This window comes from Mesorhizobium sp. M0296, assembly GCF_040321675.1.
Taxonomy (GTDB): domain Bacteria; phylum Pseudomonadota; class Alphaproteobacteria; order Rhizobiales; family Rhizobiaceae; genus Mesorhizobium.
In genome coordinates, this window is sequence record NZ_JAMYRZ010000006.1 from 162898 (window position 1) to 212009 (window position 49112).

Below are 49112 nucleotides of genomic sequence, written 5' to 3' on the forward strand. Positions count from 1 at the left end.
GCACCAATCAGCCCTGGACGATCGGCGGCGCGGTGTCGTCGGGCTGCATCCGCATGCGCAACGAGGACGTGGTCGACCTTTACGAGCGGGTCAATGTTGGCACGACGGTTGTAGTGATGTAATCTGCGGTTGACCTCACCGATGATTCTGCTCAGAAGCCTCGGGAGCATTGAATAACGGGGGACGGGCCGTGTGGGGATGCGGCCAGTCACGAAAGGGCAGCGCGGCAAGCCGTGCTGCCCTTTTTGTTTCCGCCAGCAGGAATTGACGGGAAGATTTTGCCGGCACGTCGCGCGACCGGCATGACGGTTCGCTTTTCGCGCTGCCTTTTCGCGGTTGCTTTGCTATGTGGCGGCTAAAATCCAGATAAAGGCCCCATCCCGATGTCCCTTTCCGATGACAGCCGCTATCTCAGAGGCGGCCCGGTTGCCCAACGCATCATCGCCGGCGTGCGCGAGGACGCGGCGATCGCCACCGCCGAAGGCTTTCCGCCCAAGCTGGTGTCGGTCACCGTCGGCGATACCGCCGCGGTCGACGTCTATGTCCGCAACCAGCGCGCCAAGGCCGGGTTGGCCGGCATCGGCTTCGAGGAAAGGCGCTTTCGCGCCGACATCACCGCCGGCGAGCTGGAAGCGGCAATCCACGGGCTCAACGCCGACCCGCGCGTCACCGGCATCATCATCCAGCGGCCGGTGCCGGTGCACATTCCGATCAAGACGCTGCAGGCGGCGGTGCATCCGCTCAAGGATGTCGAGGGCATGCATCCGGCCTCGATCGGCAACATCGTCTACAACCAGCTCGACCTGGCGCCCTGCACCGCCGCCGCTTCGGTCGAACTGCTCAGGGAAACCGGCCTCGACCTCAAGGGGCTCGAGGTGGTGGTCGTCGGCCATTCCGAGATCGTCGGCAAGCCGATCGCGTTCCTTTTGATGAGCGAAGGCGCGACGGTGACCGTCTGTCACCACATGACGCGTTCGGTGGCGGCGCATGCGCGCCGCGCCGACGCGCTGTTCGTCGCCGTGGGCCGGCCGCGGCTGATCAAGGCCGACATGGTGAAGCCCGGCGCTGCCGTGATCGACATCGGCATCAATTCGGAGATCGGGCCGGACGGCGAAAGCCGCATCGTTGGCGACGTCGACACCGAAAGCGTCAAGGAAGTCGCCTCCTGGATCACGCCGGTGCCGGGCGGGGTCGGCCCGATCACGGTGGCGATCCTGCTGCGCAACACGATGGTAGCGCTCAGCCGCCAGCGCGCCCGCTACCAGGCCACCTACGGCACGGCAGACCGGCTGGCGGCGGAGTAGGCGCTTTCGTCACGTGTATTGCGGCACATGGCAGGTGATCCGGGACTCGTCATCCCAGAAGACGTAGAGCACGCCGCCGCTGCCCCAGAAGAAACCGGCGAGTGAATCGAACTGAAGAAGAAATTTCATTTCCCGGTCCGTTCCGGGAACGACTGGAAACTGCGGTCCCTGAATCCATGACGGCAGCCCACCAAGCCGAAACAGGTTTTGCCTTGAATTGCTTATCCCGTACGACTGCCTGAGCCACCGTTTAGGGGTCGGTGCCAACCGAACAGTTCTTTTCTCGGCGGCTTTTGCAGGCCTCTCAATGTAGGGCGAATGCAGAGGCGCGATCGGCGTCGGCACACCGGCAGCGTCGTGGGAATAATAGGTCGATTCGAGAGAATTCGCACAGGTCTCGATACGGAGTCTGGGAAGAGGCATCGTCAGCTCACTCCCAAGATCGTCCAGCGTAATCAGATGTATCAGTCGCTCTCGACAGATCGGGCACACTGCCGATCCTTCGCCGCCGACCGTAAGTTGCCTGCCAGTCGCCGGCAGATGCCAGGTAGGATGATAGCGATGCGTCGGAAAAGACATGTCGCTCGGAGCGCCTTCCTCAAAGCTGAAATGATGACATGCCGGCGGCGAACGAGGATCATCATGCGTCAGCCAGTCTGCGAAATCGGGAATGTCGCCCAAGGTACCGTCTGGAAACAATTCCGGCGCCTGCAAGGCGACGTGAGCCAGCAGATCCTCCATGTCTATTCCGCGTTTCACTTCCTCTTGCAGGAAAAATGCCAGACGAGCCAAATGCGCGTCGTCGAGAAACGAAACGGCGTCGATAATCAGATTGTCTTGCTGGACGTCGGCTTCTACCGCTGCCTTTATGAGCGCAAACAGGAATTCGGACCCATCCTTGAGATGACGAGCGATGATTGTCTGGCATTCGCCATAGCTGGCCTGGAACGTCGCCGGCGATCTGTCCGACAGCAGCCGAACGACGGTTCCAATCTCTTCGGACTTTGGGTTGGGCATCTCGGCAGTCTCATCGGCGGGTGCGCAGCAATCAAACCAATTTTGGCGGCTCGCCGCCATAGGCCCAGTCGAGCAGCTTTATCGTGTGCACCACCGGCAGCTTCGCGGCGGAGGCGATCTGGGTGATGCAGCCGATATTGCCGGTGGCGACGATTTCGGCACCGGTCGCCTCGATATTCCTGACCTTGCGGTCGCGTAGCGTTGCCGAAATCCCGGGCTGCAGGATGTTGTAGGTGCCGGCCGAACCGCAGCACAGATGCCCTTCGCGCGGCTCGCGCACGACGAAGCCGGCTCTGGCCAGAAGCTCCTTCGGCTGGCGGGTGATCTTCTGGCCGTGCTGCATCGAGCAGGCTGAGTGATAGGCGACGATGGTGCCCGGCTTGCGGACCGGCTCGGGCAGGTCGAGGCTTGCCAGATATTCGGTGATGTCCCTGGCCAGCGCCGACACGCGCGCGGCCTTGTCGGCATAGGCCGGATCGAGGCGCAGCATGAAGCCGTAACCCTTGATGGTGGTGCCGCACCCGGATGCGGTGATGACGATGGCGTCGAGTCCACCCTGCTCGATGGCGCGCGTCCAGGCGTCGACGTTCCGTCGGGCCGACGCCAAGGCAGCGTCCTCGCGCCCCATATGATGCACCAGCGCGCCGCAGCAGCCCTCGCCCTCGGGCACCACGACCTCAACGCCAAGCCGGGTCAGCAGCGAAATCGTCGTGTCGTTGATGCCGGGATCGAGCACGGATTGCGCGCAGCCGGTGAGGATGGCGACGCGGCCATTTTTCTTCGCGCCCTGCCCGGCATGGACGCCCGGCGAGGCCATCGGCGAGACTGCCGGGACCGACGCCGGGGCCAGCTTCAACATCGCGCCCAAAGGCTTCAATGCCTGGATTTTCTCAAACAGGCCGGCGAATGGCTGGCCGAGCTTCGCCAGCTTGAGCGCCGCGCGGAAACGCGAGGGATAGGGCAGCACGAAGGCCAGCATGGCGCGTGTCAGGCGATCGGCCAGCGGACGCTTGTAGGTCTCCTCGATATGGACGCGGGCGTGGTCGACCAGATGCATGTAGTTGACGCCCGACGGGCAGGTGGTCATGCAGGCGAGGCAGGACAGGCAGCGGTCGATATGGGTGACGATCTGCTTGTCGGCCGGCCGTCCGTTTTCCAGCATGTCCTTGATCAGATAAATCCGGCCGCGCGGCGAATCCAGTTCGTTGCCGAGCGTCACATAGGTCGGGCAGGTGGCGGTGCAGAAGCCGCAATGCACACATTTGCGCAGGATCTTCTCCGATTCCGCGACATGCGGATCGGCGAGCTGGGCAGCTGAGAAATTGGTCTGCACGTAAACGAATCCTTACCGTTTGAGCATGATCTTTTCCCAAAACCGGTACCCACTTTTGGGGATCATGCTCATAATCCCAGAAACCAGCTTTCCGGGTTCTTGACCGCCTCGCCGCGCTGCAGCGCCTGCAGGCCAAGAACGCAGCGGGCGATGAACCAGACGGCGACCGCGACCATCAGCACGACACCGATGACCACGATCATCAACAGCGCCGAGATCAGTGCATAGAGCAGGCCGATCCAGAAGGTGCGGATCAGGAATGTGTAGTGGCTTTCGACGAAGCCGCCGGCCTTACCGCGATTGATATAGGCCAGGACGATGCCGACAATGCCGCTGACGCCGATGGCTAGGCCGGCGAGATAGAGGATGTAGATGACCAGCGCGTTGGTCGGGCCGGGCTCCAGCCAGCGGTCGGTCTGGCGTGACGTACCGTTTTGGCCTGGATCGCTCATTGTGCTCCTCCCTCGGTTGCCGGCGCGAGAGTAGCAGAGCTTGCGCCCGGCGCCATACGGCCGGGATTGAGGATATTCTTCGGGTCGAATTCGGCCTTCAGCCGCGCCGACAGTGCTGCCAGCGGTGGCGCCTGCGGCTCGAACACCGGCACGGCGGCGCGATGTGCAGGGGTTGCGCGCACCAGCGTCGCATGGCCGCCGCCATGTCTTCCGATCAGGCCGCGCAACAGGCCAGCCTCGGGATCGTCCTGCTGCATGCGCAGCCAGATCAGCCCGCCCTGCCAATCGTAGAAGGCATCGACCGGGGCCTGCATGCGCAGCGCCAGCACCATCTGGTGGCCCCGCGACGGCGCCATCGAGACGCGCCACACCGGCCTTTCGCTGCCATCGGCGAACGGCGCGCAGTCGCGGACATCGCGCCAGACCGAGTACGAGACCGAACCGGAAATCTCCTGCAGCGGCCCAGCGTTTTTCAGCAGGTCTCTCAGCGCGGCAATGCGGTAAGCGACCGACGGGCCGAAGCCCTCGATGCGCAGCAGCGTCGCGGCATCGCTGCCGAGACTGCCGCCAGCGACCCTAGCTGCGACCCGTTCGGGAAGATGGGCAGCACTCGACACTTCGGCGCTGGAACCCAGCGCCAGCGCCATGGCGGCGGCGGCGTGATCGTCGAGCAGGCCGCGGATGGCAAGCGTGACTTCGGTCTCGGCGGCAGGCAGCACCTTGAAGGTGACGTCGGTGAGCACCGCCAGCGTGCCCCAGCTGTTGGCCATCAGCTTGGACAGATCATAGCCGGTGACGTTCTTGACGACGCGGCCGCCCGACTTGAAGGCCTCGCCGCGCCCGGAAACGGCCGCTATGCCGAGGATATGGTCGCGCGCAGCACCCACCTTCAGCCGGCGCGGGCCGGAAAGGTTCGCGGCGAGTGCGCCGCCGATCGTGCCTCGCGCTGGCTCACCGCCTAGCAGCGGGCCGTAATCCATCGGTTCGAAGGCAAGTTGCTGGCCGTTTTCGGCAAGCAGGCTTTCGATTTCGGCCAACGGCGTGCCGGCTTTTGCCGACAGCACCAGTTCGGCCGGCTCGTAAAGCATGACGCCGGAGAGTCTGGAAAGGTCGAGCGTATGCTCGCTCTGCTGCGGCCGGCCGATACCGCGCTTGGAGCCGTGGCCGAGGATTTCGAGCGGGGATTCCTCTGCGGCTGCCCAGGCGACGGTGGATAGGGTTTCCGCGGCTGTTGACGGGGTGAAGGTGGTCATGCGGCAGAGCCCTGGTTCCTCGCCCTCGCGAAGCGGGGGAGAGGAACCCCTATTCTGAGAAGCTATCGCCTCGAGATCTCGGGATGCGCGGGATGCGCGGGCGCGAAGCTGCAGGACCTGGGTTCCTCGCCCCCGCGGAGCGGGGGAGAGGTGCCTCGCGCAGCGAGGCGGAGAGGGGGCCATCATAGCGCCACCTCTAGAGTTCTTGCTTGCAAAAACGAACCTGAGGTCGGCAGAGATTACGTCCTCCGCGAGCCGTCCCTCAAGTGCTGCAAGAATGGTTTCGCAGACACTCGTCGGGTTGGTTAGCATGTCGGCGCTCCAGAATCGGATCACCGAGAACCCTTTGCCGCGCATGAATTCGTCGCGTCGCCTGTCGTAAGTACTCTCGGCGTGTTGACCTCCGTCCAGCTCGACGATCAGCCTTTCGCTTCGGCAGGCGAAGTCTGCAAAATACGGCCCAATCGGCATCTGACGCACGAATTTATATCCGCCCAGCCTCTTGGCCTTCAACTCGTTCCAGAGGGTCGCTTCCGCCTGATTGTCGCCTCGACGAAGCTCGCGGGCGCGCGCGACCTTTTCGGGTGAACGCCGGCTTGGTGCACCGGTCGTCCCCCTCTCCGTCTCGGGCTTCGCCCGAGCCACCTCTCCCCCGCTTTGCGGGGGCGAGGAACCCCCATTCTGAGCTGTCATCACTCAAAACCTCGGAATGTCCGGAAACGCCACTTGGCCGCGATGCACGTGCATCCGCCCGAGCTCGGCGCATCGCCTCAATTGCGGGAAGACCTTGCCGGGATTCAAAAGATGGTTGGGGTCGAAGGCGCATTTGACGCGCATCTGCTGGTCGAGGTCGATCTGGTTGAACATTTCCAGCATCAGGTCGCGCTTCTCGATGCCGACCCCGTGCTCTCCGGTCAGCACGCCACCGACCTTGACGCAGAGCCGCAATATGTCGGCGCCGAAGCTTTCCGCCTTGTCGAGCTCGCCCGGCACGTTGGCGTCGTAGAGGATCAGCGGATGCAGATTGCCGTCGCCGGCGTGGAAGACATTGGCGACGCCGAGCCCGTATTTCTCCGACAGGTCGCGCATGCCGGCAAGCACGCGCGGCAGTTCCTTGCGCGGGATGGTGCCGTCCATGCAGTAATAGTCGGGCGAGATGCGGCCGACCGCCGGGAAGGCCGCCTTGCGGCCGGCCCAGAAACTCAGCCGCTCCTGCTCCGACTGCGAAATGCGGCATGTGGTCGAGCCGTTCCTGTAGGCGATGGCTTCGACCAGGCCGATCAGGTGATCGACCTCGACACCCGGCCCGTCCAGCTCGACGATCAGCAGCGCCTCGACATCGAGCGGATAGCCGGCCTGGACAAAATCCTCGGCGGCGTGGATGGCCGGGCGGTCCATCATCTCCATGCCGCCCGGAATGATGCCGGCGCCGATGATGTCGGCAACGCATTGGCCGGCCTGCTCGCTGGTCGGGAAACCGATCAGCAGGGCACGCGCCGTCTCCGGCTTCTTCAGGATGCGTACGGTGACCTCGGTTACGACGCCGAGCAGTCCTTCGGAGCCGGTCATGACGCCGAGCAGGTCGTAGCCTTCCGCGTCGAGATGGCTGCCGCCGAGGCGCACCACCTCGCCATTCATCAGCACCATCTCGATGCCGAGCACATTGTTGGCGGTGAGACCGTATTTCAGGCAGTGCACGCCGCCGGAATTTTCCGCGACATTGCCGCCGATCGAGCAGGCGATCTGGGAGGATGGATCGGGGGCGTAATAGAAGCCCTCCTGCTCGACGGCGGTGGTGATGCCGAGATTGGTGACGCCGGGCTGGGCGACGACGACGCGGTTCTGAAAATCGATCTCGAGGATGCGGTTGAAGCGGCTCATCACCAGCAGCACCGCGTCTTCGAGCGGCAGCGCACCGCCGGAGAGCGAGGTGCCGGAGCCGCGCGGCACGACGCGGATGTTGCGGTCGCTGCAATATTTCAGCACCCGCGAGACCTGGGCCACGGTTTGCGGCAGTACAACGACGAGCGGCAATTGCCGGTAGGCGGTGAGCCCGTCGCTCTCGAAGGCGCGCATGGCATTGGCGGCGTCGACGACGCCCTCGCCCGGCACGATGATGCGCATATCGGCGACGATCTCGTCGCGCCGGCGCATCGTGGCGTCGTCTGGTTTCGGCATGGCAGGGCCGGACATCGACAGCCTCCTTCGATCGACTGGTAAAAATCTTTTACCAGCGACAGTGGTCGGTTGCAAATGCCGCGTTGGCCGGGATGAGAGGCCTATGGCCGAGACAGCCTTCCGCAGCGGCAATCTGCCGCTGCGCCCCACATTACTCGCCCGGCTGCTTGCCTGGTTCGGAGTGCATGCGGCGGACGCGGCGCACGCCCCACCAGACGAGCACGACGGCGAGCGGCGCCGAGGCGGCGGTGACCATTTCCGGCGCGAAGGCATGGCCGAAGATCGAGGCGCCCTTGGCGACGTAGCCGATGAGGCCGACGACATAGTAGGAAACCGCGGCGACCGAGAGCCCCTCCACCGTCTGCTGCAGCCGCAATTGCAGGCGGGCGCGATTGTTCATCGATGCCAAAAGATCGCGGTTCTGCTTCTCGACCTCGACGTCGACCCAGGTGCGCAGCAGTGTGGTGGCACGGGTGAGCTTCGTCGACAGGTTGGCCTGGCGCTCCTCGACCGAACGGCAGGTACGCATCGCCGGCGCCACGCGGCGCTGCAGAAAACCGCCCCAGGTGTCGTAGCCGGGCACCGCCTCTTCGTCGAGCGCCTCCAGCCGTTCGCGCACGATGCCGTCATAGGCGCGGCTGGCGCCGAAGCGGTAGAGGCTGGAGGCGGCATCGGCCTCCAGCTCGGCGGCCAGTTCGGTCAAGTCGGCAAGCAGCGTCTGGCTGTCGCGGGTCTCGGCGACCTTCATTTCCAACGTGGTCTGGGCCAGCCTGTCTTCGATGCGGCGGGCCCGACCGGACAGCGTCAGGGCCAGCGGCAGCCCAAGCATGGCCAGCGTGCGGTAGGTCTCGATGTCGATCAGCCGCTGCGACAGTGCCCCGATGCGCGCCGGGGTCAGGCCACGGTCGAGCACCAGCATGCGGGTCAAGCCGTCGCCATCCTGACGGAAATCGGTGACGATGGCCGCGTTGCCGCGCTCAACCAGCGAATAGCACAGGCTGGTCGGGTCGAAGCCGGCGATCAGTTTTTCGTTCGCCGGCGTCCATTTGCGGATCTCCAGCCTGATGCCGGAAATCACCGTGCCCGGCGGCGAAAACCCGTTGCCGAAGGGTGTGTCTTCTTGCCCCCTGCCGTTTTCGGCGAGCGGGCCTTCCCAGAGATAGGTCGAGAATTCCGTGTGACGTTCCCAACGCAGCGAGCCCTTGCCCCATTTCATCGCGTGGTGGCGGGCGTGAGGGTCGGGCGCGGCGATGCCGAGGCGTCGCGACAATTCGGAAAGCACGGCCTGATCGATCCCGGATCCAGCTTCGGTCATGAAGGAAAGCTGCACCAGCACGCGCGGCTTTTCGACCAGCGGCTGCGGCCGGGCGTGGACCTCGCCGAGCGCGCCCGGCCGACCGTCATGCGCCGGAAAGCCCATGACAGTGCCGCCCACGGCTTTGGCGCGCAGCTGGAATTCGAGGTTGGAAGGGTCGGCGTCTGGCACGGCTGGTCCCCCGGGCTTCTGTGAGCCCTTTGGCAATGATGTCCCTCTAGAGGCAATCGCCAGGGGACGCAAACGCCCAATTTAGCTGAAGATGATATGGCGCCGCGGCTGTGAAACGGACCCGGCCCCGGCGAATTGGATAAATAATTTGACCAGTTGGCGACGCCGGCTTTATCTTGCGCGACATCGGTTCAACCCCAGGCATCCCGTTTGAGCGACATTTTCTCCCGGATCGAGCATTCGCGCACCGCCGACGAGGTGGTGCAGCAGATCGAGAGCCTGATCCTCGAAGGCGTCCTGCGCACCGGCGACCGGCTGCCGGGGGAGCGCGAACTGGCGCGCCAGTTCGAGGTGTCGCGGCCGATCCTGCGCGATGCCTTGAAAGCCTTGGAAGGGCGCGGGCTGTTGACGACACGGCCAGGCGGCGGCACCCATGTCGCCGATGTCATCGGCCAGCTGTTCACCAAGCCGGTGACCGACCTGATCTCGATGCACCGCAAGGCGGTGACCGACTATCTGGAGTACCGCCGCGAGATCGAGGCCGTGGCGGCAGAATATGCGGCGCGGCGTGCCACATCGGACGATCTGGCGCTGCTCGACCGCATCATGGCGCGCATGGACGAGGCGCACCGGACCGGCAATTTCGACGACGAGGCGGAAATCGACGTCGAGTTCCATCACGCGATCTGCGAATGCGCGCACAACATCATCCTGCTGCACACGCTGCGCTCCTGCTATCGGCTGCTGTCGGAAGGCGTGTTCCAGAACCGGCGGCTGGTGTTCAACGTGCCGGGCGCGCGCGAGGCGCTGCTTTCGCAGCACCGGGCGATCTACACCGCGGTCAAGGCCGGCGATCCGGCTGCGGCGCGGCAGGCGGCGATGGACCACATCTCCTACGTCGAACGATCGATGGCCGAGGCCGAGCGCAGCGGCGACTGGCAGCGCGTGTCGCGGCTGAGGCTCAGGCAGCGCTCCGAGCCCGGTGGCGGTGAGCCGGCAAGAAAACAGCCGTAGGCACCGCCCAGAAAATTCAACGACGAACCAGCGAAGAACCAGCGGAAAAAAGATCCATGAGCAGCATTCTCACCATCGCCGACCTCAAGGACCTGGCGCGCCGCCGCGTGCCGAAGATGTTCTTCGACTATGCCGATTCCGGCGCCTGGACCGAAAGCACCTACCGGGCCAACGAGGAAGATTTCCAGAAGATCAAGTTCCGCCAGCGCGTGCTGGTCGACATGGACAACCGCTCGCTGGAATCGACCATGATCGGCGAGAAGGTGGCGATGCCGGTGGCGCTGGCGCCGACCGGCATGACCGGCATGCAGCATCCGGACGGCGAGATGCTGGCGGCGCAGGCGGCGGAGGAATTCGGCGTGCCGTTCACGCTGTCGACGATGAGCATCTGCTCGATCGAGGATGTCGCGTCGGTGACCAGGAAGCCGTTCTGGTTCCAGCTCTATGTGCTGCGCGACAAGGATTTCGTCTTCGATTTGATCGACCGCGCAAAGGCGGCGAAATGTTCGGCGCTGGTGCTGACGCTCGACCTGCAGATCCTCGGTCAGCGCCACAAGGATATCCGCAACGGGCTTTCGGCGCCGCCGCGGATGACGCCGAAGCACATCTGGCAGATGGCGACCAGGCCGCGCTGGTGCGTCGGCATGGCCGGGACAAAGCGCCGGAGCTTCCGCAACATCGTCGGCCATGCCAAGGGCGTCGGCGACCTCGCCTCGCTGTCGTCGTGGACGAAGGAGCAGTTCGATCCGCACCTGTCGTGGAAGGACGTCGCCTGGATCAAGGAGCGCTGGGGCGGCAAGCTGATCCTGAAAGGCATACTCGACAAGGACGACGCGCTGATGGCGGCCAGGACGGGCGCCGACGCGATCATCGTATCCAACCATGGCGGCCGCCAGCTCGACGGCGCCTCGTCATCGATCATGGCGCTCGAAGAGATCGCCGATGCCGTCGGCGACACGATCGAGGTGCATATGGACGGCGGCATCCGTTCCGGCCAGGACGTGCTCAAAGCACTGTGCCTCGGCGCCAAGGGCACCTATATCGGCCGGCCTTTCCTGTACGGCCTCGGCGCACTCGGCAAGGAAGGGGTTACCAAGGCGCTGGAAATCATCCGCAAGGAGATGGACATAACGCTGGCTCTGTGCGGAAAGCGTCTGGTCACCGACATGGGCAAGGATCAGCTTCGGCGCTAAAGTCCCGTGGCGGCATGACCACGGAGGCGACGCAGGCATTGACGGAGCCCGGCATCAGTTTCTACGAGGCGCGCGGACCGCAAGGCATGCGCCTCTATGCGATCGGCGATGTGCACGGCCGGCTCGATTTGCTGACCGCCATGCACCGGCGGATCGAGGCGGAGCTCGGTCAAAGGCCGTCGGCCGATTGGCGCGTGATCCATCTCGGCGACTATGTCGATCGCGGCCCGGACTCCAGGGGCGTCATCGATTTCCTGATCGACGCGCAAAGACGCGATCCGCGTCACCTGATGCTGGCCGGAAATCATGATCTCGGCTTCCTCGATTTTCTCGATGTCCCCGACCCGGACGGCCTGTTCATGCGCTATGGCGGCATCCAGACGGCGCTATCCTATGGCGTGTCGCTCGGTGGGAGCAGCGCCTGGTTTGGCCGCGCCGATGCGGCACTGCGGCAAGGGCACGCCGCACTGGTCGAGGCGGTGCCGCAGAACCATGTCGAGTTCCTGCGCTCGCTGCCCTTCTCAGTGACGTTCGGCGACTTCTTCTTCTGCCATGCCGGCATCCGGCCCGGCGTTGCGCTGGAAAGCCAGACCCGGCAGGACCTGATCTGGATCCGCGAGGTCTTCCACGATCACACCGGTCTTCATCCCAAGATCGTGGTGCACGGCCATACGCCGGTGGCCAAGGCCGAGATCACCGGCAACCGCGTCAATGTCGACACCCTCGCCTGGCAGTCGGGAAACCTCACCGCGCTCGTGGTGGACGGCGCTGATAAGCATATCCTGACAGTGACGGGTAAGCGGGCGTAGGGAAGGCGTGGGATTATGAGCAGAGAGGCTAGCGAAGCGCGGCGGTGACGCCGTAGCCGTCGACGGCATTGTGGTCGTTGGCCGCGTCGGCGGAATAAATGCCGAGGCCGCACAAGACGATAGCCGACAACATGACAAAGGACAAAAAGGCTGCTTTCACGGACGTCATCTCTTGTTGAGCTTCCTGCATCTATGCACGAGCGGGTTACCAATGCGTTGAAACGCAAAATACGTCGCAAATGTCGGACGGTTTCGCGCTTCTAGGCATGTTCTGTATCGGCGGTGTGTCGCGCGGGTCACAGGAAAGGTTCATCGCGGTTGCACCCAAGATGCAGAGCGCGCGCCTTTTAGGCTGGCGGACAGACACAGGCCAAGGATGAAACGCGTTATCCCCGGCGGATTTGCCGCCGCGTGCCAAATATGCAACGTCGCCAAATACGTTGACTATATGGGCCGTCAGATCGTCGCCACCCAGGCGCGGGCGATGGCCAGGCCGGCGGCATCGGCTTGCGGTCCGTTGCGGGCCATTTCGTCGTCGAGCCGGACGGCCCAATCCGGATGGCGTTCGGCGATCAGCGGTGCGAAGGACGTGCTCCAGTCGCGAACCATCGGCCGGTCGGCCTCGAAATGAAACTGGAAGCCATAGACGGCGCGGCCGATGCGGAACGCCTGGTTCTCGGCGACGGCATTGCCGGCCAGCCGCACGGCAGTCTCGGGCAAGACAAAGGTGTCGTCGTGCCATTCGAAGATCGGGAACTTTTCAGGCAAGGCGGCGAGCACCGGATCGGCCTGCGCCGCCGCGGTGAGCGCGACTTCGTGCCAGCCGAACTCCGACGCGCCGCCGATCTGGTTCTCGCCGCCAAAGGCGCGCGCGACCAACTGGCTGCCGAGGCAGATACCAAGCACCGCGCGATCCCTCTCGGCAAAGTCGCGCGTCAGGTCGAGCAGGCCCGGAAAATAAGGACAGAGCTCGTCGTCCAGCGCATTCTGGGCGCCGCCGAGCACCACCATGGCGTCATGCCCGCCGCTATCTTGCGGCAGCGCGTCGCCGCGGTAGGGACGGCGCAGGTCGATATCGACGCCCGCCTCGACAAGCGCCGCGCCGATCTGGCCAAGGCCCTCATTGTCGAAGTTCTGGACAACCAAGACCCGCATCGAAACCTGCTGACATGAAATTGATGCAACGAGCGATATCATGGCGCCAGCATTGCAGCCAACAGGGAACGCCTATGCCACTGCAAAACCGGATCGACCCGTTCGGCACCATCCATGCCGTGCCGGAGCGCGGCCTGTTCATGGGCAATCGCGGCATCATTCACGACCCCGAGACGAGAACGCTGTTGAAGAAGCGCTGGGCGCTGCAAGCCTGGATCATCTGCGTCTGCGAATTCGGCAACGTGCGGCGCGAGCCGATGGGGCGCAACCGGGCTGGCGGCAAGGCCGGCTGGACCGAGCTGTTTTTCCTCGACGAGGTGACGGCGCTTGCCGCCGGCCACCGTCCCTGCTTCTTCTGCCGGCGCGAGCGGGCCAGGGATTTTGTCCGGCGTTTCGGCGACGCCTTCGGCATTGCCGAACCACGCGCGCCGCAGCTCGACAAACGCCTGCACAAGGAGCGCCTGGCATCGGGCGGGCGGGCGACGAGACTGGAACCGGAAGCGCTTGCGGACTTGCCGGACGGCACGATGATCTCGTCAGGAAACAGGGCGTACGTCCTGTTTGATGGCGCCGCGCTGCCCTGGAGTTTCGGCGGTTATGGCGAACCGGTGGGGTTCGGCGGTTTTGCCGACAGTCCAATCCGCCTGCTCACGCCAGCGACAACTGTTTCGGTGCTGCAGAAAGGCTACGAGCCTGTCTGGCATCCTTCCGCCGAGGCTTGACGCCGAGGGTGACGTTGCCGCATTCCTCGGCGATGCGCGCCAATTACAAGATGCAGCGGCTGTTCGTGCCGGACGGGCTTGGACCGGACATCGAGTTCGACGTCGGCCCGCAGCAGAGCCATTATCTCTCGCACGTGCTGCGGCTCGGCGAAGGCGCCGAAATTCTGGTCTTCAACGGCCGCGACGGCGAATGGTCGGCGGCGATCGCCACGAAGTCGAAGAAGGCGTTGCGCCTGAGGTTGCTGGCATTGCAGCGGCCGCAGCCGCCGTTGCCCGATCTCGTCTATTGCTTCGCGCCGCTGAAGCAGGGGCGGCTCGACTACCTCGTGCAAAAGGCGGTCGAGATGGGCGCTGGCATCCTGCAGCCGGTCATCACCCAGCATACGCAGGTGGCAAAACCCGGCATCGAGCGCCTGCGCGCCAATGTCGTCGAGGCGGCCGAGCAATGCGGCATATTGGCGGTGCCAGAGCTGCGCGAAGCGGAAAAATTCGAGCGCCTGCTCAGCAACTGGGACCGCGAGCGGCGGCTGATCTTCTGCGACGAGGATGCATCGACCAACAATCCCCTGCCGGCATTGCAGGCGGTGCGGGAGAGAAAGCTCGGCCTGCTGGTCGGACCGGAGGGCGGCTTTTCCGACGAGGAACGCAAGATGCTGAGAGCGCTGCCTTTCGTTACCGCGATTCCGCTCGGGCCGCGCATCCTGCGAGCGGATACGGCGGCGGTGGCGGCACTGGCGCTGATCCAGGCGACAATCGGCGATTGGTGATCAATTCCAATTACCCGCTGGCTCAGGATTTTTCGCTTGATCGGCTACTGACATTTCGTCCATCTAGCGCCGGCAGCGGCCGCGTGTCCTTTCGGGCGCGCAAAGGACGCTGTAGCATTTGATTGGGCACCTGATCCGTTCCGAAAATCGAAGCCGATTTTCAGGGTCATGTGCGGAGGGCTCCTATGGCGCGCGATACAACCGATTTCCGGCCGATAGAAAGCGTCGACGAACTCGTCGAGCACCTGGCCGAAGGCAACAAGCCGCGCGACAAATGGCGCATCGGCACCGAGCACGAGAAATTCCCGTTCTATGTCGACGGCAATGCGCCGGTGCCCTATGGCGGCGAGCACGGCATCCGCGCCATCCTCGAAGGCATGCAGGACAAACTCGGCTGGGACCCGATCATGGATGCCGGCCGCATCATCGGACTGGTCGAGCCGACCGGCCAGGGCGCGATCTCGCTGGAGCCCGGCGGCCAGTTCGAACTGTCCGGCGCGCCGCTGGAGACGATCCACCAGACCTGCCGCGAAGGCAATGCGCATCTGGCGCAGGTGCGCGAGATCGCCGAACCGATGGGCATTCGTTTTCTCGGCCTTGGCGGCAGCCCGAAATGGTCGCTGGCCGAGACGCCGAAAATGCCGAAATCGCGCTACGAGATCATGACCCGCTACATGCCCAAGGTCGGCACCAAAGGTCTCGACATGATGTACCGGACCTGCACGATCCAGGTGAACCTCGACTTCGAAAGCGAAGCCGACATGCGCCGCAAGATGCAGGTGTCGCTGAAGCTGCAGCCGCTGTCGACGGCGCTGTTTGCCAACTCGCCCTTCACCGAAAGCCGGCCGAACGGCTTGCAGAGCTGGCGCGGCGAGATCTGGCGCGACACCGACAATCAGCGCTCCGGCCTGCTCGAGTTCTGCTTCTCGCCCGATTTCGGCTTTGCCGACTATGTCGAATGGGCGCTCGACGTGCCGATGTATTTCGTCATCCGCGACGGCCAATACCACGACATGACGCACATCACCTTCCGCCAGTTCATGGCGGGTGCTGCCCGTAACGACCTGCCGGACGGGCTGCCGACGATGGGCGACTGGGCAAACCATCTGTCGACGCTGTTCCCCGACGTGCGGCTGAAGCGCTTTCTCGAAATGCGCGGCGCCGATGGCGGGCCGTGGCGGCGCATCTGCGCGCTGCCGGCCTTCTGGGTCGGGCTGCTCTACGATGCGGCGGCGCTCGACGCGGCCGAGGCGCTGACCTCGAGCTGGAGCTATGACGAAGTGCTGGCAATGCGCAACGCGGTGCCGGAACAGGGCATTTCGGCGCCCTTCCGCAACACGACATTGCGCGAGATCGCCCGCGACGTGCTCGTCATCTCGCGCATGGGACTGAAGAACCGCGGCCGCAAGAACCGCGACGGCTATGACGAGACGTCGTTCCTCAACACGCTGGACGAGGTCGTCGCGCGTGGCACCACCAGCGCCGAAGAGATGCTCTCGGCCTACCACACACGCTGGGGCGGCTCGATCGAGCCGGTGTTCATGGAATACGCGTATTAACGCTTCGCTATCCGCTTGGCCGATGGTCCGGCAAATTCGCTTCAATCAGTGATGGAAACGAACTAGGCTTCTCCAACGAGGATTTTCCCGGAGGAGAAAACAATGCCTTCCTTGTTCGATATTCTGGCACAGGCCCAGAACGGCAACGGCATGCAGGCGCTGGCCCAGCAGTTCGGGCTTTCGCAGCAGCAGACGCAGGCGGCGGTCGCGGCGCTGCTGCCGGCCTTTTCGCAGGGGCTGAAGCGCAACACGGCGGACCCTTATGGGCTCGGCTCCTTCATGACGGCGATGGCCAGCGGCCAGCACGCCAAATATTTCGAGGATGCAAGCCGGGCCTTCTCGCCGCAGGGCCTCGATGAAGGCAACGGCATTCTGGGCCATTTGTTCGGCTCGAAGGATTTGTCGCGGGCCGTCGCCAGCCAGGCCGCGCAGGCGAGCGGCGTCAGCCAGCAGGTGTTGCAGCAGATGCTGCCGGCAATCGCCTCGATGATGATGGGCGGGCTATTCAAGCAGACCACCAACCAGCTAGGCGGGCAGATGCATGCGGCAGGCGGTGGCGGCAATCCGCTTGGCGAGCTCATCGAGCAGATGATGCGGCAGGCTGGCGGCGGCAGCCAGGCACCGACCCCTCAGCCTGCAGGCCCCACGGATAACCCGCTCGGCAAGGTGCTGCAGGATATGTTCGGCGGGCAGCAGCCGCAACAGACGCAGAGCCCTTACGGCGACAATCCGCTGGGCAAGGTGTTGCAGGACATGTTCGGCGGCGGGCAGCAGCCACAAAGCCAGCCGCAACAGACACAGAACCCTTATGGTGACAATCCGCTCGGCAAGGTGCTGCAGGATATGTTCGGCGGCGGTGCACCACAGCCACAGCAGCCGCAGAACCAACCCCAGCAGACACAGAACCCTTATGGTGACAATCCGCTCGGCAAGGTGCTGCAGGACATGTTCGGCGGTGGCGCACAACAGTCTCAGCCGCGTCAGGCGCCGCAGCAACCCCAGGCGCCGCAGCCGCAGGCCAATCCGAGCGGCAGGCCGAGAAATCCGTTTGACGACCTGTTCGGCAAGATGTTCGAGACAGGCGCCCAGCAGCGCGACGACTACCAGAAAGGCATGGAGTCGATCTTCGACCAGTTCAAGCAGGGCATGGGCCGGCGCTAGACCAGACACCGGCAACCAATCATCAGTGCCGCCCAAAAAAGAAAGCCCGGTCCTGGGAGGACCGGGCAGCGCGCAGGCTGGCCGGGGGGATCCGGCAGGGAGTGGGGAGCCTGCGTAACTTGGTGGCGTCGTGCCTCAAAAAGGTTCAACGCGCCCGAACGGCGAAACCACGCGATCACGCCACCTTGCGGGCAATATCCTCGATCGTTTCGGCGCGCTCGATCGCGATGACGCGAAGCCTTTCGGTCGGATCGCGGCCAAAGGGTACACCGACAGCGACGTGCAAGTCGGCGCGGGTCAGGCCGATGTCGGCGAGCTCGGCATCCGACATCTCGCCGAGGCGATAAAAGGCGCGGCGGTTTTTCCAGGCGCGGTAAACATTGGCAGCGGCGTTGGCCACGCGCGTCGCAACGGCCGGACGCGAAGTGATGCGCGAGGTCTCGGTAGCGAAATCAAACGTAGCCATGTCGGTCTCCTTCACATTCGGACGGGCGAAACCGGTCGATCGGGCGCTGGCGACAGCGGCCGTTCCGGCTTCGATTCATCTAAGATGATGCATGTCGTCGCCCCAAAACCGGTGCCCACTTTTGGGCGACATGCATTCGCTTCATGTGGACAATCGGAATTTGCCATGGCCCGATTGATTAATCCAACGAATGTTTCTAATCTTTAGCATCAGCATCAATGATGGATTAGGCCAATGAAAGCGCCGCTCGATCTCGATCAGTTGCAGACCTTCATCTCGATTGTCGACACCGGCAGCTTTACCCGCGCGGCGGAAGCGGTGCATCGGACCCAGTCTGCGGTGTCGATGCAGATGCGGCGGCTGGAGGAACGGATCGGCAAGCCGCTGTTCGAAAAAGACGGCCGCACCAACAGGCTGACCGAGGAAGGCGACAGACTGCTCTCCTACGCAAGGCGGCTGCTCTATCTCAACAAGGAAACACTGGCCGCCTTCGACGACCGCCGGCTCGAAGGCACCATCCGCATCGGCACGCCGGACGATTATGCCGATCGCTTCTTGCCAGAGATCATGGCGCGGTTTGCCCGTTCCAACCCGCATGTCGAACTGACCGTTATCTGCGAACCGACGCCGGGACTGGTCGAACACATCAAGCGCGGCAATCTCGACCTGGCGCTGGTGACGCACAACGACGCGCGTGGCCAGTCGGAAGTGGTGCGGCGCGAACCGCTGCTGTGGGTTACCTCGGCCAACCATGCGACGCATGAGCAGCCGATCCTGCCGATGGCCTTCGGCCGGCCGAACTGCATCTGGCGGCGGGCCGCCGCCGACGTGCTCGATCAGCAGAGCCGCGACTATCGCATCCTGTTCACCAGCTTCTCTGCCACCGTCATCGCAGCCGCGGTGCTTTCCGGTCTGGCGATCTCGGTGCTGCCGGAATGCGCCCTGCGGCCCGGCATGCGGGTGCTGGGCGAGGCCGACGGTTTCGGCGCCCTGCCCGATTGCCGCATCGGCATCATGCGCGGTCAGACCTCGCGGCCGGAGATCGTCGACGCGCTTGCGCGCCACATTTCGGAGAGCCTCGACAATATTTCCGTGCCACTCGGCGAGGAGACCGGCACGTTCGATTTCGCCGCCCTCGCCTTCGCCAAGATGAAGCGGACCAAGCCGAACCAGATCCTGCCGGGCTGGTGATCGCGCGATTGGGGCGGACATCGAACACGGCCGCCTTGACGCCGGCCAGCAATCGTCCCCCAATCGGCCGATGAGCGACGCAGCATCCGAATCACGCACCAACGCCACCGAATATACGGTGAGCGAAATTTCCGGCGCGCTGAAGCGTACGGTCGAGGACGTCTTCGGCAATGTACGGGTGCGCGGCGAGATTTCCGGCTATCGCGGACCGCATTCCTCCGGCCATGCCTATTTCTGCCTGAAGGATGATCGCGCGCGGCTCGACGCCGTGGTGTGGAAGACCACGATGAGCCGGCTGAAATTCCGTCCAGAGGAAGGCATGGAGGTGATCGCCACCGGCCGGCTCACCACCTATCCCGGAAAGTCGAACTACCAGATCGTTATTGACAATCTCGAGCCGGCCGGTGCCGGTGCGCTGATGGCGCTGCTGGACGAGCGCAAGCGCCGGCTGCAGGCCGAAGGCCTGTTCGACGCGGCACGCAAGCGGCGTCTGCCGTTCATGCCCTGCGTCATCGGCGTCATCACCTCGCCGACAGGCGCCGTCATCCGCGACATCATCCACCGCATCAAGGATCGGTTTCCACTGCACGTGCTGGTCTGGCCGGTGCGGGTGCAGGGCGAGACGGCTGGTGCGGAAGTGACCGCTGCCGTCAACGGCTTCAACGCACTGCCATGGGACGGCGCCATCGCGCGGCCCGATCTGTTGATCGTGGCGCGCGGCGGCGGCAGCCTGGAGGATCTGTGGGGCTTCAACGACGAAGCGCTCGCCCGGGCCGTCGCCGCTTCGGGCATTCCGGTGATTTCCGCGGTCGGCCACGAGACCGACTGGACATTGATCGATCTGGCGGCGGATGTACGGGCGCCGACGCCGACAGGCGCCGCCGAGATCGCCGTGCCGGTCAAGGTCGACCTCGAAGCGACGCTTGCCGGCCTTGGCGCGCGGTTGAAGACCGCACTGTCGCGCAATTTCGAACGCAAGCGGCAGGCGGCACGCGCGGCCGCCCGTGCGCTGCCCTCGCCCGACCAGTTGCTGGCGCTGCCACGGCGGCGCTTCGACGAGGCGACGAGCCGGCTCGGCCGGGCGCTGTCGGTCAGCGTCGAGCGCAAGCGAGCCAGGCTTCTGGGGCAGCGGCTGACGCCGGCGACTTTGTCGCGGCGCATGAACGAAGCCCGCACTCTGACGCGCCGCGACCTCGCCCGTGCGCAAGCGGCTTTCTTCGCCATCGTGCGCGAGCGTCGAGCGCGGTTTTCGCGCACGGCGACTAGACTGTCACCGGCGCCGATCGCAAGACGGCAGAAACTGCAAGGCGATGCCCTGCTGGCGCTGACGCGGCGTCAGGACCAGGCAATTTCGCGGCGGCTGGACCGTCTGCGTGGAAAACTGACGCAGGCAGACCGGCTGCTGGCGACGCTCTCGCACAAGGCCGTGCTGGCGCGAGGCTTCGCGCTGGTCAAGGATGTGGACGGCGCCGTGGTCAAGCATGCGGCAGAAGTTGTGTCGGGGATGGCGCTTTCGCTGGAGTTCGCCGACGGCACCGCCGATGCAGTCGCCATCAGTGGCACGGCGCGGCCGAAGACGGTTGCCAAGCCCGCGGCCAAGCTCAAGGCGCCAGGCGGCCAAGGTTCGCTTTTCTGAGGAAGAAATGACCGACCCGCATCTTGCGACGTCCTCGGGCAAACTGCGCGCCCGTGCCTTCGCGATCCCATTCGAGGGCACGCCAGGCCGCTTCAATGCCATCACCGATGTGCCTGGCGTGATGGTCGGCTATACGACGCTGATCTCAGGGGATGGGCCGCTCGTCGTCGGCAAGGGTCCGGTACGCACCGGCGTGACCGCGATCCTGCCACGGCCCAGAGGCGAGTTGGCCGTCCCGGCGTTCGCCGGGATGTTCAGCGCCAATGGCAATGGCGAACTGACCGGCTCGCATCTGATAGAGGAACTCGGAGCGTTCAATCTTCCCATCACCATCACCAACACCCATTCCTGCGGCGTCAGCCGCGACGCAACGTTGCGCTGGATGCAGACGGTGCTGCCGCAATCGCTCGACAGCGCCTGGGCGCTGCCGGTGGCGGGCGAGACTTACGACGGCTTCCTGAACGATATCAACGGCCACCATGTGAGCTTCGAGCACGTGTTTTCCGCGCTCGAAACGGCTGAAAGCGGGCCGATCGACGAGGGCAGCGTCGGCGGCGGCACCGGCATGATCACCTTCGGCTTCAAGGCAGGGTCCGGCACATCCTCGCGCAGCGTCGACTGGAATGGAGAGCGTTTCACGATCGGCTGCTTCGTCCAGTCGAATTTCGGTGCACGGCGAAACCTCGTGATCCGTGGCATCAGAGCCGGAGCGGAACTCGCCGAACCGGCGATCCGGGACAACACGCCGCGAGCGGAAAAGAGCTCCATCATCGCGATCGTCGCCACCGATGCGCCATTCATGCCGCATCAGTTGAAAAGACTGGCGAAACGCGTGCCGCTCGGCGTGGCGCTGATCGGCGGCTATGGATACAATTCGTCCGGCGATATTTTTCTGGCCTTCAGCACGGCCAATGCCGACGCGGCGCGCGGCGCGGCCGGCAAGCTGGTCAGCGCCGGCTACATACCGGATGCCGATATCAACCCGTTCTTCGACGCCGTCGTTCAGAGCGTGGAGGAAGCAATCCTCAACGCGCTGGTCGCCAATGAAGACATGACCGGGCGCGACGGCAATTTCGTGCCGGCATTGCCGAAAGAGTGGCTCGAGGAGAGATTTGGCAAGGCTGCGCGGCGATAGGACCGCGCAACTGCATCAGACAGGCATTGTTCGCCCGGCAGGTTTTGCCGGGGCGGTCCGTCAGCCGGCAGGCTTGTTGGAATTCTGCTCGTCCTGGTCGGCCTCGGCCGCCTCTTCGAGCCTCGAAGCAATGAGCTCCTGAATGTCGCCGACCTCTTCCTGGATATCCTCCAGGGGTATGCCGGCTTCGGCGGCCTTGGCCGCACATTCCCTGGCGAGGGTCTCGGCCTGCTTCTCGATCCTGGCTGGCGAGGGCTGGCAGTGGACTTTTTCGCCAATCCACCCGCGCAAGAACTCGATTGCGTGTTCACTCATACTGCTGTTTCCCTAGCGGCTATGCCGGTTGGTAATCATAAACGTCGGCATCTTCGAAAAGATGCGTGCTGCCATTCGAGCCGAGTCGGCTTCGCCCGGCAAGCCGAACTTGTCCGAGGTCCACAGAGCCGAAGGGAATGGAGGGTTCAAGGAGCACGTTCTAGTTCTTGAGGACTGATTCTCTCGAGGAAACTCGTTCGACCCGCGCTATTGTTTCTATTTGCTTTTTGTCGGTTTTCAAGCCGTTTTAGATCACAATAGATGTCACAATAGCTAGCACATTTACCGCCCTCTCGCCGGCACCATGTAACAGGCGAGCCGTCAAAGCCGCCGCTATATAGTGATAACCATTTGCAATGTCGACTCTGCTTGCGGTCCTGCTTCTTTCCGCCGCGCTTGCTGGGAGATATGTGGTGTGACGGGCCTTGCCGTGCAAGCTGCCGAGCGCCTCATGCAAGGCATGCAATAGCGTCTTGTGGAAACCCTGAAGTGCTTGTCTCAGGGTGGCTCTCTACCGCTGGCGGTAAAGGATCATGCCGGCATGATAGAGGACGCCTTCGACGAACTCACCATCCGCGGTGAAGCCCGTATCGTCCCAGTATTCTATGTGGTTGCCGTGCACTTCATAGCGTCCCCGGTAGGCGCCTTCGCGGTCACCGCGCGCTTCGTCATAACGGCCGTTCGGCAGGAGTTCGTGCCTGATATGGCGATCCTCGGTGACCCACATTCCGACATAGGGATGAGCTTGGTGCGTCATTGGTTCCTCCGCAAGGATTGGAGTTGCAGGAAGGGTCAGGCCGGTTGGAGCTACAGCAACGGCAATACCCGTAAGCACTGCGGCCAAAGTGGATCGCATCAATGCGCCGCCTTCGTCGGACGCACGACTATCTCGTTGACGTCGACATCGTCGGGCTGTTCGATTGCATAGCGCACTGCCCTGGCGATGGCATCGGGTTGCAGGGCAATAGCACGCCAGCTTTTCATGGCGGCGGCAGCGGCTTCGTCGGAGATCGTGTTCGCCAGCTCGCTTTCCACCACGCCAGGATGAATGCAGGTTACGCGGATATCGTCACTCTCCTGGCGGAGCCCATCGGAAATCGCGCGGACAGCGTATTTCGTTGCGCAATAGACGGCAGCCGTGGGCGAGACGGCCAGTGCGCCAATGGAACCGATGATGATGTGACCGGAGCCGCGTGCCGTCATCTCGGGCAGAACCGCCGCGACGCCGTACAGAACACCCTTGATGTTGACGTCCACCATCAGCTCCCACTCGTCGACCTTCATGGCTGCCATGGCCGACAGCGGCATGACGCCCGCATTGTTGACGATGACATCGACCTGGCCCCATTCGGCCCGGGCTGCGTCGGCGAATGCTGCGACATCCGCCCTCCTGGTGACGTCGAGCGCTCGCACGCGAACCGTTCCACCAGCTGCCTCGATTTCGGCCGCAAGCGCTTCAAGGCGGTCGGTGCGGCGTGCGCCGAGCATCAGCTTCGCACCTGCCGCGCCAAGCTCGCGGGCAATGCCAGCGCCGATGCCGCTGGAGGCACCGGTGATCAGAACAACTCTGTTCATGGTCATCGAGATGATCCTTTTGGTCTGTGATTATTTTCACGATGTGAAGGGATTTGGTGCGGGTGAGCTCCCGCTGCGCGCCGGCCCTATTGGGGGGCTCACTGGGCGGTGTAGCCGCCATCGACCAGAAGCAAGGCCCCGGTGATGAAACTGGATGCCGGCGAGGCAAGAAAGGCGATGGCCTCGGCAACTTCTTGCGGCTGGCCGATCCGGCCGATTGGGTGCGCGCCGCCGAAGCTGCGCAGCATCTCTCGGCCATTCTCCACCACACCTTCCATGATGTCGGTTTCGATCACGCCAGGAGCAACGGCGTTGCAGCGAATGCCCATGCGCCCGTATTCGATCGCGATCACCTTGGTCAGCTGTGCGACAGCGGCCTTGGAGGAGGCATAGGCCGCCTGCGTCTCGAAGGCCGCGACGGCCGAGATCGACGAGACATTGACGATCGAGCCGCCACCGCCGGCAGCCATCAGTTCCACCGCGGCACGGGCAGTGACGAAGCTGCCGCGCGCGTTGATCTGCAGAATGCGGTCATAGTCGTCGACCGAGGTCTCAGTCAGTCGTTTGTTGAGCGTGCGACCGGCATTGTTCACGACGATATCCAGTCGTCCGAAGCGCTTCGCGGCGAGTTCGACCGAGCGTCTGGCCAGGTCCTCGTCGGCGACATCGCCGACCAGCGTTGCCACATCCTCGGCTTCCAATTCGCGTACGCTGTCGCTGAGATCGCTTGCCACGATCCGGGCCCCGCGCGCACGCAGAAGCTCCGCCGTGCAGCGACCGATTCCGCGTGCCGCGCCGGTCACGAGAGCGACCTTTCCATCCAGGCTCCAGGAGGAAGGCAGTGATGTCATGGGGTATCTCCTTGGTCAACCGGCATCGGCCTGGATCGGGGGATCAAGCCTTTCTTGCCGTTGCGACAGAGATAGAGCCATGGCATTGTCGCGATAACCCGCCCGCTGTTAACCTCTATGGTAAGTTTGGCTAACCAATGGACATCGATCTCAATGCAATTGCCGTCTTCGTCACCGTGGCCGAGGAACGCAATTTTCGCGCTGCGGCAGACCGGTTGGGCGTGACGCGCTCAGCGGTCAGCCAGAGCATCCTCAGGCTCGAACAGAGCCTTGGCATCGCATTGCTGCAGCGCACGACACGCAGCGTCAACCTGACCGAAGCGGGCGAGCGCCTGCTGGCGAGCGTCGCACCGGCGATCGCCGACGTGAACGCGGCAATCGAAGCCACCACGGAGTTGCTGGACCGCCCGCGCGGCCGCCTGCGGATCGCGGTTTCGTCTATCGCAGAGGCCTTTCTGTCAGGACCGTTGCTGGCGTCCTTTGCAGAAAGGTTTCCCGAGGTGCATCTGGATATTGTGGTCACCGACGAGGAATTCGACATCGTTGCCGAAGGCTATGATGCGGGAGTGAGGCTCGGCGAAGTGATCGAGCAGGACATGATTGCCGTGCCGGTATCGGGCGATCAGCGACAGATGGCCGTCTGCGCCCCGCGCTATCTCGAAAAGTTCGGAGCACCCGCCCATCCGCGTGAGCTTGTGGCACATCGCTGTATCGGCTGGCGGCCGGCGCCGGGAGTTTCGCCCTATCGGTGGGAGTTCGGCGAGGACGGGCGCGAGTTCGACGTGGCGGTTGCGCCCGAGATCACTACCAACGACATGTGGCTGATGATCCGGCTGGCCGTTGCAGGCGCCGGAATCACGTTCGGCATGGCCGATACATTCCGCCCCTGGCTCGACCGCGGCGAGCTCGTGCCAATCCTCGACGGCTATTTTCCGCCGTTTGCGGGTTTCTATCTCTATTTCCCAAGCCGACGGAATATCGCGCCGAAGCTGAGAGCCCTCGTGGATCACCTGCGCGGCGCGCGTCAGGCGCGGGACCGTGGGTGAGCGCTACGGGATCGTGGTGAACGCTCGGCGCTATTGGTCAGAAACCTGGCTGAAAGCTGAATGGTACCGTTGGCTGGGATCGAACCAGCGACCTCCGGATCCACAATCCGGCGCTCTAACCATCTGAGCTACAACGGCACGCTTGCCCGAGCGAAATCCAGACGGAACGTTCATTCTCCGGGACCCGCTCTGTCGTTCGGCGATGCGTCCATACGGGCTATCGGAGTTTAATTCAAGGCTTTTGGCAAAGCAAAAGATCGCTCCGGCATCGCGTCATTTTTCGCCGGACAAAGAAAAGGCCGGCGGGAGGAGGTGCCGGCCTTTCCTGTTACGAGCCAGCGGGAGGAGGTGCTGGCTGGTCACCCCGGTGAGCAGAGGGAGGAGGTTCCACCCGCCGGGTATTCGTTTGAAACAATTATATCGCACATCTATTTGTCTGACGAAATGCGACCTTTTGATGCATCGTCAAACTGTGCGCAAATATTAGGCGATCTTGATTTCTTTCACGGCCTTTTCGAAGGCGGTCTTGATCGGCTTGGATACGTCCTCGGCCGCCTTGGCAGCAACCGCCTGGAAGTCCTTGGCCTGCTCGACGGTCAATTCGACCTGTTTGCGCACGAATGCTGTCTGCAGCTCGACGACTTCCGACAGCGACTTGGCGCCGATCAGGGCTTCGAAATGCGAGAAGCCGGCTTCGGCATTGGCACGCAAGGCGGCGATGGTCTTGAGCGACAGGTCGCTGGAAACGGTCTTGGCGGTCTCGTAGGTCGACTCCAGAGCCTTCTGGGTCTCCTCGGCGCCGGTCTTCAGCTTGGCATAGGCCTCTTTCGACTGCTCAACGCCCTTTTCGGCGAAGGCACGGATCTGGTCGGTGGCCTTCGAAGCGTCGAAGCTCGGGAATTCAACGTTTTCGATCGTTTCAGCGGTCTTGGTCCTGGACATTTTCCATCCTTTTCAGCGGCAGCGGCTTTGACAAAATGCCGTCTCGTTCATCTATCATGGCAATATAAAGGCAAATTTTGTGCATTGCAACATGTTTGTTGCATCGCACCATAAAATATTTGGTTCGCGGCGTTAACCACGCGCCTAGAGATTCCGCTGGTTGCACGCTATGACTTGTGGACCTTCACGCCGTCGGCTTTTATTAACAAAGCGTTAACCGCAAATTGCCCGCTCTGTGAGGGTCGCCAAGCGCATGCCGGCTGAAAACTACTCCTTCCTTGACGTCGCCGTGCTCGACGCCGTCCGCCTGCGCTTCGCCGCAGGCGACGCGATCGCCATTCTGTCGGCAGATCTCGAGCAGGTGATCTGGGCCAACGGGCCCGGCGCGGCGGTATTCGGCTATCCGGACATCGGCGCTATCATCGGCGCCTCGGCAGGGTTGCCGCTGATCGCCCGGCGCCAGATCATGGCAACCAGCGGTTTTCCGCAGATCGGCCGCGACCGTGCCATCACGGTCCGGCTGGCGACCGGCCTGACCAGCCGCGCCGTCGGCTTCCTGGCCAGCGCGGTGACCATGCCCGATGGCGAGGAAGCAATCATGCTGGCGCTGCCGGCGGCGCAGACCGGCTCGCGCAGCGCCGCCGAGATCGCCGACCGCGCCATCGGTGGCTTTACGGAAGACGGCCACTACATCGCCTTTGTCGATGCCAAGGGCAATATCGACGCCGCATCGGACGGCTTTTCGGCGCTCGGCATCCGGCCTGAGACGCTGGCCGCGCTTGTCGCCGACGTGGCGAACGAGAGCGACCGCATCGTCAAGCGCCTAGTTCCGGGTGGGTCCAGCTCCTATCCCGCGGGCCTTGCCCGGCTGACGGACGAGCGGCACCTGCTGGTGGTGATCGACGAGGACCGGCTTGACGGCGAGGCCCCCGATGGCGAGCGCGCCGGCGGGGAAACCGAGGCGGCAGCGGCACCGAGCGGTGGCGATCTTCCCCAGCCAACGGACCAGGACAACGAGCAGCTGATCGCCAGCACCGGCGCGGCGGAGATCGACCTTGCAGCGATGCAAGGCACCTCGGCATCGGCGGAGCACGAACCTGCCGACGCGGCCGACGATCACCGCACGGTTGGCGAAACGCCGACGCAGCATGACCATTGGTACTTCAATGCCGGCGACGACGCGCAGGTCCCGCCCGGGGCAGCTGCGTCCGGCAAAGTCGAGACCAGCCCGGACGCTTCGCAGGCCGGCGCGGATACTTCGCCGGAAAGCGCCGCAAAGGCCACCAAAGCCGCCTCGCCGGCCGAACACAGCGCTTCGGCGATCGATCGCACCGCCGCGCCCATGCGTTTCGTCTGGCGTACCGACGCGGAGGGCCATTTCAGCGCCCTTTCGCCGGAATTTGCCGAGCTCGTCGGCAAGCCTGCCGCCGACGTGATCGGCCGCCGCTTCGAGGACGTTTCGGCCGCCTATGGCCTCGATGCTTCTGGCGAGATTGCCGGCCTGCTCGAACGGCGCGACACCTGGTCCGGCCGCTCCGTGCTGTGGCCGGTCGCCGGCACCGATCTGAAGATACCCGTCGATCTGGCGGCGCTCCCGGTTTACAGCCGCAGCCGCGTTTTCGAAGGTTTTCGCGGTTTCGGCGTGGCCAGGAGCGGCGATGCGGTGGTCGATCCGGATGCCGTCGGCATGGCCCTTGTCGCCGAGGAGAAACCTGCCGCGACCATCGGGCCGAAAGCCGTCGAACCTCTCCCCGAGACACCTAAATCCGCCGATCCGTTCAGGGGCGAAGTGCCGGCATTGACCATCGTGCCAAAACCCGAGCGGCGCTTTGCCGACAAGGTGATCCGGCTGGCCGAGCACCGGCAGCCGGCCAACGACAAGGGCCTGTCGACGCTGGAACGCAGCGCGTTTCGCGAGATTGGCGAGCGTCTCAAGAAGGACAGCACCCCGGCCGAAGAACAGCCCAGCGCCGGAAAGCAGAAGCCGGTTGAGAAAGTCGAGGCAGCCGGCAAGGCCGACGAGCCAAAGCTGAAAGAAGCCGGGCTGGCGGACAAGGGTGAGATGCCGGAACCAGGTCCGGAAAGCGGGGCGGCTGCCGCCGAACCGCCCGAGGCCGATACCGAAGACCAGAAGGATCTTGCCCGGCTCGACGGCGAGCAGCCGGATGAGGCGGTAGCAGAGGCGCAAGCCGGCGAACCCGTCACACGCCCTGTTTCCGGATCGCTGCTCGACTATGCCGACCGCGAACCCAGCGATGAAGCGCGGGAAGGCGTTGAGCCCAGCACGAACCGTCGAACGATCGTCGCCGAAGCGCCGCGGGATGGCGACGACGATAGCATGACGGCCGAAGATTTCCGTGACGCCGAGGACAGCGAGGATTGGTCCGAGGACAGCGCAGCCGCAGCCGACGCTGCCGGCCAGGTGCCGCCCGTCGAGCGGCCGCAGGCACCACCGCTCAAGCTCGACGGCTTCGTGCCGTCGGCGTTTGCCGGAGAGGACAACAAGGGGCCGGATACCTCGATCCTGGGCAAGCTGCCAGTGCCGGTGCTTATCCATTCCGGCGATCAACTGCACTACGCGAACGACGAATTCCTCGGCTTGACCGGCTATGCGACGCTCAATGCCCTGGACGAGGCCGGCGGGCTCGGCGCGCTGTTTGCCGACCATTATGCCGACGACGGCAGTTCGGACGGCGGCGACCGCGCTCTGCGGCTGAAAACGCGCGACGGTCAGGAGTTTCCGATCGATGCGATTTTACGCTCCGTACCCTGGGGAAACGGCAAGGCGCTGATGCTGGTCGTACGTCGTTCCGGCGACGACGAGGCAGCAGCCATTCCACATGGCGCCGCCGAAGACCAAACGCAGCCGGATGTTTCCGAGCTCAAGGCACGCATTGCCGAAATGCGCACTATCATCGACACCGCCACCGACGGCGTCGTGCTGATCGGCCGTAACGGAACGATCCGTTCAATTAGCCGTCCGGCGGAAGCGCTGTTCGGCTTCGACAGCGACGAGGTGACCGGCAAACCGTTCGTCTCGCTGTTTGCGATCGAAAGCCAGCGCGCGGCGCGTGACTATCTCGAGGGGTTGTCGGAGCCCGGCGTTGCAAGCGTGATGAACGATGGCCGCGAGGTGATCGGGCGCGAGGCGCAGGGGCGTTTCATTCCGCTGTTCATGACCATCGGCAGGCTGCCCAACGACAGCGGCTTCTGTGCGGTGGTGCGCGATATCACCCAGTGGAAGCGGGCCGAAGAGGACTTGACCCAGGCGCGGGCGGTCGCCGAACGCGCCTCGTCGCAGAAGACCGATTTTCTGGCTCGCATCAGCCACGAGATCCGCACGCCGCTCAACGCCATAATCGGCTTTTCCGAGCTGATGGTCGACGAGAAATTCGGGCCGGTGGCCAATGACCGCTATCGCGACTATCTGCGCGACATCAACCGTTCGGGCAACCACGTGCTCGATCTGGTCAACGACCTGCTCGACATTTCGAAAATCGAGGCCGGCCAGCAGGAGATGGCCTATGAGGCGGTGTCGCTTAACGACACGCTGGCCGAAACCGTGGCGATGATGCAGCCGCAAGCCAACCGGGAACGCGTCATCATCCGCTCCAGCTTCGCCTCGCGGCTGCCGGAAGTGGTGGCCGATCTGCGCAGCGTGCGGCAGATCGCGCTCAACATCCTGTCGAACGCCGTCCGCTACACGCAGGCCGGCGGCCAGGTGATCGTGTCGACGGCTTACGAGATCTCCGGCGATGTCGTCATGCGCGTTCGCGATACCGGCATCGGCATGAGCCAGTCCGAGATCGAGCAGGCGCTGAAGCCGTTCAAGCAGATCAATGCGCTGAAGCGCGGCCGTGGCGACGGCACGGGTCTTGGGCTGCCGCTGACCAAGGCGATGGTCGAAGCGAACCGGGCCCGGTTCACCATCAACTCGACGCCCGGCGAGGGAACCCTGGTCGAAGTCGCCTTTCCCTCGACCCGCGTGCTCGCCGGTTAGCTATGGTTGCGCAAAGAAAAAAGGCGTCCAACGGGACGCCTTGAATAATAGGATTGCTGTCACAACGGGGCTTGAGCGAATCAGATCCTCTCGGGGCTAAGAGGAACGGGATTTCTCCCTCAAGTTACGCACGACTATTGATGCCGGGCCTTAACAAATCCTTACCGGCACGCCGGAAAATTTACCAATGTGTACCACTCATGAAATCTAGGTAAATTCCGAAGAGATAATTTGTTAACGATACCTGAGACCTCAAAACGGCTCCCACCTTGGATCCCGGGGTCAGTCGGCAAGCTGCGGCAGGTTGCGGAACAGCTCGAGCGCTTCGGGATTGGCGAGCGCTTCCTTGTTCTTGATGGCGCGGCCGTGCACCATGTCGCGTACCGCGAGCTCGGTGATCTTGCCCGATTTGGTTCGCGGAATATCACTGACGGCGACGATCTTGGCCGGCACGTGGCGCGGGCTCGCCCCGGTGCGGATTTTCGCGCGGATGCGTTTTTCCAGCTCGGCGTCGAGCTCAACGCCGGCCGCCAGCCGCACGAACAGCACGACACGCACGTCATTGTCGAAATCCTGGCCGATGCACAGCGCTTCGAGGATTTCCGGCATCTGCTCGACCTGATTGTAGATCTCCGCCGTGCCGATCCTGACACCGCCCGGATTGAGCGTGGCGTCGGAACGGCCATGGATGATCAGGCCGCCATGGACGGTCCATTCGGCGAAATCGCCGTGGCACCAGACATCGTCGAAACGTTCGAAATAGGCGGCTTTGTATTTCCTGCCGTCAGGGTCGTTCCAGAAGCCGATCGGCATCGCCGGAAACGCCTTGGTGCAGACGAGCTCGCCCTTCTCCTGGCGGAGCGGGCGGCCGTCGTCGTCCCAGACATCGACGGCAAGGCCGAGCCCGGGCCCTTGGATCTCGCCGGTCCATACCGGTTCGATCGGCACGCCGAGCACGAAGCAGGAGACGATATCGGTGCCGCCGGAAATCGAAGCCAGATGCACGTCCTTCTTGATGCCTTCATAGACGAAGCGGAAATCTTCCGGCGATAGCGGCGAGCCGGTCGATGAGATGGTGCGCACGCTGGAAAGATCATGCGTGCGGATCGGCTTCAGGCCGGCCTTGCGCACGGAATCGATGAATTTGGCCGAGGTGCCGAAATAGGTCATCTTTTCGGCATCGGCGAAGTCGAACAGCGCATTGCCGTCCGGGTAGAACGGCGAGCCGTCGTAGAGCAGCAAGGTTGCGCCCGATGCCAGGCCCGACACCAGCCAGTTCCACATCATCCAACCGCAGGTGGTGAAGTAGAAGAAGCGGTCGCCGTCGAGCAGGCCGGCATGCAGCCGTTCTTCCTTGACGTGCTGGATCAGCGTTCCGCCGGCCGAATGGACAATGCATTTGGGAATGCCGGTCGTGCCCGATGAAAACAGGATGTACAGCGGATGCGAAAACGGCAGCCTTTCGTAGGCGACAGGCCTTGCGGCAAAGGGTGACAGCGCCTCTTCCAGCGCAGCCGCCTTGCCGATGGTCGCGGCGACGTCGAGCGAGGTGCCGAGATAATCGACAATGAGAACTTTGCGGACGGTGGCGAGCTTGCCCGCCACGGCCGCGATCTTGTCGGCGACTTCGATAGCCTTGCCATTGTACCAGTAGCCGTCCGGTGCGATGAATATGACAGGCTCGATCTGGCCGAATCGGTCGAGGACCCCCTGCTCGCCGAAATCTGGGGAGCAGGACGACCAGACCGCGCCGATCGAGGCGGCCGCCAGCATCGCAGCAACGGTCTCCGGCATGTTGGGCATCATCGCGGCGATGCGGTCGCCCTTCTTCACCTTGAGCGACAGGAAAAGCTGCTGCAGGCGCGAGGTCAGCGCATGCAGCTCGTTCCAGGACAGCCGCCGCTCGACCTTGTCCTCGCCGCGAAAGACGATTGCGTCGCCAAGCCCGGTTTTCTTGAGGAGATTCTCGGCGAAGTTCAGCTTCGCCTCAGGGAAGAAGGTCGCGCCGGGCATCTTGTCGCCATCGACCAGCACGCGTTCGCCCTTGTCGCCGACGATGCCACAAAAGTCCCAGACCAGGCTCCAGAAGGTCTCGCGGTGATCGATCGACCAGCGATGCAGGTCGGTATAGGAGGAGAAAGCCTCGCCGGCTATGCTCGCCGCGGCGTTCATGAAGGCGGTCATCGGCGCTGCGTCGATCTGCTCTTGCGTCGGGATCCAGAGCGGTGCGTCGTCAGCCACCATTGTTCCTCCTTAAAGCACGTCACGTTCGAAGAGATTCACGCGACGCGCTTTAAACTTTTGTCTTTATGCATGTCGTTTATCCCAAAACCGCTGCGCACTTTTGGGCGACATGCATTGGCATCGCTTATGCATATCGCGATACAGCAGAGCAAGATTTTGTTGGACCGCGCCGGTCAGGGTGTGCGCAAATGCCATCGCCGGGCCATAAAGACTTGAAATGCGTCAGCCGTCGGTTACACCCGTCGGGCGATTTTGTCGGAATGGAAGCATACGGGGCGATATGCCATCACCTTTGATCCGACGCGGAATATGGGCGATCGGCGCAGCCGTCATCGTCATCGCGCTGGTTGTCGCAGCCTTGCCGTTGATCGCCTCGACCCGCATCGTACGCGACCGTATCGCGTGGGAAATGAGCGCGTGGAGCGGTTTCCGGGTCACCATCGACGGCGCGCCGCGTATCGAGGTCTGGCCGAATTTCCGGGCGATCCTGAGCGACGTGACGCTGTCGCAATGGACAGAGACGGATGCGCCGCCCGTTGTCGAGGCCGAACGGGTCGAGGTCGACCTCTCAGCGATGGCGGCGCTGCGTGGCGATGTGGTGTTTTCGACGGCGCGGCTGGTACGACCGACGATCCGGGTTCAGCGTACCGCGAGCGGGTTTTTCCTGCCTGCGATTCCCAGTGGCGGGCGCATTACGCGTTCGATCGATGCTGCCCGCGCGGTGATCAACACAAATCCCGCCAAGCCGGATCTCGGCAAGCTGCCGACAGATCCGTTCGGCACAGTCGAGTTCAGGGACGGCCGCGTAGTGGCTGCCATCGGCGGCAAGGACCAGGAGATATTGAGCAGCCTGAGCGGCCAGGCGAACTGGGCCGCGATGAACAGCAATGCGACGCTGTCGGCGACCGGGATATGGCGCGGCGAAAGTGTTGTCATCGACGCCGCATCGCCGAGCCCGCTCGTGCTGTTTGGTGGCGGCACAGCACCGGCCACATTTTCCTTCAAGGCGGCACCGGCCAGTTTTTCGTTCGACGGCCGCGCCAGCATGTCGGAGAACGGCTATTTCGACGGCCAGGCAAAATTCGCCGCACCTTCGCTGCGACGCGTGCTCGAATGGTCGCAGGCCGGCATCGCGCCCGGTGCCGCAATCGGCTCGATCTCCGTTTCAAGCAAGATCACGGCGACGGCCGGGCGCGTCAAATTTGAAAACACGGCCCTGACCCTCGACAACAACCCGGGAATGGGTGCGCTGGACTTCACCTATGGTGAGGCACTGCCGGTGATCTCCGGCACACTTGCCTTCGATACGCTCGACCTCAGATCATTTCTCTCCGCCTTTACGCCGGTACCATCCGCCGGCGGCACCGGCCCGGGCGAGATCGACACAAGCTTCGCCGACCGGATCAATCTCGATCTCAGGCTGTCGGCGGCGCATGCCACCGCCGGCGCCATCCAGCTTGCCGACGTCGCTGCCACTGCCCAGGTCAAGAACGGCCTTGCCGTCTTCGACATCTCGGATGCATCCGCCTTTGGCGGCAACGTCCAGAGCAGCGTCCGTTTCGACCGCAAGCCCGCCGGCACGGAAGTCGAGATCCGGCTGCTTGCTTCCGATATCGACGGCGGCGCTTTCGGCACCGCGGCCGGGATGACGCGGCTGGTGCCGATCGGCACTGGAACCGTTTCGGTCATCCTCAAAGGGCCTGGCAGAACCTGGGACTCGATTTTCGAAAACGCCAATGGCTCGCTGTCCGCGACGTTCGGCGCGGGTGCGCTGAGCCGGCTTAACCTGCCGGCGTTCCTTAAGCACACCGAACAGGGCGGATTCTTCGCGCTGGACGACGTCTCGGACGGAACGCTGCCGATCGACGGGGCCGAACTCAAGGCGAGCGTTTCGAACGGCGTGGCGCGTATCGACAAGGCCGAGGTGAATTCCGCGCAATACAAGATCTGGCTTTCCGGCATCGCATCCTATGCCGGACGCGGGCTGGCGCTGTCCGGCGGCATCGTCCAGCCGAGCCAGGCTGCCACGCAGACGAACGGCCAGGCGCCCAAGCAGTCGTCGTTCTTCGTCGGCGGCACGTGGAGCACGCCGTTCATCTCGCCGATAAGCCGCGGCGTTTCGGGAGAGTAGCGAGCCTTCAACCTCGCTGCGCCGCCCGCTCGTCGCGCTGGCGCTGCACCTCGCGGCGTTTGTTTGCGAGCGAAGCGATGATCACGCCAACCGCGACGACCGCGATCAGGATGGTGCACGCTGCGTTGATTTCCGGCGTCACGCCAAGGCGGACCTGGCTGTAGATCTTCATCGGCAGCGTCGTGGCGCCGGGTCCCGAGGTGAAGCTGGCAATAACCAAATCATCGAGCGACAGCGTGAAGGCCAGCATCCAGCCGGAGACGATAGCCGGCATGATAACCGGCAGCGTGATCTGGAAGAAGGTCTTCACCGGTGGCGCACCGAGGTCCATCGCGGCCTCTTCCAGCGAACGATCAAAAGTGATCAGGCGCGACTGAACCACCACCGCAACGAAGCACATGGTTAGCGTGGTGTGGGCAAGCGTCACCGTCAGAAAGCCGCGGTCAAGGCCGACGGCGACGAAGAGCAGCAGCAGCGACAGGCCGGTGATGACTTCCGGCATGACCAGCGGCGCAAACACCATGCCGGAAAACAGAAGCCGGCCGCGAAAGCGCGTGTAGCGTGTCAAGGTGAGCGCCGCCAGCGTGCCGAGCACGGTCGCCACGCTTGCCGAGATGACGCCGACGCGGGCCGTCACCCAGGTGGCGTCCATCAGACCCCGGTTGTGGAACAGCGACACGTACCATTTCGTCGAGAAGCCACCCCAGACGGTGACCAGCTTCGATTCGTTGAAAGAGAACACGACGAGCAGGACGATCGGCAGGTAAAGAAAGGCAAAGCCGAGCACGATCGAAATGATGTTGAAGCGGCTCCAGGTCGCGTTCATTGGTCCTGCTCCTGGGCGCGCGCCTGGGCTCGCTGGAAGAGCATGATCGGCACGATCAGCAGCAGCAGCAAGATGACGGCGACGGCGGAGGACACCGGCCAGTCACGGTTGGCGAAGAACTCGTTCCACAGCGTTCTGCCGATCATCAGCGTCTGCGAGCCGCCGAGCAGGTCGGGAATGACGAACTCGCCGACGGCGGGAATGAACACCAGCAGGCAGCCGGCGATGACGCCGGGCAGCGACAGGGGGAAGGTGATCTTCCAAAAGGCGCTGGTCGGCGGACAGCCGAGATCCTTGGCGGCCTCGATCAGAGAATGGTCCATCTTCTCCAAGGACGAATAGAGCGGCAGCACCATGAACGGCAGATAGGAGTAGACGATGCCGATGAAGATCGCCGTATAGGTGTTGAGGATGATCAGCGGTTGGCTGATGATGCCGGTGGCGAGCAGCAGCTGGTTGAGCAGGCCCTCGGGCTTGAGGATGCCGATCCAGGCGTAGACACGGATCAGGAACGAGGTCCAGAACGGCAGGATCACCAGCATCAGCAAGGTCGGGCGAATCGTCGCTGGGGCGCGCGCCATGCCATAGGCTACGGGATAGCCGACCAGCAATGTCAGGACCGTCGAGATGGCGGCGACGATGACGCTCGTCACATAGGCATTGAAGTAAAGCGCATCCTGCGTCAGCCAGGTATAGTTGTCGAAATTCAGTGCGCCGAATTCCGAAATAAACCCGGAAATGCCGCTGCGGAAATCAAGCACCGGCGTGTAGGGCGGCATGGCGATCGCCGTCTGCGACAGCGAAATCTTGAAGACGATGATGAAAGGGACGAGAAAGAAGAACAGCAGCCAGAGGTAGGGGATGATGATGACGAGCCGGCTAACGAAGGCCGCTCCCAGCCTGACCAAGGCGGATTTGCCGGCAGCGCTTGCCGGAGAGCTTGTTGCGGCGGTGACAGCGGACATGATCAGTCCCTACCGCGTCAGGACGACGCCGGCGTCGGGGCGGAAAGAAACCCAGGCGCGGTCGTTCCAGGTCAATGGGTCCTCGGTGAGGCGTGCCGCGTTCATGGTGCTTGCCCGCACCACCTGACCGTCGTCCAGCCTGACGTGATAGACGGTCATGTCGCCGAGATAGGCTATGTCGTAGACCTCGCCCTCGATGGCGTTGACGGCACCGGCCGGTTTCGTGGAGGACACCTTGATCTTCTCCGGCCTGATGGCGAAGGTGACGGATGTCCCGGCCGCGGCACTGCCGGCATTTTCGGTCCGGATGGTGATGCCGTTGCCGGCATCGATGCTCGCGCTGCCGGCCTCGCCAGCCGCGATCTTGCCGTCGAACATATTCACATTGCCGACGAAGCCGGCGACGAAGCGGGAACCCGGCGCCTCGTAGACCTCGGCCGGCGTCGCCACCTGCATCACCTCGCCCTTGTCGATGATGGCGATGCGGTCGGCCATCGTCATCGCCTCTTCCTGATCATGGGTGACGACGACGAAGGTGAGGCCGAGGTTCTGCTGCAGGTCCATCAGCTCGAACTGGGTTTCCTCGCGCAGCTTCTTGTCCAGCGCACCAAGCGGCTCGTCGAGCAGCAGGACTTTCGGCCGCTTGGCCACCGAGCGCGCGAGCGCGACGCGCTGGCGCTGGCCACCCGACAATTGGTGCGGTTTGCGCTTGGCGAACTGCTCGAGCTTGACCAGCTTCAGCATCTCGGCGACGCGCTTGTCGATGTCGGCCTTGGCCATGCCTTCCTGCTTGAGGCCGAAGGCGATGTTGTTCTCGACCGTCATGTGCGGAAACAAGGCGTAGGACTGGAACATCATGTTGACCGGCCGCCGGTAGGGCGGAATGCCGCGCAGATCCTGGCCGTCGAGCAGGATGCGGCCGGCGGTCGGCTCCTCGAAGCCGGCAAGCATCCTAAGCAGCGTCGATTTCCCGCAGCCTGAGGCCCCCAGCAAGGCAAAGAATTCGCGTTCGAAAATGGTCAGCGACAGGTTGTTGACCGCTGTGAACTCACCGAATTTCTTGGTGACGTTGTCGAACTGGATGTATGGCTTGGCGTTCGGATCGTTCCATGGCGCAAAATCCCTGCGGATGCTGCCAAGCGATTTCATGTCCCACTCCGTCCTGCTGCTTGCCCCATGAGAAAGCGGCCCCGGCAACGGCTGCCGGGGCCTGGTCAGATTGCTATTGGCCGGTGACGATCTTGGTCCAGGTGCGGGTGATGATGCGCTGGGTCTTGGGATCGTAAGGCGATACGGTGTAGAGCTTCTGCAAGGTGGCTGCATCCGGATAGATCGCCGGATCTTCCAGGATCGCCTTGTCGATGAACTGCTGCGAAGCCTTGTTGCCGTTGGCATAGAGCACATAGTTCGACGATTTGGCGATCACTTCGGGCTTCATCATGTAGTTCAGGAACTCATGCGCTTCGGCGACATGCGGCGCATCGGCCGGGATCGCCATCTGGTCGAACCACATCTGGGCACCTTCCTTCGGCACGGAGTAGCCGATCTCGACGCCCTGCTTGGCTTCGTCGGCGCGGTTGCGGGCCTGGAAGACGTCACCCGACCAGCCGACCGCCAGGCAGATGTCGCCATTGGCAAGGGCGTTGATGTATTCGGACGAGTGGAACTTGCGGATATAGGGCCGGACCTTCAGCAAGGTGTCTTCGGCCTTGGCAATCTCATCGGGCGACGTGCTGTTCGGATCGAGGCCCAGATATTTCAGTGCCGCCGGTATGATGTCGGCCGGCGAATCCAGCACATAGACGCCGCAGTCCTTCAATTTGGCCAGGCTTTCGGGATTGAAGAACACGTCCCAGCTGTCGATCTTGTCGGTGCCGAGCGCTGCCTGCACCTTCTTGATGTTGTAGCCGATGCCGACCGTACCCCACATGTAGTTGATCGAATATTCGTTGCCGGGATCATATTTGGCGGTCCGTTCCATGACCGTGTCCCACATATTTGAAATGTTCGGCAGTTTCGATTTGTCGAGCTTCTGGAACACACCCGCCTGGATCTGGCGTGCAAGGAAATTGCCGCTGGGCACGACGACATCGTAGCCGCTGCCGCCGGCGAGCAGTTTCGTTTCCAGGATCTCGTTGGAATCGAAAGTGTCGTAGACGACCTTGATGCCGGTTTCCTTGGTGAAGTCGTCGATGATCGAACTGTCGATATAGTCCGACCAGTTGAAGACGTTGACGACGCGATCCTCGGCATTCGCGCCCAAGGTGAAAACTGCCAGAAACGCCGAAGTCGCCGAAAGCCAGAGCGCTTTGCGGGTCATGCTATTCTCCTTTGATGAGTGTTCCGTCGCCAGCTCGTCGCGGCGTCCGCGCGGCTGGGCATTTGCTTCAAGGTATTGGGCTTGCAGGCGGGCGACAAGCGCGAATTGCCGGCGTCATTATCGTTCGGCGGCGAGCCGACAGCGAAGACCTGGCGTGGCGTTGGTGGTGTTCCGACGCCGTCGGAAGCTTTCGCTACGACGCGGGCAGGGAGACGACGATATTGTCCGGCCTCGATGCGGCCGGCATGGAGACTTGGCAAGATACGCCTGTCTTGTTGTTGCCGTGATCGCAGCCTGCCCGCGCGGCTGCGACGTTGTCAATGGTTCATCTCGCTTTGACGCGCGCACTGCATCAATTAGGTGACGGCACACCGGTGACGCCCGCTCGCGCGGGCCGCGTCTGGCGCTTGAACTCGAGCCCGATATGGACGAGCAGCGCGGTGACCACGACCGCACCGCCGACGATGGTGCGCGCCGACGGCACCTCGGAATGGATGAGCCAGACCCAGATCGGGCCAAGGATCGGTTCGAACGTGCCGAGCAGCGCCGCGACGGCGGCCGGAACAAGCCGGGCTCCGGTGGCGAAGAAGGCGAGACCGAGTCCCAGATTGATCACGCCAAAGGCAAAGAGGAAGCCCATATCGTGGCTGGAGACGCCCAGCGCCGACGCCTTCGATGCCGCAAAGGCGGCCGCCAGCATCGTGCCGAGGCAGGTCGCCGGCGTCATGCGCACATGGGCAAAGCGGCGCGTGATGACGGTGGCGATCGAGAACATGACAGCGATGAGCAGCGCCAGCCCGTCGCCGATCGGCGACACCGCGCCATCGAGCGATTCCGACACCATGATGGCGACGCCGGCAATGACGGCGGCGATCGCCACCCAGGTCGCCACCGCCACCCGTTCGCGAAACAGCGCCCAGGCAAACAGCGCTGCCAGAAGCGGCACGCCGGCCTGCATCAACAGGATGTTGGCGACGGTGGTATAGGCAAGCGCCACGACGAAAGAGGTCGACGCCGTGGCGAAGCAGAACGCCACCGCAAGGCCGGCCAGGCCCATGCCGCGAAACAGCTTCAGCGTGCCACGCCAGCCGTCGCGCCAGACCATGAAGCAGAGCAGGAAGGCGGCGGCCCAGACCGAGCGCCAGAACACCACCGTCCAGCTGTCGGCGTTGTCGATGAAGCGCGCAATGCTGCCGCCGAAGCTCCACATCAACGCCGACAGGAATACCAGCAGGAAGCCAACGCGTTCCCCTTGCGGCGACACGATCGGCGAAGCGGCAACCGGAGATGATGCGGTATCGGTCATGGGTACGACTGTCGGCGAATTCGGAGCAGCACGATGTGCAATGGACGACAGAGACGTGCCTAATTCGCGTAACGCAAAGCAGAAGGCCGGGCGTGATCCAGTTCGATGTTCCGTTTGGCGCACTGATGAGGGCGCCTCGCCCCTCGCCCGGCGATGATCCGAGGCGACCTGTCGATGATGCGTTACGAGGTGCTCTTGTTGCCGCGGATAAAACGCCAGAGACCGGCCAGCGGAATCAGCAGGAGCAGGCCAAACTTTTTCAGCGCGATCAGCGCCACGAGCAGAAAACCTGCTTTCGCCGCCAGCTTGCCGGCAATCAGGCCACCGACGCCAATCGCCGCAACCGTATCGACGCCAGGCACGAAATCGGCGTATGTCTTGCCGGTATTGAAGTCCGCGAGGCCAAGCACTTCATCCAGGCTTTGCCTTATCTCCGGCAGTTGTTCCACCGTCGCGATATAGCTCATCACGAAGACGCCCTCCCTGCCAAGGAAACGGACGTCGTAGTTGAGCGTATGGGCGGCATCGTTGCCAAATTGCAGCTCCTTGGCCCAGTGCAGGCGCTTGTGGGCCGCGTCATAAACCGGCGGCGACGCCCAGCCGATCAGCGTAATGGGCGCATAGCCATCCTTTACCCTCTGATCGTTGCCGGACAGAGTGTCTGACTGCATGTTGCGCAGCAGTTCATTGTAATCGATGGACGCGGCGTCGCTGTCGTCGACGTAACCGATCTTTTCCCAGCGCAGCTCTATCCCCCAATTGTTGTCGGCAATGGGATCATGGGAGACTGGAAAGATCATGCCGAGGGCATCGGAACCAGAGTCGGGCGGATTGCCCCAGGCTTCGGTGAGGACGGAGAGCGTGTCCTTCTTGTCCAGAAAATAGAACTTGTCCTTGAGGTCGAGATGGATGCCTTTGGCAAGATTTATCGCGCCGGTCTTCGGATCGATCTTGTCCTGGAACGCCTTGCCGGCATCATTGTAGTGTTGATAGGAATTGAAGAAATCCGAGGACTTTTCAGCCAATGCGGGATCGGCCGAAAACGCGAGCGCCAAGCCAAGCCAAAAAACTGTCCTGCCCATGATTGATCCCCCGACCGTTGCGCAGTTCTTTTTTTTGATACCTACCGTCAATGCTGAATCAATATTCGGCTGAATCAATATTTTGGCTGAACCAATATTTTGGCCGGCAACCGCGAACCAGCTTACTGGTTGCCGCCGCAGGAACAGATGAGGTCCTTTGGTCGAAGATTCAGCCGCAATATTGCTGGAGCCGAATCACTGGAAATCGAACGCCGACAGTCCCGTGACCATCTCGTCGAGGCCGAGCGGACGTGTAACGGGTGGCTCGGCGCGGGTGAGGCAGCCGATGCGTTCGCACAGCCGGCAGGCAGGGCCGACCGGCGTCGCCAGCGCAGCGGCGCTCTGTCCGGTCTTGCCGATGGCGGCCGGCCCCGGCAATGCCGCTCCATAGACGACCTCGTCGCGAAAACCGATGTCGCAGCCGAGCAACAGCGCCGTGCGCCGCGGGCGCTCGGCAAACGAGCCCTGCGGCCCTTCGAGCGTGCGGGCCATGCAGAGGAACGCCGCACCGTCGGGCATTTCCACTGCCTCGACCAGGATCTGGCCGGGCTGGGCGAAGGCGGCATGGACCGGCAGCTTCGGACAGCCGCCGCCGAAGCGGCTTTGCGGAAAGCCATGGCTGCCCGCCTTGCGGAACCGATTGCCGGCACTGTCGACCTCGAGCATGAAGAACGGCACACCCGACGCACCCGGCCGCTGCAGCGTGGTCAGCCGGTTCGCCGCCTGCTCGAAAGAGACGCCGAAGCGCGACCGCAACATGTCGATGTCATAGCGGGCACGGACCGCAGCGGCGCGAAAAGGTTGATAAGGCATCATCAGAGCGTGCGCGGCATAGCGGCCGAGCTCGAAACGCGCCAGCCGGCGGGCTTCGTCCGTGGTCAGCTTCAGCACCTGGATCTCGGCAGCGACAGCGACGCTCATGCGGATCAGGCAGGCCTCCATCGCCACCTCGCGCAGTTGATCGAATGGCGACAGCCGCTCGGACAGGAACAGGCGTTGCGAGTGACGGTCATAGCGACGGCGCCAGTTGGGCATCGTGGCGACCGGCAGTACCTTGACGACGATGCCGAATTCACGCCGCAGCCAAGCCTTCAACGCACTGAACAGATCGTCGCCGGGATCGAGCACCGACGTGAATGCCTCGGCTTCCTCTTCGAGCGCGGCAAAATGGTTCGGCCGGCGTTCGAAAATCTCATGCACCTCGTCGATCGGCAGCCTGGCACCGGAGAGGGCGGTGGCCTTGCCCTCACGCGCGAGCAGCTCGTTGATATCTGACAATCGCTCGGCCTGCTCGCGATAGGCGCGAAACAGCTTTATGACAGCGGCGGAAGCGTTTGGCGCCGCCTCGGCAAGCTCGATGAGTTCCTGGTCGCCCGGCAGTTCGCCGGCCAGCAGCGGATCTGAAAACACTTCCTTCAAATCGGCGACCGACCCCCTCGCCTCGCCCTGCAATTCATGTGGGTCGACCTTGTAGACGGTTGCCAGCCTCAGGATCAGTTGCACCGTCAGCGGCCGCTGGTTGCGCTCGATGAGATTGAGATAGGACGGCGAGATGCCGAGCCCTTCGGCCATCGCCGTCTGGGTCAGCCCCTTGGCGTTGCGGATGCGACGAATGCGCGGCCCGGCAAAGATTTTGTGGTCGGCCAATCGAGTTTCCTTGACAGAAATTTACATCCGCCGATGGCATGGCTGTCTTTACAATCATGACAGATTTACAGCTCTCATCAGTCAAACACAACACAGGTTTTCCCTTATTTTATGGCTGATCAGGAGGTTTACCTCGCTTGCGTCGTGCCGACGTGTAAATGGTGTCACACATATGGCGCACATATTTTCCCTCTGCGACGCCTTCCTAAACCGGCATCAAAACCGCCTGGAGTGATCAATGACCGACTTTTACAACCTCGTCCCGTCGGCGCCGCAAGGCCGCTTTGATGGCATCGAAAGGCCCTATTCGCCGGACGACGTGAAGCGGCTGCGCGGCTCGGCGCAGATCCGGCAGAGTCTCGCCGAAATGGGGGCAAACCGGCTGTGGCAGCTCATCCATGAAGAGGATTTCGTCAACGCGCTGGGTGCCATGTCGGGCAACCAGGCGATGCAGCAGGTGCGGGCCGGGCTGAAAGCGATCTATCTGTCAGGATGGCAGGTCGCCGCCGATGCCAACACCGCTTCCGCCATGTACCCGGACCAGTCGCTTTATCCCGCAAATGCCGCGCCCGAACTGGTCAAGCGCATAAACCGCACCTTACAGCGCGCCGACCAGATCGAGACTTCGGAAGGCAACGGGCTGTCGGTCGACACCTGGTTCGCGCCGATCGTCGCCGACGCGGAAGCCGGCTTCGGCGGGCCGCTCAACGCCTTCGAAATCATGAAGGCGTTCATCGAGGCGGGTGCGGCCGGCGTCCATTACGAGGACCAGCTGGCTTCGGAGAAGAAATGCGGCCATCTCGGCGGCAAGGTACTGATCCCGACCGCCGCACACATCCGCAACCTCAACGCGGCGCGGCTTGCCGCCGACGTCATGGGCACGCCGACGCTGGTCGTGGCGCGCACCGACGCTGAAGCGGCAAAGCTCTTGACCTCCGACATCGACGAACGCGACCGGCCCTTCGTCGATTATGGCGCCGGCCGCACCGCGGAGGGCTTCTACCATGTCAGCAACGGCATCGAGCCCTGTATCGCCCGCGCCGTCGCCTATGCGCCCTATGCGGACCTGATCTGGTGTGAGACTTCCAAGCCCGATCTGGCGCAGGCCAGGACGTTTGCCGAGGGCGTGCGCAAGCATCATCCAGGCAAGCTGCTTGCCTATAATTGCTCGCCGTCTTTCAACTGGAAGAAGAATCTCGATGACGCGACGATTGCGAACTTCCAGAAGGAACTCGGCGCCATGGGTTACAAGTTCCAGTTCATTACGCTGGCCGGTTTCCACCAGCTCAATTTCGGCATGTTCGAGCTCGCCCGCGGCTACAAGGAGCGGCAGATGGCAGCCTATTCGGAACTGCAGGAGGCGGAATTCGCCGCGGAAGCCAATGGCTACACCGCCACCAAGCACCAGCGCGAGGTCGGCACCGGCTATTTCGACGCCGTCTCAATGGCGATCACCGGTGGCCAGTCTTCGACCACGGCCATGCGTGGATCGACCGAGCACGCCCAGTTCAGGCCGGCGGCGGAATAGCGGGGTAGCAGACAAACAGAGGGAACGCCCAAACGGGCATGGCAACACAACAGTCATGGCAACACAGGGAGAAGACCAATGGCTTCGATAAGCCGCGTCAAGGAACGGGCCGAAGAGCAGGCCACCAGCATGAATGTCGACCAGCAGGCAACCATCCGAATGCTGGCGAACGATCTGCACAGGCTCAATCAGTCGGTGATGAAGGCGGTCGAGGCCGGCGTCTCGGTCGAGCTGGTGCGCTCGGCACGACACCATGGCGGCGACGGCAACTGGGGAGATCTGCTGATCCCGGTCATCGTCACGCAGCGTAGCCACGACAGACAAACTCGATAGCACCGCGCCTCTTTTGAGCGCATGCTATCGCACCTTGCACGCCGCGGCTTTGCCTAATCCGGCAGAGCCGCTAATGCAACGATTTCAATGACAAGATCAGGCTGCGCAAGCGCTGCAACGCCAATAACTTGCGAGGGCGGCGGGTTGTTGTAGCTGCAGTGCTTCGGGCAGTGCACGGCAAAAAATTCGTCCAGGACGTCCAGGCGAAAATTGGGAGAGCTCAGCACGCCGCCATCGGGAAATGGCCCCTTAACAAAGAAGGTCAGCCTGATGAGATGGTCGAGCGCACTGCCAAGCTCTTCCAGATCTGATTTGATGTTGGTGAGAATTGCGCGCCACTGCGCGGCCGCATCGCCAACGGCGCCGCCGCCGCTTTTGCCGATCGGATCGTAGTCCTCGGCGGTCGCGGTGTTTCCGGAAAGGTAGACAGACCCCTTTGCGCCGGTAACGACCGTACCCTTTCCCCATGGCATCAACCGGCCATTTTTGAATTTCTTGTGAGTCACGAGTTCCATTGTCATCTCCCGTCGATCAAAGAGACGTGCTTAGCCGACGAGGAAAGGGTAGTCCGGCGAGGCGATCCGACAAGCTCGCGACAGGCCTGACTCGCCTTCGTCCAACCTTACGTCAACCCGGCTACGGCTGCGTAGTTGGTGCGTTCGCGCTGCACAGCCAAACTTAGCTGAGCCTGCCCGGTTGTGGTGGCAGCTTCTTCTTCGGGCGACGGCAAAGAAAAGCACTTAATTTTAATTTTAATGTTTCTTGCGATATTCTCCTGATACGCCATTTGAGCTTGACATGAGCAGTTATCTCACGCCAATTACCTCTCGAGTTTCAACCCTGCATTGAAACATTGAACAACGGCCTGCCCCGCCATGTGCCCAGCGAATCGCGATATCGAGACTGCAAAACAGCTGCCTTTCGTCAGCCGGGACATGGAGACGCGGATGCTCCCGGATTTCTCGCGGGTGCTGGTGGTCGGAAAATCACCGATCAACCGCGTCGTGGTTTCAAAAATCGTGGAGCGGTCCGGCCTCAAACCGATCTCGGAAACTCCCGAAACCGCGGCAAAGGCCTTGCACGCGCTGATTCCCGGGACTGTCGTTCTCGACGGCGGTGCGGAGAATGGGGACTGCGACGCCTTGCTGTCGGGTATCGATGCACTGCGAAGGGCGTCAGGCAGATCGCTTCCGTCGGTGATCCTGCTTTCAGTCAAGACCGGCACGCCGGAGAGCCTGGGCCTGTCCAGCGTCATCGATGCAGTGGTCGTCAAGCCGATCACCACCGAACGGCTGCAGCCGGTGATCGACCGGCTGATCGCAATTAGCCGCAATTGACGCCTACCGTGATGCCTCGGCTGCCGACCTGATCAATCAATCTCGCCGATACGCTCGATCAAGCCCGGCAGTTCACCGAGATTGGCTATCTGGCGAAAGCGTGGTGCCGAGACCGGCGGCTCGACATGTTCCAGCACCCAGGTCAGATCATGCGGAACGTGGATGCCCCAACTGCCGGCTTCGATGGCCGGCACGACGTCCGATTTGAGCGAGTTGCCGACCATCATGCCCTTTTCCGGGCCGTCGCCGTGGCGGCTGAAGATGCGGCTATAGGTGGCCGCGCTCTTGTCGCTGACGATCTCGACGGCATCAAACAGCTCGCCCAGCCCGGATTGCGCGAGCTTGCGTTCCTGGTCGAACAGGTCGCCCTTGGTGATCAGCACCAGGCGGTAGGCGCCGGCCAGCTTTTCCACGGTTTCGCGCGCATGCGGAAGCGGCTCGATCGGATGGCTGAGCATCTCGCGGCCCGCGGCGAGAATTTCGGCGATAGTCGAGGCCCGCACCTGGCCGTTGGTGACGTCGATCGCCGTCTCGATCATCGACAGCGTGAACCCCTTGATGCCGAAGCCGTAGACCGCGAGGTTGCGCTTCTCGGCCTCCAGCAATCTTGCTGAAATCCGGTCCTCCTCGGCGTGATCGGCGAGCAGTGCGGCAAAGCGCTGCTCGGTCACGCGGAAGAACTGTTCGTTCTGCCACAGCGTGTCATCGGCGTCGAAGCCGATCGTCGTCAGTTTGCGGCTGTGTTGCATGCGGCCCATTAATTGCAGCGTTGCGGGATGCCGACCCTAAACCATGAGGGTTTTATCCGGAAGTCGTTGTGTTCCCCCGGTTATCGAGGCGGACGCCAGCCGGCTCCCCTTTCCTTTCGTCGTCGGCAACGGCTATACTCCACAATCTGCAACAAATCTGGTGATTGATGCCGCCTGCAAAAAAGGAAGTCCGTCCGTCGAGCCGCGGAGGACGCGCCCGCACACCTGCCTTCGTGAAAAACCAACGTGGCGTCAAGAACTGGAAGGAAGTCAGCGCCTGGCTGGAATGGCGCGGCATCGAAGATATCGAATGCATCACACCCGACCAGGCCGGGGTTGCGCGCGGCAAGATGATGCCGTCGAAGAAGTTCACCTCCAACACCTCGCTGGCGCTGCCTTCGGCGGTGTTCATGACAACGATTTCCGGCGGCTATCCGGAGGACGGCAACGGCTTCCATTATCCGGAGGACGACGGCGACCTCAAGCTGATGCCTGACCTCTCGACGCTGACGGTGGTGCCGTGGGAGGAGGACCCTACCGCGGCGGTTATCTGCGACCTCGTCCACCAGGACGGCCGCTCGGTCGAGTTCACGCCGCGCAACGTGCTGAAGCGCGTGCTTGCCGCCTATGACAAGCGTGGGCTGAGGCCGGTCGTGGCACCCGAGATCGAGTTCTACCTGGTGCGCAAGAACCCCGATCCGGACTATCCGCTGACCCCGCCGGTAGGTCGATCGGGACGGCCGATCGGCGGCGGTGCCGGCTATTCGATCGCCGGGGTCAACGAATTCGACGAACTGATCGACGACATCTACCATTTCTCCGAAAGCCAGGGCCTGGAGATCGACACGCTGATCCACGAGGAGGGCGCCGGCCAGCTCGAAATCAATCTGCGTCACGGCGATCCGATCGAACTCGCCGACCAGGTGTTCATGTTCAAGCGCACCATCCGCGAGGCGGCGCTCAAGCACGAAATCTACGCCACATTCATGGCCAAGCCGATCCAGGGGCAGCCCGGTTCGGCCATGCATATCCATCAGTCGATCATCGACAAGAAGACCGGCAAGAACGTCTTTTCGGCAGAGGACGGCTCGGAGACCGAGGCCTTCTTCCATTTCATCGGCGGCATGCAGAAACATGTGCCGAACGCGCTGGTGATGTTTGCGCCCTACGTCAATTCCTACCGGCGGCTGACGCAGTCGGCCTCGGCGCCGGTCAACAACAAATGGGGCTACGACAACCGCACCACGGCCTTCCGCGTGCCCCGCTCCGACCCGGCGGCGCGGCGCGTCGAAAACCGCATTCCCTCCTCTGACGCCAACCCCTATCTGGCGATGGCGGCATCGCTCGCCTGCGGGCTGATCGGCATGACCAACAAGATCCAGGCCGAGCCGCCGGTTCTGACGACCGCCAACGAGGACCAGATCGACCTGCCGCGCAGCCTGCTCGAAGCCGTCGACCTGTTCGAGGCCGACGAGGAACTCTGCGCCCTGCTCGGCAAGTCATTTGCCGCCACCTATGCGGCGATCAAGCGAGCGGAATTCGAGACCTTCATGGAAGTGATCAGCCCGTGGGAGAGGGAGTATTTGCTGCTGAATGTGTAGTAGGGAGTAGGGGAGTAGGGGAGTAGGGGAGTAGGGGAGTAGGGACGAATGGCTGAGAAAACGGGTTCCTACAAGGATTTGATAGTCTGGCAGCAGGCAATGGACCTTGCTGTGGCCGTTTACGGCGCGACGAAATCATGGCCCAAGGAAGAACTTTATGGACTCACCAGCCAAGTGCGGCGCGCTGCAAGCTCGGTGCCATCGAACATTGCGGAGGGATATGGCAGAGAGATCCGAGGTTCCTATCAACAATTTCTCCGTATCGCTCAAGGATCATTGAAGGAACTGGAAACTCAGCTTCTGATCGCCGAGCGTACCTGCATCGCGCCGAAGGCGACGGCGGCTTCATTGTTGGCGAGTACCGAAAGCGTTGGGAAGCTTCTTCGCCTCCTGATCCGCAAACTGTCACCCGACTAGCTCCCTACTCCCCTACTCCCCTACTCCCCTACTCCCCTACTCCCCTACTCCCCTACTCCCCTACTC

At 63.0% G+C, this 49112-nt stretch carries 44 protein-coding genes, 1 tRNA gene and 1 pseudogene (1 of these 46 running past the window's edge); 20 read left to right on the forward strand and 26 right to left on the reverse strand.

Going from position 1 to position 49112, the window contains the following annotated elements; translation table 11 throughout:
- Nucleotides 1-122: the final stretch of a L,D-transpeptidase gene (locus tag NKI97_RS08955; protein WP_352833625.1), read on the forward strand. It extends 613 nt beyond the left edge of the window; the window shows 122 of its 735 coding nt (coding positions 614-735); its start codon lies off the left edge, out of view; its stop codon occupies nucleotides 120-122.
- Between the two features lie 261 nt (nucleotides 123-383).
- The gene (locus tag NKI97_RS08960) at nucleotides 384-1304 is read left to right on the forward strand and encodes a bifunctional 5,10-methylenetetrahydrofolate dehydrogenase/5,10-methenyltetrahydrofolate cyclohydrolase (protein WP_352747990.1); all 921 of its coding nucleotides are present in this window, start codon (nucleotides 384-386) and stop codon (nucleotides 1302-1304) included.
- 9 nt (nucleotides 1305-1313) lie between these two features.
- On the opposite strand, the gene NKI97_RS08965 is transcribed toward NKI97_RS08960, so the two are convergent.
- The 7 genes and pseudogenes from NKI97_RS08965 to NKI97_RS08995 all read right to left on the reverse strand — a co-directional run bounded on the left by NKI97_RS08965 (nucleotide 1314) and on the right by NKI97_RS08995 (nucleotide 9023).
- Nucleotides 1314-2381, reverse strand: a complete 1068-nt coding sequence (locus NKI97_RS08965) for a hypothetical protein (protein WP_352450960.1) — start codon at nucleotides 2379-2381, stop codon at nucleotides 1314-1316.
- The gene (glcF, locus tag NKI97_RS08970; protein WP_352833629.1) at nucleotides 2353-3654 is read right to left on the reverse strand and encodes a glycolate oxidase subunit GlcF; all 1302 of its coding nucleotides are present in this window, start codon (nucleotides 3652-3654) and stop codon (nucleotides 2353-2355) included. Before glcF ends, NKI97_RS08965 begins: the two co-directional genes overlap by 29 nt.
- Before the next feature lie 68 nt (nucleotides 3655-3722).
- Nucleotides 3723-4106, reverse strand: coding sequence for a DUF4870 family protein (locus tag NKI97_RS08975; protein WP_352450958.1), 384 nt, complete (start codon nucleotides 4104-4106; stop codon nucleotides 3723-3725).
- The gene (locus NKI97_RS08980) at nucleotides 4103-5359 is read right to left on the reverse strand and encodes an FAD-binding protein (protein WP_352833657.1); all 1257 of its coding nucleotides are present in this window, start codon (nucleotides 5357-5359) and stop codon (nucleotides 4103-4105) included. The genes NKI97_RS08975 and NKI97_RS08980 overlap by 4 nt, the downstream gene beginning before the upstream one ends.
- 273 nt (nucleotides 5360-5632) lie before the next feature.
- Nucleotides 5633-6052 (reverse strand): annotated as a pseudogene (locus NKI97_RS08985) (endonuclease domain-containing protein); the annotation flags it as partial.
- Nucleotides 6053-6055: 3 nt separating this feature from the next.
- Nucleotides 6056-7552, reverse strand: coding sequence for an FAD-linked oxidase C-terminal domain-containing protein (locus tag NKI97_RS08990; RefSeq protein ID WP_352833632.1), 1497 nt, complete (start codon nucleotides 7550-7552; stop codon nucleotides 6056-6058).
- Nucleotides 7553-7688: 136 nt separating this feature from the next.
- Complete coding sequence (locus NKI97_RS08995; protein WP_352833635.1) at nucleotides 7689-9023, reverse strand: DUF3422 family protein; 1335 nt, start codon at nucleotides 9021-9023, stop codon at nucleotides 7689-7691.
- Between the two features lie 210 nt (nucleotides 9024-9233).
- On the opposite strand from NKI97_RS08995, the gene NKI97_RS09000 reads away from it, so the two are divergent.
- The 3 genes from NKI97_RS09000 to NKI97_RS09010 are packed head-to-tail and all read left to right on the forward strand — an operon-like array spanning nucleotide 9234 to nucleotide 12039.
- Nucleotides 9234-10037, forward strand: a complete 804-nt coding sequence (locus NKI97_RS09000) for a FadR/GntR family transcriptional regulator (RefSeq protein ID WP_352502088.1) — start codon at nucleotides 9234-9236, stop codon at nucleotides 10035-10037.
- A 56-nt stretch (nucleotides 10038-10093) separates the two neighbouring features.
- Nucleotides 10094-11230 carry an alpha-hydroxy acid oxidase gene (locus tag NKI97_RS09005; RefSeq protein WP_352450952.1) on the forward strand — a complete coding sequence of 379 codons (1137 nt, stop codon included), beginning with the start codon at nucleotides 10094-10096 and terminating at the stop codon, nucleotides 11228-11230.
- Between the two features lie 38 nt (nucleotides 11231-11268).
- Nucleotides 11269-12039 carry a metallophosphoesterase gene (locus tag NKI97_RS09010; protein WP_352451021.1) on the forward strand — a complete coding sequence of 257 codons (771 nt, stop codon included), beginning with the start codon at nucleotides 11269-11271 and terminating at the stop codon, nucleotides 12037-12039.
- Between the two features lie 28 nt (nucleotides 12040-12067).
- Here NKI97_RS09010 and NKI97_RS09015 read toward each other — a convergent pair whose 3' ends face one another.
- A complete protein-coding gene (locus tag NKI97_RS09015) occupies nucleotides 12068-12208 on the reverse strand; it encodes a hypothetical protein (RefSeq protein WP_292664785.1) in 141 nt (46 codons plus the stop codon).
- A gap of 287 nt (nucleotides 12209-12495) precedes the next feature.
- A complete protein-coding gene (locus NKI97_RS09020) occupies nucleotides 12496-13194 on the reverse strand; it encodes a type 1 glutamine amidotransferase (RefSeq protein WP_352450951.1) in 699 nt (232 codons plus the stop codon).
- A 74-nt stretch (nucleotides 13195-13268) separates the two neighbouring features.
- On the opposite strand from NKI97_RS09020, the gene NKI97_RS09025 reads away from it, so the two are divergent.
- The 4 genes from NKI97_RS09025 to NKI97_RS09040 all read left to right on the forward strand — a co-directional run bounded on the left by NKI97_RS09025 (nucleotide 13269) and on the right by NKI97_RS09040 (nucleotide 17403).
- Nucleotides 13269-13916 (forward strand): hypothetical protein, encoded by a 648-nt coding sequence (locus NKI97_RS09025; RefSeq protein WP_352450950.1) that lies wholly within the window; start codon nucleotides 13269-13271, stop codon nucleotides 13914-13916.
- A 32-nt stretch (nucleotides 13917-13948) separates the two neighbouring features.
- On the forward strand, nucleotides 13949-14683 hold the full coding sequence (locus tag NKI97_RS09030) for a 16S rRNA (uracil(1498)-N(3))-methyltransferase (protein WP_352451020.1): 735 nt from the start codon (nucleotides 13949-13951) through the stop codon (nucleotides 14681-14683).
- A gap of 185 nt (nucleotides 14684-14868) precedes the next feature.
- Nucleotides 14869-16242 (forward strand): glutamate--cysteine ligase, encoded by a 1374-nt coding sequence (locus NKI97_RS09035; RefSeq protein ID WP_352450949.1) that lies wholly within the window; start codon nucleotides 14869-14871, stop codon nucleotides 16240-16242.
- Between the two features lie 102 nt (nucleotides 16243-16344).
- Nucleotides 16345-17403 (forward strand): DUF937 domain-containing protein, encoded by a 1059-nt coding sequence (locus NKI97_RS09040; protein WP_352541775.1) that lies wholly within the window; start codon nucleotides 16345-16347, stop codon nucleotides 17401-17403.
- Nucleotides 17404-17578: 175 nt separating this feature from the next.
- Here NKI97_RS09040 and NKI97_RS09045 read toward each other — a convergent pair whose 3' ends face one another.
- Nucleotides 17579-17869, reverse strand: coding sequence for a DUF1127 domain-containing protein (locus NKI97_RS09045; RefSeq protein ID WP_352450947.1), 291 nt, complete (start codon nucleotides 17867-17869; stop codon nucleotides 17579-17581).
- Nucleotides 17870-18103: 234 nt separating this feature from the next.
- On the opposite strand from NKI97_RS09045, the gene NKI97_RS09050 reads away from it, so the two are divergent.
- The 3 genes from NKI97_RS09050 (at nucleotide 18104) to NKI97_RS09060 (ending at nucleotide 21831) form a co-directional block, all read left to right on the forward strand.
- Complete coding sequence (locus NKI97_RS09050; protein ID WP_023680469.1) at nucleotides 18104-19060, forward strand: LysR substrate-binding domain-containing protein; 957 nt, start codon at nucleotides 18104-18106, stop codon at nucleotides 19058-19060.
- Nucleotides 19061-19130: 70 nt separating this feature from the next.
- Nucleotides 19131-20696: an exodeoxyribonuclease VII large subunit gene (gene xseA, locus NKI97_RS09055; protein WP_352747845.1), complete on the forward strand. Its 1566-nt coding sequence runs from the start codon at nucleotides 19131-19133 to the stop codon at nucleotides 20694-20696.
- Between the two features lie 7 nt (nucleotides 20697-20703).
- Nucleotides 20704-21831 carry a DmpA family aminopeptidase gene (locus tag NKI97_RS09060; protein ID WP_352450945.1) on the forward strand — a complete coding sequence of 376 codons (1128 nt, stop codon included), beginning with the start codon at nucleotides 20704-20706 and terminating at the stop codon, nucleotides 21829-21831.
- Between the two features lie 60 nt (nucleotides 21832-21891).
- Here the strand turns inward: NKI97_RS09060 and NKI97_RS09065 are convergent, their stop codons facing one another.
- The 4 genes from NKI97_RS09065 to NKI97_RS09080 form a co-directional block, all read right to left on the reverse strand.
- Complete coding sequence (locus NKI97_RS09065; RefSeq protein WP_023719384.1) at nucleotides 21892-22146, reverse strand: DUF768 domain-containing protein; 255 nt, start codon at nucleotides 22144-22146, stop codon at nucleotides 21892-21894.
- A 511-nt stretch (nucleotides 22147-22657) separates the two neighbouring features.
- On the reverse strand, nucleotides 22658-23002 hold the full coding sequence (locus tag NKI97_RS09070; RefSeq protein ID WP_352450944.1) for an Atu4866 domain-containing protein: 345 nt from the start codon (nucleotides 23000-23002) through the stop codon (nucleotides 22658-22660).
- Complete coding sequence (locus NKI97_RS09075) at nucleotides 23002-23727, reverse strand: SDR family oxidoreductase (RefSeq protein ID WP_352833641.1); 726 nt, start codon at nucleotides 23725-23727, stop codon at nucleotides 23002-23004. The genes NKI97_RS09070 and NKI97_RS09075 overlap by 1 nt, the downstream gene beginning before the upstream one ends.
- A 92-nt stretch (nucleotides 23728-23819) precedes the next feature.
- On the reverse strand, nucleotides 23820-24572 hold the full coding sequence (locus tag NKI97_RS09080; RefSeq protein WP_352747839.1) for an SDR family NAD(P)-dependent oxidoreductase: 753 nt from the start codon (nucleotides 24570-24572) through the stop codon (nucleotides 23820-23822).
- Between the two features lie 137 nt (nucleotides 24573-24709).
- On the opposite strand from NKI97_RS09080, the gene NKI97_RS09085 reads away from it, so the two are divergent.
- Complete coding sequence (locus NKI97_RS09085) at nucleotides 24710-25618, forward strand: LysR family transcriptional regulator (RefSeq protein ID WP_352747837.1); 909 nt, start codon at nucleotides 24710-24712, stop codon at nucleotides 25616-25618.
- Nucleotides 25619-25679: 61 nt separating this feature from the next.
- Here NKI97_RS09085 and NKI97_RS09090 read toward each other — a convergent pair.
- A tRNA-His gene (locus tag NKI97_RS09090) sits at nucleotides 25680-25756 on the reverse strand.
- 345 nt (nucleotides 25757-26101) lie between these two features.
- Nucleotides 26102-26560 carry a phasin gene (locus NKI97_RS09095; protein ID WP_352747834.1) on the reverse strand — a complete coding sequence of 153 codons (459 nt, stop codon included), beginning with the start codon at nucleotides 26558-26560 and terminating at the stop codon, nucleotides 26102-26104.
- A 253-nt stretch (nucleotides 26561-26813) separates the two neighbouring features.
- Between NKI97_RS09095 and NKI97_RS09100 the strand changes: the two genes are divergently transcribed.
- Entirely contained in the window at nucleotides 26814-30560 is a 3747-nt protein-coding gene (locus tag NKI97_RS09100) for a PAS domain S-box protein (protein ID WP_352747832.1), read from the forward strand.
- 282 nt (nucleotides 30561-30842) lie between these two features.
- Here NKI97_RS09100 and NKI97_RS09105 read toward each other — a convergent pair whose 3' ends face one another.
- On the reverse strand, nucleotides 30843-32801 hold the full coding sequence (locus tag NKI97_RS09105) for an acetoacetate--CoA ligase (RefSeq protein ID WP_352833660.1): 1959 nt from the start codon (nucleotides 32799-32801) through the stop codon (nucleotides 30843-30845).
- Between the two features lie 283 nt (nucleotides 32802-33084).
- Between NKI97_RS09105 and NKI97_RS09110 the strand changes: the two genes are divergently transcribed.
- Nucleotides 33085-34935, forward strand: a complete 1851-nt coding sequence (locus NKI97_RS09110) for an AsmA family protein (protein WP_352747828.1) — start codon at nucleotides 33085-33087, stop codon at nucleotides 34933-34935.
- 7 nt (nucleotides 34936-34942) lie between these two features.
- Here NKI97_RS09110 and NKI97_RS09115 read toward each other — a convergent pair whose 3' ends face one another.
- The 7 genes from NKI97_RS09115 to NKI97_RS09145 all read right to left on the reverse strand — a co-directional run bounded on the left by NKI97_RS09115 (nucleotide 34943) and on the right by NKI97_RS09145 (nucleotide 43081).
- On the reverse strand, nucleotides 34943-35761 hold the full coding sequence (locus NKI97_RS09115; RefSeq protein ID WP_352747826.1) for an ABC transporter permease: 819 nt from the start codon (nucleotides 35759-35761) through the stop codon (nucleotides 34943-34945).
- Entirely contained in the window at nucleotides 35758-36726 is a 969-nt protein-coding gene (locus NKI97_RS09120) for an ABC transporter permease subunit (protein ID WP_352747824.1), read from the reverse strand. The genes NKI97_RS09115 and NKI97_RS09120 overlap by 4 nt, the downstream gene beginning before the upstream one ends.
- A 9-nt stretch (nucleotides 36727-36735) precedes the next feature.
- Nucleotides 36736-37875, reverse strand: coding sequence for an ABC transporter ATP-binding protein (locus NKI97_RS09125; protein WP_023677452.1), 1140 nt, complete (start codon nucleotides 37873-37875; stop codon nucleotides 36736-36738).
- Between the two features lie 73 nt (nucleotides 37876-37948).
- On the reverse strand, nucleotides 37949-39046 hold the full coding sequence (locus NKI97_RS09130; protein WP_352747822.1) for a polyamine ABC transporter substrate-binding protein: 1098 nt from the start codon (nucleotides 39044-39046) through the stop codon (nucleotides 37949-37951).
- Nucleotides 39047-39398: 352 nt separating this feature from the next.
- A complete protein-coding gene (locus tag NKI97_RS09135) occupies nucleotides 39399-40352 on the reverse strand; it encodes a DMT family transporter (protein WP_352747819.1) in 954 nt (317 codons plus the stop codon).
- Nucleotides 40353-40534: 182 nt separating this feature from the next.
- Nucleotides 40535-41512 carry a DUF2167 domain-containing protein gene (locus NKI97_RS09140; RefSeq protein ID WP_352833643.1) on the reverse strand — a complete coding sequence of 326 codons (978 nt, stop codon included), beginning with the start codon at nucleotides 41510-41512 and terminating at the stop codon, nucleotides 40535-40537.
- Nucleotides 41513-41629: 117 nt separating this feature from the next.
- Nucleotides 41630-43081 carry a helix-turn-helix domain-containing protein gene (locus NKI97_RS09145; protein WP_352833646.1) on the reverse strand — a complete coding sequence of 484 codons (1452 nt, stop codon included), beginning with the start codon at nucleotides 43079-43081 and terminating at the stop codon, nucleotides 41630-41632.
- A 238-nt stretch (nucleotides 43082-43319) separates the two neighbouring features.
- Between NKI97_RS09145 and aceA the strand changes: the two genes are divergently transcribed.
- Together aceA and NKI97_RS09155 are read left to right on the forward strand one after the other, a co-directional pair.
- Nucleotides 43320-44609, forward strand: a complete 1290-nt coding sequence (gene aceA, locus NKI97_RS09150; RefSeq protein ID WP_352457079.1) for an isocitrate lyase — start codon at nucleotides 43320-43322, stop codon at nucleotides 44607-44609.
- 78 nt (nucleotides 44610-44687) lie between these two features.
- Nucleotides 44688-44942 (forward strand): SMc00767 family acetate metabolism repressor, encoded by a 255-nt coding sequence (locus NKI97_RS09155; RefSeq protein ID WP_023677446.1) that lies wholly within the window; start codon nucleotides 44688-44690, stop codon nucleotides 44940-44942.
- Between the two features lie 53 nt (nucleotides 44943-44995).
- On the opposite strand, the gene NKI97_RS09160 is transcribed toward NKI97_RS09155, so the two are convergent.
- Nucleotides 44996-45457 (reverse strand): RidA family protein, encoded by a 462-nt coding sequence (locus NKI97_RS09160; protein WP_352747936.1) that lies wholly within the window; start codon nucleotides 45455-45457, stop codon nucleotides 44996-44998.
- 432 nt (nucleotides 45458-45889) lie between these two features.
- Here NKI97_RS09160 and NKI97_RS09165 point away from each other — a divergent pair, with 432 nt between their 5' ends.
- Nucleotides 45890-46279 carry an ANTAR domain-containing protein gene (locus NKI97_RS09165; protein ID WP_245274728.1) on the forward strand — a complete coding sequence of 130 codons (390 nt, stop codon included), beginning with the start codon at nucleotides 45890-45892 and terminating at the stop codon, nucleotides 46277-46279.
- Nucleotides 46280-46311: 32 nt separating this feature from the next.
- On the opposite strand, the gene NKI97_RS09170 is transcribed toward NKI97_RS09165, so the two are convergent.
- Nucleotides 46312-47028 carry an HAD family hydrolase gene (locus NKI97_RS09170; RefSeq protein ID WP_352450927.1) on the reverse strand — a complete coding sequence of 239 codons (717 nt, stop codon included), beginning with the start codon at nucleotides 47026-47028 and terminating at the stop codon, nucleotides 46312-46314.
- A 167-nt stretch (nucleotides 47029-47195) separates the two neighbouring features.
- Here NKI97_RS09170 and NKI97_RS09175 point away from each other — a divergent pair, with 167 nt between their 5' ends.
- Both NKI97_RS09175 and NKI97_RS09180 read left to right on the forward strand, forming a co-directional pair.
- The gene (locus tag NKI97_RS09175) at nucleotides 47196-48629 is read left to right on the forward strand and encodes a glutamine synthetase family protein (protein ID WP_352450926.1); all 1434 of its coding nucleotides are present in this window, start codon (nucleotides 47196-47198) and stop codon (nucleotides 48627-48629) included.
- A gap of 48 nt (nucleotides 48630-48677) precedes the next feature.
- On the forward strand, nucleotides 48678-49046 hold the full coding sequence (locus NKI97_RS09180) for a four helix bundle protein (protein WP_352747930.1): 369 nt from the start codon (nucleotides 48678-48680) through the stop codon (nucleotides 49044-49046).
- Nucleotides 49047-49112: the final 66 nt, after the last annotated feature.

Excerpts from the sequence above, each read along its gene's own strand:
- NKI97_RS09160 (WP_352747936.1), bottom strand. The coding sequence starts at position 45,457 with ATGGAACTCGTGACTCACAAGAAATTCAAAAATGGCCGGTTGATGCCA.
- NKI97_RS09135 (WP_352747819.1), bottom strand. The coding sequence starts at position 40,352 with ATGACCGATACCGCATCATCTCCGGTTGCCGCTTCGCCGATCGTGTCG.
- NKI97_RS09065 (WP_023719384.1), bottom strand. The coding sequence starts at position 22,146 with ATGAGTGAACACGCAATCGAGTTCTTGCGCGGGTGGATTGGCGAAAAA.
- NKI97_RS09095 (WP_352747834.1), bottom strand. The coding sequence starts at position 26,560 with ATGTCCAGGACCAAGACCGCTGAAACGATCGAAAACGTTGAATTCCCG.
- NKI97_RS09015 (WP_292664785.1), bottom strand. The coding sequence starts at position 12,208 with ATGACGTCCGTGAAAGCAGCCTTTTTGTCCTTTGTCATGTTGTCGGCT.
- NKI97_RS09040 (WP_352541775.1), top strand. The coding sequence starts at position 16,345 with ATGCCTTCCTTGTTCGATATTCTGGCACAGGCCCAGAACGGCAACGGC.
- NKI97_RS08990 (WP_352833632.1), bottom strand. The coding sequence starts at position 7,552 with ATGTCCGGCCCTGCCATGCCGAAACCAGACGACGCCACGATGCGCCGG.
- NKI97_RS09155 (WP_023677446.1), top strand. The coding sequence starts at position 44,688 with ATGGCTTCGATAAGCCGCGTCAAGGAACGGGCCGAAGAGCAGGCCACC.
- NKI97_RS09115 (WP_352747826.1), bottom strand. The coding sequence starts at position 35,761 with ATGAACGCGACCTGGAGCCGCTTCAACATCATTTCGATCGTGCTCGGC.
- NKI97_RS09100 (WP_352747832.1), top strand. The coding sequence starts at position 26,814 with ATGCCGGCTGAAAACTACTCCTTCCTTGACGTCGCCGTGCTCGACGCC.
- NKI97_RS09045 (WP_352450947.1), bottom strand. The coding sequence starts at position 17,869 with ATGGCTACGTTTGATTTCGCTACCGAGACCTCGCGCATCACTTCGCGT.
- NKI97_RS08975 (WP_352450958.1), bottom strand. The coding sequence starts at position 4,106 with ATGAGCGATCCAGGCCAAAACGGTACGTCACGCCAGACCGACCGCTGG.
- NKI97_RS09130 (WP_352747822.1), bottom strand. The coding sequence starts at position 39,046 with ATGACCCGCAAAGCGCTCTGGCTTTCGGCGACTTCGGCGTTTCTGGCA.
- NKI97_RS09175 (WP_352450926.1), top strand. The coding sequence starts at position 47,196 with ATGCCGCCTGCAAAAAAGGAAGTCCGTCCGTCGAGCCGCGGAGGACGC.
- NKI97_RS08965 (WP_352450960.1), bottom strand. The coding sequence starts at position 2,381 with ATGGCGGCGAGCCGCCAAAATTGGTTTGATTGCTGCGCACCCGCCGAT.
- NKI97_RS09035 (WP_352450949.1), top strand. The coding sequence starts at position 14,869 with ATGGCGCGCGATACAACCGATTTCCGGCCGATAGAAAGCGTCGACGAA.
- xseA (WP_352747845.1), top strand. The coding sequence starts at position 19,131 with ATGAGCGACGCAGCATCCGAATCACGCACCAACGCCACCGAATATACG.
- NKI97_RS09125 (WP_023677452.1), bottom strand. The coding sequence starts at position 37,875 with ATGAAATCGCTTGGCAGCATCCGCAGGGATTTTGCGCCATGGAACGAT.
- NKI97_RS09080 (WP_352747839.1), bottom strand. The coding sequence starts at position 24,572 with ATGACATCACTGCCTTCCTCCTGGAGCCTGGATGGAAAGGTCGCTCTC.
- NKI97_RS09025 (WP_352450950.1), top strand. The coding sequence starts at position 13,269 with ATGCCACTGCAAAACCGGATCGACCCGTTCGGCACCATCCATGCCGTG.
- NKI97_RS09005 (WP_352450952.1), top strand. The coding sequence starts at position 10,094 with ATGAGCAGCATTCTCACCATCGCCGACCTCAAGGACCTGGCGCGCCGC.
- NKI97_RS09060 (WP_352450945.1), top strand. The coding sequence starts at position 20,704 with ATGACCGACCCGCATCTTGCGACGTCCTCGGGCAAACTGCGCGCCCGT.
- NKI97_RS09120 (WP_352747824.1), bottom strand. The coding sequence starts at position 36,726 with ATGTCCGCTGTCACCGCCGCAACAAGCTCTCCGGCAAGCGCTGCCGGC.
- NKI97_RS09020 (WP_352450951.1), bottom strand. The coding sequence starts at position 13,194 with ATGCGGGTCTTGGTTGTCCAGAACTTCGACAATGAGGGCCTTGGCCAG.
- NKI97_RS09050 (WP_023680469.1), top strand. The coding sequence starts at position 18,104 with ATGAAAGCGCCGCTCGATCTCGATCAGTTGCAGACCTTCATCTCGATT.
- NKI97_RS09075 (WP_352833641.1), bottom strand. The coding sequence starts at position 23,727 with ATGACCATGAACAGAGTTGTTCTGATCACCGGTGCCTCCAGCGGCATC.
- NKI97_RS08980 (WP_352833657.1), bottom strand. The coding sequence starts at position 5,359 with ATGACCACCTTCACCCCGTCAACAGCCGCGGAAACCCTATCCACCGTC.
- NKI97_RS09110 (WP_352747828.1), top strand. The coding sequence starts at position 33,085 with ATGCCATCACCTTTGATCCGACGCGGAATATGGGCGATCGGCGCAGCC.
- aceA (WP_352457079.1), top strand. The coding sequence starts at position 43,320 with ATGACCGACTTTTACAACCTCGTCCCGTCGGCGCCGCAAGGCCGCTTT.
- NKI97_RS08960 (WP_352747990.1), top strand. The coding sequence starts at position 384 with ATGTCCCTTTCCGATGACAGCCGCTATCTCAGAGGCGGCCCGGTTGCC.
- NKI97_RS09085 (WP_352747837.1), top strand. The coding sequence starts at position 24,710 with ATGGACATCGATCTCAATGCAATTGCCGTCTTCGTCACCGTGGCCGAG.
- NKI97_RS09170 (WP_352450927.1), bottom strand. The coding sequence starts at position 47,028 with ATGCAACACAGCCGCAAACTGACGACGATCGGCTTCGACGCCGATGAC.
- NKI97_RS09070 (WP_352450944.1), bottom strand. The coding sequence starts at position 23,002 with ATGCGATCCACTTTGGCCGCAGTGCTTACGGGTATTGCCGTTGCTGTA.
- NKI97_RS09165 (WP_245274728.1), top strand. The coding sequence starts at position 45,890 with ATGCTCCCGGATTTCTCGCGGGTGCTGGTGGTCGGAAAATCACCGATC.
- NKI97_RS09030 (WP_352451020.1), top strand. The coding sequence starts at position 13,949 with ATGCGCGCCAATTACAAGATGCAGCGGCTGTTCGTGCCGGACGGGCTT.
- NKI97_RS09180 (WP_352747930.1), top strand. The coding sequence starts at position 48,678 with ATGGCTGAGAAAACGGGTTCCTACAAGGATTTGATAGTCTGGCAGCAG.